Raw genomic sequence first — 44255 nt, 5'->3', positions numbered from 1 at the left:
GCGGCCATAGCGAATTGGAACCACCCCTTCCCATCTCGAACAGGGCCGTGAAACGATTCTGCGCCAATGATAGTATACTTCTCGTATGCGAAAGTAGGTCACCGCCAGGCTTTTATTCAAAAGCCCGCTAGATAACTAGCGGGCTTTTTCATTTTCTGTTTCAGCTAATTAACACCTTTTTGATGATGCCGATGGCATTTTTTGTTTATTTCTACTGGGTGTCAGCGATTAAATCAGGACGACTGTTCAAGCTGAGAATGCTTAACTTCAGTTCAATGGGGTTTGTTTACAATGGATAATGCACAACACACATCAATCGCAGCCTATTGAGGCCATTTCTGCGCTAATTCAATAAGGAGTGCAAGGTAGTTCTGTGCGCCAGTACTATTGGGTTGGTGGCGGAAGATGTCTATTCCAAGTTCTGGGCTCTCCGCTACAGCGACATTCTCAGAGATGACGGTTTCCAGCAGATCTTGTCCAAATAGCTCCCTGGCTTTTTTCTGTACTTCAAATGTCATTCCACGCCTGCGGTCAAAGCGTGTCAGCAGGTAGCGCCGTTCTATCCGCCGCTTCAATACGGGTTCGATGGCAGCCAGGGTATCTCCCATTTTCTTTGCGCCTTTTAGGGAAAGAAAATCAGAAGAGATGGGGATAATGATCAGATCTGCAGCAAATATGGCGTTCAGTGAGAGAGTGCCCAGGTATGGGCAGCAATCAATCAATGTATGGCGACCCATATATAGTTTGTCTGTGATTTCTAGGCCGTGGCGCAACTTATTGAGAAGAGCCGGGCCTTTCCCGAAAGCTGAATCTACTTTGATCAGTTCCTTATGCGATGGGATGAGATGCCCTAAACCTGGCCACTCTACCTCCAGATGGTGAAGTGGCTTATCGTCTTGATAGAAGCCAAATAGGCTTTGCTTTGCCGTTTCTGGCATCTGGCCATGAATTTGTGTCAGGTGTGCTTGTGGATCCATGTCGATCAGGAGCGCTTCCTTGCCGGTACGTTGCAATGCACCGGCAAGATTAAGGGCAGTGGTAGTTTTTGCTACACCACCTTTCTGGTTAAAAACAGCAATACGCGCCATAATACTCTCTGATCATCTAGCTAGTTTGAGGGATCTGGAACTATATTATGCTGTATGCGCAAGAAGCTTGATCTTGAGATTTAAAGCATTATTACCGTACTTTTTGCCAGTTAAGCCTTAAAGTGATGAGAAGGAGGAGGGATGGCGGAATCCATAGCAATTTTTGCGGGCGGTTGTTTTTGGTGCCTGGAGCCAGTATTCAGCCAACTGGAGGGCGTAGAAACAGTGGTCTCCGGATATATCGGTGGTCAGACCCTTGATCCGAGTTACAAAGAGGTTTGTACAGGGGACACTGGCCATGCAGAGGCCATTAGAATTACGTTTGATGCTTCGCTCATTAGTTTTGAAGAGCTGTTGGAAATATTCTTCCTGGTTCATGATCCAACAACGCTTAACCGCCAAGGGCATGATATAGGCACGCAGTATCGGTCTGCCATCTTTTGCCAGGATGCAGGGCAACGCAAAATTGCGGAGGAGGTGATTCAGGGGTTTAATGCACACAATATATTTGGTGCGCCAGTAGTAACCCAAGTCAATGACGATGCTCGCTTTTATCCAGCTGAAGATTATCATCAGCAATATTTTTCCAATAATCCACAGCAACCCTATTGTCTTGCGGTCGCTGCGCCTAAAGTCGCGAAAATTCGCGCTAAATATGCCGATCGTTTAAAGACGCTGGGATAGCTCTGAGATTAGTGCCTGCTAAGCCATTGGCGGCGCCAGAAATGCAAGGCCATACTGCTAGCCACCAGCAGCATTATGCCAATGGCAAACCAGAATCCCCAAGAATCGTTCAGTAGAGGCATATGCTCAAAATTCATGCCAAAAATACCTGAGATCAGGGTGGCGGGCATAAACAACATGGTGACGACAGTGAGTATTCGAACTTCTTTATTTACCTGATTGCTGATGCTGGATAGATAGATATCCAGCATGCCTGCGAGCAGGTCGCGCAGTGATTCCAGCGATTCAATAAAGTGAATACTATGGTCATAGACATCTCTCAAATAGAGAATGGTATTGTCCTGGAAAAATCCGTATTCATTGCGAATTAGTGTATTGATGATTTCGCGCAGTGGCCAGACGGCCCGGCGTAAATCCATGGTTTCGCGCTTGAGCCTATGTATGCTTTGCAAGACTGCATCCGAAGGTTTGCGTAGTAATTGCTCTTCGAGTTTTTCGCAATCATCACTCATCTGCTCAAGCATGGCGAAGTATTTGTCGACTATCATGTCCAGCAGCGCGTAGGCCAAAACATCAGCCCCAGACTTCCTTAACAGGCCTTTGTTGGCACGCAATCTTTCACGCACCGGGTCAAAAGAGCCGGTAGGGCGTTCTTGGAAGGAAAGCACGAATTGGTTGCCAAGAATCAGGCTGATTTGCTCTGAACTGATCGCCATTTGGTCAGAGTCATAATTGAAAAAACGTGTGACCAGGTAAAGATAGTCATCGTAGGCATCTGCTTTGGGACGTTGATCTGTATTGAGGATATCTTCCAACACCAGCGGGTGCAGCTTGAACTTCTGGCCTATCTCCGCCATTAGCTTGGGATCATGCAAGCCGTGTATATTCAGCCACAGAATGGTATTGTCCGGTGCCTGAGTATCGCCGATTTCATCCAGGGAATGGATGGTTTTTTCTTCAATGAAGTCTGCGTTATAGCGGAACAGGGTGAGTTGTATATGTGTGGTCTTGATATCACCGGTATGCATCAACGTGCCTGGTGGCAGGCCTATTTTCTTGCTGTGTGAGTGGCGTCTTTTCTTCATGAGTATCAAATCCTACTGGGAGATACATGGGGAGGTCGGGCAATGCCCACCATACCAGCTATTACACTTCAAGATCACTGAATAAAGGCGTGGAAAGATAACGTTCACCAAAGGAGGGGATGATGACAACAATCAATTTACCCCAGCTTTCCGGACGCTTAGCGATTTCCAAGGCAGCCCAGGTAGCGGCGCCAGAAGAAATGCCTACAAGCAGGCCATCTTCTTTTGCCATACGGCGTGCAATGTGCATGGCATCTTCATTTTTAACCCGCACGATTTCATCATAAATGGCAGTATTCAGAATCGGTGGGATAAAGCCTGCCCCTATACCTTGCAGTGGGTGTGGGCCTCTTACGCCGCCAGATAGTACTGGGCTGGCATCAGGTTCTACAGCGATGATTTGCAAGCTGGGTTTACGCGTTTTCAGGACTTCGCCAATGCCGGTAATTGTGCCGCCAGTTCCTATACCAGAGACAATAATGTCAACCTGGCCGTCTGTATCTCGCCAGATTTCTTCCGCAGTAGTGCGTCTGTGAATGTCAGGGTTGGCTGGATTATCGAATTGTCGGGCGATAATATAGCGCGAATCTGTTGCGGCCAGTTCTTCAGCCCTTTTAATGGCGCCGGGCATGCCATCAGGTCCGGGAGTCAGTATCAGCTCTGCACCATAGGCTTTGAGCAACAGCCTGCGTTCACGGCTCATGGTGTCAGGCATGACAAATGTACATTGAATACCGCGTGCAGCGCATACCATGGCGAGCCCAATGCCGGTATTGCCACTGGTTGCTTCGAGAATGATGGTATCTGGCTTGATGCGGCCAGCTTGTGCCAATGCATCCATGATAGAGACGGCGATTCGGTCTTTTACGCTATGAGCTGGGTTAAAATACTCAAGCTTGCATGCAATTGTCGTGCTGGTGTCTATCCCTGTTGCAGTTCTATTTAGACGGACTAGTGGAGTGTTGCCGATGAGTTCGGCAGTGTTATTGGCAATACGCATGAGATACCTGCTGAATGAATAGCCCATAGGGTAATATACTGCACCCAAGCCCACAACCAGCCATAGAGGTTGTTTGTTGTAAAGGTGATCTGATTGGAGAGAGAATGACCAAGTTTTTTTCAGTATTATTCACTGCATTGCTGGCAGTGAATGCATATGCCGCGGAAACACAGGATCCCAGGGTCACGCTCGTTGAAGATGATAGTTCTGAGTGTCTGTCCAATGACGGTAAATTGATTCTGCTGCAAAATACCTCTGATCAGCCTTTGATTGTCTGGCTGGATAGGTGGTTTATGGGGGTGCAAACCGCAGACCATACCAAGCATCTGTTGCAGCCAGGACAGGAACCGATTGCCTTGGGATGCTCTCGGACGCGTGATAAGGACAAGCAGTTCTGGACGATTTCCAGCGTAAAGGAACAATAAGCAGGGCACCCTGCCCTTGATTAACTAGGGCTATGGTGTGATTGATACGCTGTCGCCTGTGGCAAAAAATGCGCCGCCTGCGATGTAGTGCAAAGTGCGGAGCTGGTCATGTCCTTCAAAATGCCAGCGGCCGTTGGAAAACACCCTGCTATCAGCATAGGCAGCTACTACCTCGCCAATAAATAAATCATGCTTCTGCTGGTTCTCAATTTCTCCCTGCAATGATCGGCATTCCAGCCATGCCACACAACCCGCCAGCAAAGGGGCTTCTATCTTTGTCGAAGCAAAGGTTGGCAACTGATAAGCCGCCATTTTGTCTGATTCGGCAAAACGTGCCTCCTTGCCACTGGATGAACCAACCTGCATCACTACCTTGCTTTGCTGCATGCAAGGGACATTGATGGCAAATGTCCCGGCAGCCTCAATTAGCCCGCGAGTATAGGTGTTTTTGTCTATCACTACGGCTATCTTGGCAGGATCAAAGTCCAACGGCATATTCCAGGCGGCAGCCATGATGTTCTGCTTGCCTGCATGGGCTGCGGACACCAGCACTACGGGACCATGGTTAAGCAGGCGATATGCGTGCTTGAGCTCTACCGCTGTGATGCTCATTTACTTGTGCCAATGATCGCGCAGGGTCACCGTGCGATTGAACACTGGAGCACCAGCCTGGGAGTCTTTTTTATCAACGATAAAGTAGCCGTGGCGTTCAAACTGGAAGCGTTCTTCCGGTTGTGCATCCTTCAATGCAGGTTCCAATTGAGCGGTAATGATCTGTACTGAGTCAGGATTGATATCATCCAGGTAGTTACGGTCCCCGGTACCAGGGTGGGCTTCCTTGAACAGGCGGTCGTAAAGGCGGATTTCAGCAGCATGGGCATGATTGACGGATACCCAATGGATGTTGCCCTTCACCTTGACGCTATCGGCGCCTGGCGTTCCTGACTTGGTGTCTGGCAGGTATTCGCAATAGACGGTAGAGACGCTGCCGTCGGCATCCTTGTCAAAACCTGTGCATTTGACAACGTAGCCGTAACGCAGGCGCACCATGTTCTCGGGGAATAGGCGGAAATAACCTTTTACCGGTGTTTCCATGAAGTCTTCACGTTCAATCCAGAGTTCACGTGAAAGCGGAACCACGCGCTTACCCAGTTCCGGATGCAATGGATGGTTGGGTGCGAAGCAGTCTTCTTCCTGATTTTCCGGATAGTTGCTGATCACCAGCTTGATTGGATCCAGCACTGCAATGCGGCGTTCAGCGGATTCATTCAGGGTTTCGCGCATGCAGTCTTCAAGAATGGTGTATTCAATCCATGAGTCGGACTTGGAAACGCCGATGCGATCTGCAAACAGGCGGAAGCCCTCAGGTGTGTAGCCACGGCGGCGTGCACCGGCCAGGGTGGGAAGGCGGGGGTCATCCCAGCCATCGACATGCTTGTTTTCCACTAACTCGATCAGTTTGCGTTTGGACAGCACGACATAGGTCAGGTTGAGGCGCGAAAATTCATATTGCTTGGGCAATGGGTTGGCAAGCAGACCTGCTTCTGCCAAGCGTTCCAGCACCCAGTCATAGAATGGACGCTGATCCTCGAATTCCAGGGTACAGATGGAATGGGTGATTTGCTCCAGTGCATCTTCCAGCGGATGTGCAAATGTGTACATGGGGTAGATGCACCATTTGTCCCCGGTATTATGGTGATGTGCACGTTTGATGCGGTAAATGGCCGGATCGCGCAGATTGATATTGGGGGAGGCCATATCGATCTTGGCACGCAATACCATGCTGCCGTCAGCATGCTTGCCGTCGCGCATTTCACGGAATAGTTGCAGAGATTCTGCCGCGGGGCGGTTACGCCAAGGGGAGTCCTTGCCAGGCTCGGTCAGGGTGCCGCGGTTCAATCGCATATCTTCTGCTGACTGCTGGTCTACATAGGCATGGCCATTGTTGATGAGCGCTTCAGCGGCGCGGTACATGAAGTCGAAATAATTGCTGGCAAAATACAGGTGGGATTGATCGAATGCATCCCAACCAAACCCAAGCCATTTGATGGTCTCCTTGATTGAGTCTACATATTCCTGCTCTTCTTTTTCCGGATTGGTATCGTCAAACCGCATGTGGCATACGCCACCATAATCACGCGCGAGGCCAAAGTTCAGGCAGATGGATTTTGCATGGCCAATATGGAGATATCCATTTGGCTCGGGCGGAAAGCGCGTGCGAATTTTGGCGGGGTCGGGCTCGCCAGCGGCCTGGTGACTGGCATCTCCAGGGGTGCCGTTCCAGCGGCGGCTGGCATAAGTGCCTTGTTCAAGATCGCGTTCCACGATATTGCGAATGAAGTTGGCGGCAGGAGCAACAGGGGTTTTATCAGAAGACATGAGTATCTAGTATAGATTGCTGTGAATATCGTGCTATTTTACATCGGTTAGGCGCTTGATGGTCACTTGCCTGGCGTGCCGGGAGATTGGCCTGCTGATATACTCGACTTACTTAATATGAATAATCTGGTTTTCCCCATACTCAGGCTGTTGGCAGATGGCCGTTTTCACTCAGGTGAGGATCTTGCCCGCCAATTTTCAGTGACGCGCGCATCGGTCTGGAATGCCATGCAGGCAGCTGAAGCCTTGGGCGTGGAAGTCTTTTCCGTGCGAGGGCGGGGATACCGCTTGCCAGAACCTGTACAGTTACTGGACTACGAACCCGTATTGGCTGCGTTGGGCGAGCGGCGTAAGCAATTCCGGCTGGAACTGCATGATGAAATAGATTCCACCAATACCTACCTGATGCAGCAAGCGGCCAACGGGGCGCCACATGCCACCTGTGTGGCGGCGCTGCTTCAAACCAAAGGCAGGGGCAGGCGTGGCAGAAGCTGGCAGGCAGCATTGGGTGCAAGCCTCACCTTTTCAGTGCTTTGGCGCTTTCAGGCCGGTGCAGCAGCCTTGTCTGGCTTGAGCCTTGTGGTGGGCATTGCCCTGGTGCGCACCTTGCATGCGCTTGGCATTGACAGCGTGCAGCTGAAATGGCCGAATGATATCTTGGTCGGGCCCAGCAAGCTGGCTGGCATCCTGATTGAGTTGCAAGGGGATATGGATGGCCCCAGCGCAGCTGTGATCGGCATAGGGCTCAACCTGAAATTGCCTGCTGCGATGCAGTCACAGATTGATCAGCCAGTCACTGATCTGTCCAGTTTGAGCAGGCAGAATAGCAATCCCAATGAACTATTGGGCGCTTTGCTTAATCAGTTAGGCTGTGTGCTTGACCAGTTTGAGAGCGAAGGGTTTGAAAGTTTGCGCGCCGAATGGGAGCTTCATCACGCCTATCATCATCGGGCAGTACGCTTGTTATTTCCTGATGGGCGTGAATTGAACGGTACAGTCAACGGGGTGGCGCAGGACGGTGTATTGCTAGTGGACACTGATCGCGGCGTGCAGCGCTTTTCTTCTGGTGAAATCAGCCTGCGAGGCGTAGCCTGATGTATCAACTCCTGGCAATCGATGCGGGTAATACCCGGATTAAATGGGCTGTATTCACGGTTCAAGGTGACATATTGCAATGCGGCATTCTTGAGCATGGCGGAGAGCAGCCCACACCAGCCTGCTGGCACGAGTGCAGTCATGCTGTGGTGGCCAATGTAGCGGGAGCAAGCAGTTATGAAGCATTGCTACAGCGGCTGGAGCTACTTGCAATCCCGGTGAACTGGCTGACGCCTGATGTTCAAGCCCCTGGCCTAGTGAATGGCTATGAAGACAAAAAACAGCTCGGAATAGACCGTTGGGCCGCGATGGTGGCGGCATGGCAGCATTACCAGAAAAGCTGTGTCGTAGTGAATGCTGGTACTGCATTGACCGTGGATCTGATAGAGCAAACCGGACAAGGGCAAGGCAGGTTTATTGGCGGTATTATTGTTCCAGGGCTGCGCCTGATGCAATCCAGCCTGGGTTTGGCCACTGCCAATATTGGTGAGCCGCCAGGAGAGTGGCAGGATTTCCCATTGAATACTGGGGATGCTGTATACAGCGGCGCATTAAATGCCATGAGCGGTGCCGTGGACAACATGCTGCAGCGATTGAGTGAGCATTGTGGACAGGTGGTGTCGTGTATTGTGAGCGGGGGGGATGCAGAACTATTGCTACCCTTTTTGCAACGGCATGCACTGGCGAGAGAGCATAAATTGGAAGAAAACCTGGTACTGCGCGGGTTGTGGCATTTAGAAAGAGATGCATCATGAAGTGGTTGATGGGTATATTGGTGGCGCTGAATATTGGATTACTTGGCTGGCTTGCCCTGACAAATGCTCCAGAGCAGCCGCAGCAGCCATTACACCAGCCTTTGCAACCAGAGAAAATCAAGTTGCTGATGCCAGAGGAAGTCGAGGCATTGCCCAGGATTGGAGAGGCCGAAGGCACGCCAAAGCCAGAAGAGGTTTATGGCTGTTATGAATGGGGCAGTTTCTCAGAAGCCAGCCTAAAGCAGGCGCAGGATATTCTGCTACAAAACTCCCTGATCGCCAGTGTGGAGCAGAAAACCTCCAGAGAAACCATGCGCTATTGGGTATATATCCCGCCATTGCCTTCTGTGCAGGCTGCACAGGATAAGGTGGTGGAGTTGAAGGCATTGGGCGTGGATGTCAGTTTCATTATCCAGGAAGCGCCCTGGAAGAATGCAATTTCGCTGGGAGTCTTTAAGGATGAGCGATTAGCGACTAAACTGCTGGAGCAGTTGCAGCAACGTGGGGTGGTGTCCGCGCAGAAAGGCATACGAAACCAGGAAAAAGGGCGGTCCAGCCTGCTTATTAACAACATGTCGGCAGAAATGGCGATAGAATTGAACAAGCTGGGTGCTAGTTTCCCTGGCAGCGAACTTAAACAAGTTATTTGTCAATAGGAGTCTGTATGGGAATTTTCAAAGATATCGTCAAGAAGGTTGCATTGGCTGCTGCAGTTGTCGCTGGCAAACGCATTTTAAGCAAAGTGGTAAACGATGTGATTGATAGTGATAAATCAGACAAGGCAACAGCTATCAAAGCTGAGCCTAGCGCCACAGCGAAACCCAAGACTCCTTCCAGCCGAAGAAAGGCACCTGCCAAGGCAAAAAACTCTGATGCCAAACCTGTCAGCACCAGAAAGTCCAAGCCGGCTGGAGAAACTGAGGAAAAAAAGACTACCGCCAAGCCCAGGACATCGCGTAAGCCAAGAGCGAAAGCTGCCAATAAACCAGCAGCATCAAGCGCAGCCGAGGCATCGAAAGAAGGTGCTGTGACCAATGAAGCAAAATCAGAGCTTACTACCGAAAGCGAAAACAAAACTTAGTCCTCTCTGTTCATCATTTACCTGATGCTGGAGCTATAAGGCAGGGGATTCACGAGGGTGGGAGCGTCTGCCACCCTCCTCCCAGAGTCTTGATCAGATAGACCGTATTAATCAGCTGCTGGCCTGTAATCTGCTGTACCAATCTGCGATTTTCAAGCTGAGATTTCCTTGCAATAAATAGCTCGAAAGATGTAGCTAGGCCATTCTTGTATTGGTGTTCAATAATCTCTGCAGCTTGGGATGAGGCGCGCTCTGCGCTCAAATTGCTTTCTGCTGCATCTGTCAGTGCTGTATCCGTACTCAACCCATCTTCGACTTCCTGTAGTGCGAGCAATACGGTTTGCCTGTAATTTGATGCGGCCAGCTCGTGCCCCGCCTTGGCAAAATCAACCCTTGCCACATTGCGATTGCCATCAAATATGGTCTGGCTTAGCGCCAGCCCCAGCGACCATACAATGCTGGGAGCATCAAGCAGGTTATTCAATTGGTTGCTTTGCCAGCCCCGGCTGGCAGTTAATCTTAGATTTGGAAACCAGGCTGCTTTTGCTATACCGATTTGTGCGTTGGCCGCAGCGACTGCGCGTTCGGCTGCCGCAATATCTGGACGTCTTTCCAGGACATGGGCAGGCAAGTCCAGTGGTACGGCTGGAATACTTGCTGGCAGAGGGGAACTATTGACCGTGAATTTTGCTACGGGCACCCCGACCAGTGTTGCTAACGCATGCACGGTTCTATCGCGCTGGCTTTTTAACAGGCTGAGTTGGGCTTGGGTGCTGTTCAAAAGGGTTTCCTGTTGAAGGCTGTCCAACTTTGAGGCGATACCATTCTCCTCGCGGAAACGGATCAGCTCCACGATGCCTTTCTGTATTTCCAGGATTTCTTCCAACGCCTGAATTTCTGCATTCTGTGCGGATAGGTTGAAGTAATTGGCAGCTATATCAGCTGCCAGCAACAGCTTGATATTCTCCAAGTCAGCCTCAATTTGTTGCTGGCTGGCTGCGGCAGATTCTATTTCTCTCGAAATACGCCCAAATAGATCGACTTCATAAGCAGCAGTAAATACGGGATTAAGATTGGTCTGGATGTTGGTTGAAACGCTGGCATTGCGGGCGTTATTGGGCCTGTTGGCTGATGGTTGCGTGCGCGTGGCCACAATACCGAGATCTATTGTGGGGAGGTAAGCGGCACGGGAAATTTTCGCGAGTGCCCTTGCCTGTTCCAACCTGGAAATGCTGGCTTTCAGCGATTGGTTGCCGCTGAGCGCTTGTTGCTCCAGTCGGTTGAGTTCTTCATCCTCGAATATTTCCCACCAGGATCCCTTGTCAAGCCTGTCGCCCGGACGCGCTGTTTGCCAGCCTTCTTGCCATGTCTCAGGAATATCTGCCAGCGGTTTGCGGTAGTCCGGTCCCACTGCACATCCTGCCAGCAGCAGCATCAATAATGCTTGTATAGTACGCTTCATGCTGTGCTTAACTCCTGGAGTTTCCTGTGGTTTGAGCAGGAGCCGTGTTGCTATTTTTGTTTTGAGGCTTCCCCTCTTTCTTGTCTTCCTGAATGACTATTTCTTGCGCCAATACCGTCTCATCTGCTTCCAAGGAATCAGCCGGGTTGATAATGAGTCTGTCTTCCTTCGAAATGCCGCTGAGGATTTCTACGGTTTTGCCTAGATCTCGTCCCAATCGTACAGGGCGGAACTCCACTTTGTTGTCTGTGTTGAGTGTTGCGATGCTAGGTTCATTTTTACCCAGGATGAGGACGCCAGCGGGCACTATCAATGCTTTTACTGAGCTGACCAACTCCAGGTCGACATCGACAAATGCACCAGGGATCAGTTCTCCAGTGGGGTTGGGCAGCAGAATTTCCACTTGCCGCGAGCGCGTGACCGGGTCCAGCGCGCCTGATACATGGGAGATAGTGCCAATAAAGGCTTTATCCTGGATTTCATTGAGCCGTATCTGGACTTGTTGCCCCTGTTTGACGCCGCTAGCATAAACCTGCGGTACCCAAAGGCTGATCCTCAGCTTGTCGGATTGTGCCAATGTGAATAGCTCATTGCTGCCTGCCGTGACCAAGGTTCCCAAATCGACATGGCGACTGATAATGGTTCCGGAAAAAGGCGCAGTGATACGCCTGAAATCTTCCAGTTGTTCCAGACGTTTGACAGTGGTTCTTGCAACTTCTAATTCAGCATTGGCCTGAGCCAGCAGGCTGCGCTTTTCTTCAAGATCCTGTTGGGTGACTGACTCGCGCTGGCGTAATATTTCCCAACGTTCCTGCGTCAGTTGGGCCAAGGCTTGCCTGGCCTGCACTTGGTCAAGGGAGGCTCTTGCCTGTGCCAGTTCTTGGGTTTGCTCGGGCGCATCAATCTGTGCCAATAACTCCCCCTGTTTGACTTTATCACCCAGGGTCTTGTACCAAGCGGATAAATAGCCATTGCTGCGTGCATAAAGCACAGCTTCAGCATAACCACGCAAGGTAGCGGGCAGGGTGATATTGTTGACCAGGTTGCCTGGCTTGGCGTAAACAAAATTCACTGAGCGTTGCAGTGTTTCCTGGGTTCTTGACTCCAATGCAGAAGCATCTTTTGCGTTGAGCGTGAGCCTCAGGAGTCCACTAACCAGCAATATAGCGATCAGTAGCAGGCTAAACCAGCCAAAGCTGCGCAATGTGCGGGTGGAGTCCGTGGCTGATTGGACGAGCAAGTCGGGTTCTATATTGGTCATGGCGTAGTTGGCTCAGAATGAATTTGACTGGAGTGGTGATTGGCACTGGACTGGCGCAAGCGGTGCAGGCTGGCAAATACAATTGGTACAAACAAAAGGGTAGATACCGTGGCAAACAGCAAACCACCAATGACAGCACGGCCCAGCGGCGCATTCTGCTCACCGCCTTCACCCAGGCCTAGCGCCATTGGCAACATGCCCACGATCATTGCAGCAGCAGTCATCAATACAGGACGCAAGCGTGTAGCGCCAGCTTCCAGGGCAGCGGTAATCGGTGGTATGCCAAGGGCTAGCCGAGCACGTGCAAACGAGACCACCAATATACTATTGGCGGTGACCACACCTATGCTCATGATGATGCCAGTAAGCGCGGGCACGCTGAGCGTAGTGCCGCTAAGGAACAACGTCCAGGCAATGCCTGCCAGTGCCGCAGGCAGGGCGGTAATGATAATGGCGGCATCCAGCCAGGACTGGAAATTGACCACAATCAGCAGATAAACCAGCACGATAGCCACAACCAGGCCGGTACCCAGCCCGATAAAAGCATTTTCCAGTGTGAGGCTCTGCCCGCGAATTTCAATTTCAGACCCTTTGGGCAATTGCTCGCGAGTTTCATCCACCAGCTTCTGGATAGCGCGGCTGGCACTGCCAAGATCGCGCCCTTGTACGCTGGCATATACATTGACGACCTGGTTGACGTCATAGTGGGAAACGACGGGCTGCTGTGCAGAGCGGGATATCTTGACAAGATTTCCCAATAGTTGCGGTTCACTGTTGCTGCTTTTGACCGGGGTCCTCAGCAGAGCATCTATGCTGGAAAGGTCAGATTCCAGCGAGTTGACACCAATATTATAGGTGTTGCCATTGACCGGATTGAGCCAGTAGACAGGGGCGGTTTGCATACTGCCACTGAGGGAAATCATGAGGTTTTGTGCTACATCTGTCGCTGTCAGGCCCAGTTGATGCAAGCGTGCTCTATCCATTTCCAGTGCCAATACAGGCTTGCTCCAGCGTTGGTGAACATGGGCATCAACAACACCAGGAATCTGTCGTAGCTTGTTGCTGAAACTATTGGCAATGATCGTGTTTTCTTCAACTTTGTTACCCTTGAACAGGATATCAATAGGGGCTGGAATGCCGAAATTCAGTGTCTGGCTGACTTGGTCGGCTGGCTGGAAGAAAAACTCCACACCAGGAAACTCGCGTGGCAATTTTGTACGTAGCTCGGCAATATAGTTGGCGGTGGGTTTTCGCTTGTAATCAAGCAGGGAAATCATGATTTCCGAATCTGAGGACTCTACGGTGCCGGCATTGCCAAAGAGCGTATTGCGCGGTGAGTACGGTCCTCCAACAATATCCAGCACATTACCAATTTCAGCAGCAGGAATAACATTCTTGATACTGCGTTCGATTTTGTCGACCAGCCTGGGCATTTCCTCTATGCGAGTTCCAGATGGCGCTCTGATATGCAGGCGTATCTGGCCCGCATCAACCTCTGGAAACAGGTCTTGCCCCAGGAGTGGATAGATACCAAGCGATAGCAGGCTGAACAAAACAAATAGCAGGCTGAAGCTACGACGGCGCTTCAGCAGGGCACTTAACAGGTTGACATAGTAGTGGCGGAATGTTTCAAAGCCATGGTTGAATTTCTCATGCAGGCTCTTGAACAACCACAGCCTGCCGGGCTGTTTGCTCTTTCTCTTGGCAGTCATCATGAACATGACGAGGGTAGGCACCAGCGTGCGTGAAATAATGTAGGAAGCCAGCATGGCAAATATCACGGCTTCTGCCATGGGTACAAACAGATAACGCGTGATGCCTTCAAGAAAGAACATGGGTGCAAACACTATGCAGATGCAGAGTGTGGACACAAAAGCCGGGACTGCTATTTCAGCGGCTCCATCTAGAATGGCCTGATGAGGCGGCTTGCCCATGTGCATGTGCCTTTCCACATTCTCGATTTCCACTGTCGCATCGTCAACTAGAATCCCTATCGCAAGTGCAAGCCCGCCCAGCGTCATGAGGTTGATGGTTTCGCCTATCAGGTGCAGGACGATTAGTGAAGACATGATGGACAATGGAATGGAGACGGCAATAATTGCGGTGGTTTGCCAATTCCCTAAAAATAGCAGGATCAATGCTGCTGTCAGCGCTGCAGCAATCAATGCTTCAAACACGACATTGCTGATAGCAGCCTTGACGAACAAGGATTGATCAAACATGGCCTTGAGTTTGATTTCCTCAAGAGTCTCCATGGCTTTTGGCAATGCAGCCTTGACGCTGTTGACTACATTCAGCGAAGAGGCACCGCCAGTTTTCAGCACAGACACAAGAATGCCCCGTTCACCGTTCTGCCGAACGATATTGGTGGGCGGGGTGGAGCCGTCTCGCACCTGTGCGACGTCGCGCACATAAATAGTGTTGCCATTGATCGTGCGTATGGGGATGTCGCCCAGTTTTGGAATGCTGGGGATGGCGCCATTGAGGCTGACATCGTATTGACTCTCTCCAAGCTTGATTGTGCCAGTGGGTAAAATAAGAGTCTGTGCGGCAATGGCGTTGCTGACATCAGCCGGAGTCAGGCCCTTGGCCATCAGTGCTGCATTGTTGATGTTGACTGCCACTTGGCGACCACGATTGCCGTAAGGGAAGGTCATGGTGACCCCTTTGATCTTGAGCAAGCTGGGGCGCAAGGAGTTGTTGACGGCATCGCCAATTTCAATGTCAGACACGGTATCACTTGAAAGGCCAAGCTGTATCAGTGGCAAGTCTGTAGCCGAATACTGCACAACCTGTGCTGGTTGCATTCCCTGAGGCATGGAGCGCTGTGCTGTCGTTACATTGGACAGCACCTGGGCCATGGCTGAGCGTATGTCGGTACCCTGCTGAAAGAAAATCTTGCTAATCGACAGGCCGGAAATCGAGATAGATTCGGTATGTTCGACATCTTCTACTGTCTGGTTGAGGCCGCGTAGGGTCGGATTGGTAATGCGGTCAGCGATTTCACGTGCGGACAGGCCGTTATAAGACCAACTGATGGCAATGACCGGAATGTTGATGGAAGGAAAAATGTCCGTGGGCATGTTGCGCAGTACGTAGGGTGTGGACAACACAATGAGTAGCGCAGCCACTATAAAAGTATAGGGCCGGCGAAGGGCAATATTGACTATCCACATAATTGAGCTTGACTCCGATATTTCTTACTGAATATCTGCAACGAATGATTCTTGATGCCTTCTGGGTGAAGGACGGAAGTGAACAGCAAAAATCGTACCCAGATCAGTCAGGGCGGAAAAGGCGTCAAGTCCGCCTGTCTCCCATATGTGTGTTTGATTTTGAACACTTTTTACGCCAAGCCCTGCTGATTATGGGTCAGTTGTATGAATATCGTGCAGAAGCATTTGAATGGAAAATTTTCCAGCATGTTTTCACATCAACAGCTCACACACTTTTCTCTGTTGTTGCTCCAGCATCGGTGGCTGAGAGTATTCAGCATCTCAAAAGGAGGAATTTTTATTTTGCAAATATAATCAATAGGTTATTTGATTTGTGTTGTGCTTTTTCGTGTTGGCACAATAAATGCTGAAGACTTGGGCGATTTAATTCCAGTAGTTTCGAGCGATTTCGAAATGCTGATTATCCGTTAATTAAGGGATCGTCCAATGAGGCATAATTTTAGATACTTGATTTTAGCTGTGTTCTTGAGTGGGAGTGCTCTTGCTGCGGAAGCGGATGCTGACAAGATAGTAAAGTCAGCTGCGAGCAAAACCTCGTCAACCAATAAAGATTGGTCCTGGCAGCCTGTGGCCGCGCCGGAATTGCCTGCAATACAACAAAAGAAGTGGGCACGTAGCCCGATAGATGCTTTCGTGCTGACCAAGCTTGAAGAGAAGGGCATCAAGCCATCTGCCGAGGCAAGCCGTGCAGCCTTCATTCGCCGTGCCACTCTTGATGCATGGGGTTTGATACCGACTACGGCGGAAGTGAATGCGTTCGTGAATGACAAATCCCCTGATGCTTATGAGAAGCTGGTGGATCGTTTGCTGGCATCTCCCAAGTATGGCGAGCGCCAGGCGCGCAAATGGCTGGATCTTGCACGTTATGCAGATAGTTCTGGTTTCCAGGGCGACCAGACAAGACCCAACATGTGGCGTTACCGAGACTACGTCATCAACTCCTTTAATGAAGACAAGCCATATGACCGGTTTATCAAGGAGCAACTGGCTGGTGATGAGATTTATCCTGGTGATAACAGCGCGTTAGTTGCTACTGGTTTCTTGCGCGGTTTCCCGGACAATAGCAACTCCCGTGACTTGGTGCAGCGAAAATACCAGATTACGACTGACATCACCGATACGGTAGGCACTGCAATTCTGGGGACTACTTTTGAATGCGCTCGCTGCCATAACCACAAGTCGGACAAGATCAGCCAGAAAGACTACTTTGCCTTGCAGGCGTTCTTTGCCAACGTAAGTGCAGTGGATAACATTCCTGCCCCCAAAGGCCCTCAGGAAGTCCAGTTTGAAAAAGCTCAGGCTAAATGGCAAGAAGCAACCAGGGAAATCCGCGAAAAGAAAAAAGCCATTGTTGATGCTTACCGTTCTGAAGCCATTGCTTACTTGTTTGAGCGTTACTCTGCTGACACACAGGAGGCATTGAGGAAAGTCTATGTCCCAGATAGCCAGTGGACTGCTCGTGACCGCTGGATCAATCATCGTTATGGCGATTACCAGACCGATGACATTTTGGCGAATTTCTTCAGGGATAACGCTAGCAAAGATGCCAAAGACTATAAGCCTGAATATGCAGAGAAGTATGCTGAATACAAAAAGCTGGATGATGAGCTGAAGAAGTTCGACAAGATCAAGCCGGCCAAGGGTTCAAATACCATTTCTGCCATGACTGAGCTTGGGTACGCCGATGCGCCGCCAACCCATGTGTTGTTCACCGGTGCTTTTGACCACCCGCTTGATGAAGTGCAGCCAGCCTTTCCAGCGGCACTGACTAGCGAGAAGCCACAGATCGTCCCGACAGCGTTTTCTTCAGGACGGCGTACTGCCTTGGCTAACTGGATTGCCAGCCCACAAAACCCGTTGACAGCGCGTGTCTTTGTCAATCGTGTATGGGACCAATACTTTGGCTCTGGCATCGTCCGTACCGTCAGCGACTTTGGTCGGGCAGGAGATAAGCCTAACAATCCGGAACTCCTGGAATATCTTGCCAGCAACTTCGTGAAACAAGGTTGGAGCGTCAAGAAACTGCATAAGGAAATTCTGTTGTCTAGCGTCTACCGTCAGTCATCCGACTATCGAGAAGATGCTTACAAGGCAGATCCTGAAAACAAACTGCTGGCAGTATTCCCACGGAAGCGACTGGATGCAGAGCAGATCCGGGATTCCCTGCTGGTGGCTTCAGGCAAGCTGGAAGACAAAGTGGGTGGCCCTAGCGTGATGCCTCCTGTGCCTTCAAACCTGAATGCGGGCCGTTTCTGGGAAGTTTCCAAGGATACCAGCGACTGGAATCGTCGCAGCCTCTATATCTTTACCCGTCGTAGCGTGCCTTATCCATTGTTAGATACTTTTGACATGGCGAATGCACAACAGGTGCACAGCAAGCGGGACGTGACGACTACGCCACTGCAAGCACTCACTTTATTCAATAGCGACGTGATCTTTGGCTGGTCACAAGCATTGGCAGGAAAAGTAATTAGTGAGGCTGGGGCAAGTGAATCTGCCCAGGTGGACAAGCTGTTCCAAGTGCTGTTTGCGCGGAATCCGGATAAGGAAGAGAAAGCAGCCCTGATAGCTTTCCTTGGCAGCCAGGAAAAGCTGATCAAGGAGAAGATCAAGGATTCGGAAGGAAAATTGGCACTGGCTGTACCAGTTGGATTAAAGGATACGCAGCAATTGGATCCAGTTCGAGCCTCTGCCTTTGTGGACTTGGTGCATACAGTGGCCAACTCAAACGAATTCAGCTATCGCTTCTAAACAGCGTTTACATCGAATACAAATAAAAGGAAACAACATCATGAGCAACAATTCACGGCGTGATTTTTTGTTTAAAACGAGTTACGGGGTGGGAGGCTTGGCCCTTAGCGGCCTGATGCCTGGCGGTGGATTATTTACCACCTTTGCCAACGCAGCTTCACTGGTCGATCCATTGAGTCCTAAGGGTACTCACTTCCCGGCCAAAGTTAAATCGGTCATCTGGCTGCATATGGATGGCGCACCTAGCACGCTGGAACTGTTTGATTACAAACCTGATTTGATTAAGTTGGCTGGACAGCAGATTCCAGATTCCTTCCTCAATGGACTGAAGGCGGGCATCCGTGGTGGTGACGGAAAATTGTTTGCAACCGACCGCACCTGGAAACAGCATGGCGAGAGCGGTGCCTGGTTCTCTGACCTACTGCCAAATCTGGCTAAACATGCCGATAAACTGGCGTTTGTTAAATCCAGCGTGACCATCGGGGCTACACATGATATTTCCATTCTCAAGCTGAACACGGGCGATCTTAACCCTGGCCGCCCGTCCCTGGGTGCCTGGATACAGTATGCCTTGGGTTCTGCCAATCCCGACTTGCCAGCCTATGTCGTGCTCTATAACGACAAAAAGGAGCCAACTGGCGGATCGATCAACTGGAGCTCAGGCTTCTTGCCTGCGGTTTACCAGGGAACGGCTTTCCGTCCTGGCCCGTCCCCTATCCTGCATCTGGACAGGCCTGAGCTGATTGCGGCAGCGCAACAGCAGGGTAGCCTGGATCTGTTGACCAGATTGAATCGTGTACGCGGTGCACACTACCCGGAAGATACCGAACTACAAGCCCGTATCCGTTCTTATGAACTGGCTGCCCGGATGGAAGTGTCAGCCCCAGAAGCGGTAGACCTGACCAAGGAGACGGATGCAACCAAGGCGCTGTATGGCCTTGATGAGGACATTACCAAGAGTTACGGCCAAACCTTGTTGCGCGCACGCCGACTGGTAGAACGTGGAGTTCGTTTCATCCAGGTTGTCTCGGGCCCGCAGGATATTGCTGGTGACAGCCGTAACTGGGATGGACACAACGATATCGAGGAAAACCATCGCACTCATTCAAAAGTTGTTGATAAGCCGATTGCTGGCTTGCTTGCCGATCTTGAGTCTCGCGGCCTGCTCGATTCTACATTGATTGTGTGGACCTCAGAGTTTGGCCGTACGTCTTACGGGCAGAGTGGTACCGGCCGTGACCACAACCCATGGGGCTACACCCAGTGGCTGGCTGGCGGCGGTATCAAGGCTGGTACTACGTTCGGCCAAACAGATGAGGTGGGCCTGCAGGCTGTTGGCAAGACCATGGATACCTATGATCTTCATGCCACTGTCTTGCAGCTGATGGGCCTTGATCACCTGAAAACCACTTTCTTGCACAACGGCCGCTCGGAGCGTCCTACCGTGGTTTATGGTGAAGTCATCAAGGAATTGTTGGCTTAGCACTGGCTGGTTGCATCAAGCACTGCGCGATGAAAATCCTGGACGATCACTCAGGAAGGATCATCGCGCGGTTTAATTTAATGCTGAGTAAAAGCGCTTTAGGGGAATGATGCATAACCCCAGGATAGGCCTAGATTAAAAGGGTTAAATGAGTAAGTTCTTAGTTTCACTATTTGTTTATCTTGCTTTAACAGGATCTGTAGTAGCGGCACTGACTGAAATTGAAGAGGATTTCATGCAGGACATCGAAGACATACAGAAGAGCATGACATCGAATATTTCCTTGCAGGATGCAGCGACGGCAAAGTCGGAGGCGGTTGAGCTTGAAGCAATGTTCAAGGATGTTGAAGAGTTCTATGTGAAGAAGGGTGATGCGGCCGATGCCGTGGATTGGTCCAAGGAAAGTCGCGGTTATCTTGTAGCTATTTCCAAAGCGTTAGAAGCCAAGAATTTTGATGCTGCTTCTCAGTCTGCGGTCTCACTTGCCAAGACTTGCAAGGCTTGTCACAAGATTTATAAATCCAAGGATTAATTGTCCTGAAAGATTCAACATCGGAGTTCCCAATGAAAAGATTCATCGTTATCAGTAGTGTATTGCTTGGTTTATTCAGCTTGTCAGCATTGGCTGCGCTTAAGGATGGCGATGTTGCCCCCGACTTTAAGACACAAGCTTCGCTGAACGGGAAAAGTTTTGATTTCTCGTTGAAGGATGCATTGAAAAAAGGGCCTGTCGTGGTCTATTTCTATCCATCTGCTTATACCGGCGGATGCAATGTGCAAGCTCACACATTTGCAGAAAATCATGACAAGTTTGCCGCCGCAGGCGCCACCATTATTGGGGTATCGCTTGATAGCATTGAGCGCTTGAATGAGTTCTCGGCAGATCCTGATTATTGCGCAGGCAAGTTCCCGGTAGCCTCTGATGTTGGGGGCAAGATTGCCAAATCCTATGATCTGGTGGTGAGGGACGCCACCACTGGCAAAAAAGACACCAAAGGTAAAGAAATAGATCACGGCTTCGCTGAGCGTACGACCTTCATTATCACTGCTGATGGCAAGATAAGTGAAACCGTTGGAGGCGTGACGCCTGCATTGAATGTTGATAAAGCGCTTGAGTCTGTTCAGCGGCTGACTGCGGCTAAAGGCCTTGCCAAGAAGCCTTGATGCGCTTGGCAGGGAAGGGTAGGAAGGTTTCGTGGTAGTTAAGTTTTTGGTAAGGGCGTGTGCTGTAAGTGTGTTGTTTCTGGCGCTTGTGTCGAGTCAGTGTGCTGTTGCCGATGAGCACGATGGGATTGCAGACCGGGTTGGGGATGGAGACCCGGTGGCGGGTGAAGCCAAGTCCAAGGCCGAGTTATGCCAAGGATGCCATGGCGAGCAGGGCAATAGTAGCGGGGCAGAGTATCCGCGCCTTGCCGGTCAATATGCTGATTACATCATGAAACAGTTCAGAGATTTTCGTTCTGGCGCACGCCAGCATCATGTAATGAATGCCGTTGCTGGAAGCATTAAGGATGAAGACCTAGCGGATATTGCGGCTTATTTTGCCAGCCGCGACCGCGTGCGCAGCCAGCAGAAAAAATCCAATGAAATCGCGGAAAAGCTATTCGTCAATGGCGATATGAAGCGAACCATCATGGCTTGCGCAAGCTGTCATGGGACTGCTGGCCAAGGTAGCTATGTGGGGAGTGAAAGCTTCCCGGCGATAGCAGGGCAGCACAAGCTTTATTTACGTGAGCAGTTACTTAAATGGCGGGCACTTGAACGCAAGAATAGCCCTGGTGGCGTAATGAACCTGGTAGCTAAGTCGCTCAGGGATGAAGAAATTGAAGCCCTGGCGGATTACATATCGGGAATGTAGTTGAGTAGCAGGTCAGCACTGATCAGTCCCGAATGCTTAACTGGACATCACAGCATCCGGTGCCTGTAGGGTGGATCGTTAAAATAAAGGAGAAATAAAGATATGCAGGTCAATGTTGTTAAACGTGAATCGTGGCTAATAAAGTTATTAATTGCTGCCGCGGCTGTGAGTATGGTCTCAATAGCTCCAGTTCAGGCTGAGGAAGATCCGGTTACACCTGCCATCGCTGGCGTAGTGGCTGGCGGGGTTAAGATCCGCTTGATCAAAGATGGCTTCACTGGTACTGAGGGCCCTTTGGGTTTGCCTGACGGCAGCTTGATTTTTACTGAAACTCAGGCCAACCGAATTACGCGAATTGATGAAAATGACAATGTGACCACCTATATTGCAGATAGCAATGGGGCCAATGGCCTGGCGCTGAGTGTGAACGGTGAGCTGTACGCTGCACAAACGCTGAAACCTCGTGTCGGCATTATTCACCCTGCGGACAAAGCCAAAGTATTAGCGGAGCAATATGACGGCAAGCCATTGAACCGTCCAAATGACCTTGTGCTGGATAAAAAAGGGGGCGTGTATTTCACCGACCCAGGTGCTAACGGACCGGTCAAGCCTGATCAGGTACCAACAAAGCCAGCGGTCTACTACACTAAGCCTAGTGGCGAGCTGGTGTTGATTGCAACCGATATTGAACGTCCAAACGGTATTCAGCTCAGCCCAGATGAAAAAGTACTGTATGTGGCTAACACTGCCGGTGAATACATCATTGCATACGATATTGCTGCGGATGGCTCCGTCAGCAACAAGCGTAATTTCGCCAAACTTGAAGATGCCTTGCAGAAAACCGAAACTGGCGGTGTTTCCAGTGGAGCCGATGGCTTGGCGGTGGATGCTGATGGCAGATTGTATGTTGCTGCCAATACCGGCATACAGGTTTTTAGTGCCAAAGGTGAGTTCCTTGGCAATATTGCCTTACCCAGGAAAGCCCAGAATATTGCATTTTCTGGCAAGGACAAACGTACGTTCTATATCGTCGGTCGTGGCGCTGCATACAAATTCCCGACGTTGGCGCAAGGCTACACCGGTCGGGCCAAATAGCCTTGCTAAATACCTTGGCTTATGGTCCTGGATAACTTGGTATCTGTCATAAACAACCCTGCTTAGGCGGGGTTGTTACTTCATGGAAATATGAATGAAAATTTTTTCTAAATTGGTGTTACTGCCTTTGGTAGCAACTTATCTTGCTGTGTCCCCGCTTTCAGTCCTGGCTGCCCCTGCAGCCAAGCCGGAAAAGCTCATCCAATGGCGCCAGTCTGCCTATCGTGTGGTGGAATGGAATGTCGCCAGGATCAAAGCCGCGCTAGAAGGGCAATATGACAAAAATGAAGTTACCACGGCTGCCAATACAATTGCTAGTGTTGCCAGCTCTGGTATTGAGGACTTATTTGTCCCGGGAACCGAGCAGGGCAAAGGCTGGCACGAAACCAGCGCCAAGCCTGAGGCCTTCAAGGATCGTAAACGGTTTGCAGAGCTTTCACTCAGTTTCAGCAAAGAAGCTGCAGAGCTGGCAAAAATTGCGCCTACCGCTGACGCGGCTGCTGTGAAGGCGCAGTTTGGCAAGGTGACGCGTACTTGCAAAGCCTGCCACGATGATTTCAAGGGTAAGGAATAAACTGGCGCATAGCTGTAGGTGATCTGGCAGGAGCAGTTGGTGATGTGAATGCAACAGCGCTGTTTCTGACGGATTTCACCTGCAACAACGGATGAAGCAAATTTTTAGGCTTGCGAGGTTTCTTACTCTTTTTTTATTTTAATTTCATTGTTATTTTTCATATAAAACAATGTCTTGAATTTTTATCTGGTTAATTTTGCATTTGCACCGGATATTGTCGGCACTGGCGCATAATTTGCTGAGTATCCCAGGTTAATTGATAACACTTTTTAACCTACAAGGGAGCAAAATATGTCCGTAAGTAATTCCAGTTATTTCCACAGTGTTAACTGGCGCACACGCATAGTGGCCGTGCCGACCATTCTTTTTTCCCTGGGCTTGATCCCGACCTACAGTATGGCAGCAGGTACTTTGCAGGATGCTAGCGAGGCACTCGGAGTTGCCAAGATACAGTCCATCGCTTTTACTGGCACAGGACGCTGGTACCAGTTTGGCCAGGCACCCAATACCAAGTCTCCATGGCCGCCATTTGATGTCAGCAGCTATGATGCCACTATCAATTACGGTCAGCCGGCTGCACGCGTGCAAATTACGCGCAAGCAAGTGGTAGAAGCTGGTCGCGTAAGGCCTGCCCCGGTAGAGCAAAAACCTGATCAATACGTGAGCGGTAATGCTGCCTGGAATCTCGCCGCTGCCCCTGGTGCAGCCACCCCAACAGTACAGCCACAACCCGCGCAGTTGGAAGAACGAATCACGGAAATCTGGACAACTCCGCAAGGTTTTCTCAAGGCTGCCGCAGCCAACAATGCCACTTCGCAAGCCCATAATGGGGGCACCAAGCTGACATTCACCGCGGGCAAGAACCGTTATGTCGGCATTATCAATGTGAAGAATCAGGTTGAGCGTGTGCAAACCTGGATTGATAATCCGGTGCTGGGTGATACTGAAATTGACTATACCTATTCCAATTACAAGGATTTCAACGGTGTGTTGTTCCCTGCCCATATCGTACGCAAGCAGGGAGGATATCCGGTGCTGGACCTGAACATTGCATCTGTCACCCCTAATGCCGCTGCACATATCGATGTACCTGCCGAGGCTAGTGCCAGTAATGCTCAGAGCATCCTTGTCACGTCTGAAGAATTAGCTCCTGGCGTTTATTACCTCAAGGGAGGCACCCACCACAGTGTGCTGATAGACCAGAAGGATCACCTAGTGATAGTGGAGGCCCCGCTCAATGAAGCCCGCTCTGAAGCCGTGATTGCCAAGGCCAAGGAGCTCGTGCCAAACAAGCCGATTCGTTACCTGGTGAACACACATCACCATTTTGACCATTCAGGCGGTTTGCGCACCTTTGTCGACGAGGGAGCGACTATCGTTACTCAGCAGGCCAACAAGCCCTATTATGAAAAAATATGGGCTGCCAAGCATACGATCAATCCCGACCGCCTTGCGAAGTCAAACAAATCGGCCAAGTTTGCCGCTTTCTCCGATAAGCATGTATTGACTGACGGCCAGCGCAACATTGAGATTCATACCATCAAGGATAGCGGCCACAATGATGCCTTTGCCCTGATCTATCTTCCTGCAGAGAAAATTCTGATTGAGGCTGATGCTTACACACCATTGCCTGCTGGTGCTCCGGTTCCTGCAAGCATCAACCCATATTCAGTGAACTTGTATGACAATATCAAGCGCTTGAAGCTGAATGTAGACAAGATTGCTGCCTTGCATGGCCCTAATGTTGTTACCTTGGCTGACCTGGAAGGTTTTATTGGTAAATAAGTTACCTAAGAAATACTAACAATAACCTTCTTGGATAGTAATGCCGTTCAGTAGCTTCTGAACGGCATTTTGCTTCTATTTGTGCTGGCGCCAAGCTTTTAATGAGTGAAATGTCCGATGAATGCCAATAACCATCTATTAGCAGATATTGTGTACGATCAAGATTTTATTGTAGTTTATCAGGGGCTGGATGAAGGCTTGTGTGGCTCTATTGTCGATCTTTTTGATCAAGACAAAGGCAAGTGGCGGGGAAAGGTGGACAGGTCAGGAGGTGCTCTCTATGAAGCGGAAACTAAACGTTCCTGGGATCTTGAAATAGTCAATGAAGGTAATTGGCAGGACATCTTTCAGAGAGTCCATCCAAAGATTGAAGCTTGCATATCTCATTACATATCCAGAAGCCCTATATTAGAAGCATTTGATTTGCAGGCAACGGGGTACAAGATCCAAATGTATCCAAAAAACCAGGGCTATTTCCGTTGGCATGCCGACTCGATCGGAGGAGATACCGGAGACCGGGTTGTCGCCATGGTGCTGTATCTGAACGATGTGGAAAAAGGGGGAGAGACAGAATTTTTTCATCAAGGAATAAAAATCTCCCCGAAGGCCGGATATCTCGTTTTATTTCCTGCAGGGTGGAATTATATGCATTGTGGGCACATGCCTATATCGGGAGACAAATATATTATTTCGACCTTTATTAAGGTCAAACGCTAATCTTAAAATCCCCTTCCATTTACAAGTACCGGAATCCTTGGCCTCGTTTTGAACAAAGGATCACTTTAATTCAGGGGAAAGTCATTTGGATTTCCCCAAGTTTAAGAGGTAGATTTTTAATACTACTTGAACTTCTCACCAGCAGATTTTGCATCTTCAGAAATTTTATTATTGGCTTCCTGAATTGCCAGTTGCTCCTTTTTCACTTGATTATTGATTGCCTGTATATCTGCATTGGCTTCATCAACTATGCAATCCAAGTAAGGCTTGATTTTCTGGCGGTAGGCGTTTACTGCAAGAACGCTGTCGTTATAGGCATCTTCATCTGTTAGGTTGAGTGTGGGAGCGATAGGTTTACCACATTTTATAGAAGACCAATTGCCTTCTGTCAGCGTGCCCGCTTCGGTAAGATTGCTCATGCTATAAGCTGCAATTGCCACTATGGCAATCAATTTGCAAAAATTGTTGATCAGAGTTTTATGATGATATTTTTCAAGTTTCATATTTGATCTCTTAGTGATGATTTTAACAATTGATTTATCAAAGATAGATAGCAGAGACTGTGCCAATATAATGAGATATCTAATTGGTCTGAAAATATATTTTGATACAGCGTGTTAAGCTCATAACTTTATGATAATGGACCAAGAGTGTTCACGAGATTGATGTAATGGCAACATACTGCTGGTGGTAAATAAACAGCTGTGCCCAGCAAGGTGAAATAAAAACGGACTCCAGTGGAGTCCGTTTATCGAGTTGCCAATTAGGCCTGCTTAAAGATCACTAGTAAACATAATGCCAATCCAACGGGGAATAGCTGGCACATAGCTGTTCCAAGTACGTATCTGTGGCGTATCATCATCGAATAAGTTCTTCACTAGCAGGCTGACGTCAAACTTGCGGTCTCGTCTACCAAGACCAATCGAAAAATCTGTTCGAGTGTAAGCATCAACCCAACCATAACTTGAAAGAGTTACATCGGAGTTATATTTGCTGGTATATGCAAGGTTAATGCTGCTATGGAACTCTGCATTTGAAAAGACAGGATATCGATAATCTGCCCCAATGTTAAAGGAGAATTTTGCTGCTCCCGGCAAGTTTTCACCGGTTACATCTCGATAAGGATTACTTGTATTAGCTTCTTCAGGAGGTTTTCCTGCATTCTTGAAATCTTTATAGTAAGCGTTATTGTAGGCCCCAGCAAAACGTATCGTGGTATGTGGGAGTCCTGAATAGACTCCATCAAACTCTAATCCATACGCTCGAACCTTTGCAGCATTTCCTGTGGCTGATGTGTAGTAAAGTTGTTGAGTTGAACCACCACTATTAAGCTTGGTTGTATATTCATCATAGATCATCACTGCTTGTTGATAATCTTTAATATCAGTTAAGAATAAGTTTGTGTTGAAGGTTAAAGTGTCATTTAACAATATGCTTTTAAAACCAACTTCAAAGGATTTGGTTTTTTCCGGCTTGACTTGGTTATCATAACCATTAACAACTTGAGCTATACCAGATTTTTCACCATATTGTAATGAAACATATCCAGTGACATTTTCATTAAATTTATAACTTGGGCTGAATAATGCGGTAGGTTGTACTTTTCTGAAGGTCTCCGCTTCAACTTTATTATATACAATGCCTAATTGGTTTGCGCGAAGTGCTCTAGCTGCATTTATCTGGGCTAGTTCAGGGCTTAATAGCGTATTATAATCCTTACCAAAATATTTCTGAGCAACAGCATTTGCAAGTGCCATTTGTGTAGGGTCTGCTAGGTTTGTTGCATCATACCCACCCAGCAAGACTCCATTGACAGAGTAGGGGTTCAGATCTGCACCATAGCCTTGACTAGCGATGGATCTTGAAGATGAGTTGGCTCTATCCTCTAAAGTAAATCTTAAACCTGTTGTTAAAGTTAAAGGTTCGGAAAGATGCCAATCTGCTTGTCCGTAGATAGCAGCGCTTTTATTATGAATATCCTGTGGGATATTATATTCCAAGCCGCTTAATGCGTTTTGCATAAGATATCGACCAGCTCCTGTTGTATCTAAGGTTGTGTATTGATTATCGTTAGCAAACCATGCACCTGCGTCAGACCCAAATCCTGTTCGAGAGCTGTAATTATTGCGCGAACTCAAGAAATATAAACCAGTTTGGTAGTCTACAAATTCACCACCATTAGAAGATAATCTAAATTCCTGACTGATTTGATCATGACGGGTCACCAATCCACCACCATTTTTAGTAATGTCAAACGGAGTTCCTTCATCATTTCTGGCTTGGAAAGAGAAGTTTTTGTATGCAGTAATTGACGTTAGGGTGTGATTTTCTAAATGCCAGTTCAATACGGCAGATGTGCCCCAGGTAGATGTAACGAGCGGACGCTGGTCATTTTGATAAACACTATTATCTAAGTAATCATTTTTATAACTATAGTCGCTTCTTTGTAGAAACCAACGTCTATTTAATCTTGTTGAAGCATCTGTACCTAGTAAATTGGCTTGGCCATTTGCATATCTAGTGGGCGTTGGCTTGAAGAAAGTCCAGCCGTTGTAATATTCTTCGTGTTTTGGCGTTAGTTCAAGCCTTACCAGTGCATCGAACTTCTCCGTTGGCGTAAACAGAAATTGCACACGTCCTGAAACATTGTCTTTGTTCATGTAACGGAAGTCACGATTATAATTGTTGGGATAGTAACCCTCTCCTTTGTCTACAGCAAAAGAGCCACGCCATGCAAGCACATCCTCTATCACGGTTCCACCGATGGCCGCATTGGCGATCACTCGGTTGTTGTCGCCCATAGCGAGAGAGTAGCTTTGCTGAGACTCAAATGTTGGGCGACGAGTAGTGATCGTAATGGCACCTATGCTGGAATTCTTGCCTTTTAATGTTCCTTGAGGACCACGAGCTACTTCAACTTGTTCTATATCATAAAAGTCAAAGCTAGAGAGGGGGTTATAGCCATAGGAGACATCATCTACTGTCACTCCTACACTGGGGTCCATCGAATCTGTCTGAGCCTGTTTGCCCAATCCGCGAATTGAGAGGCTGCTGGTACGGGCGTTGCCCTGATTCCAGGATACGTTGGCTGCACGTTGGGTAACTGATCCCAGGTCACGTGCCTGGAATCGATCCAGTTCCTTGCCGCTGACCACTGAAATGGAGATTGGCACGTCCTGCAGTGCCTCCAGTTTGTTACGGCTACGTACCACCACCTTGCCCAGTTCTGCAGGTTCTTCTTCCTGCGCCACTTGTTGAGGTTGTGCAGCAGCAGGCTGGGTAGTTTGAGCCTCTGTTACATCTTGAGGTGGGCCGCTTTTTTGCGCAGCCAGTTCCTGTTGGCTCTTTTCCAATGCTTGTTTGAGCTTGGCGATTTCCGCCTGCAGCTCGTTAACAATGGCATCGTCCGCTGCATATATCGGATTGGCTCCCAGGATACTAATTGTTGCGCCAACAGCAGTTGCGATTCTGGATAATCTAAATGGCACCGTCCGTGGTCGGCGGTGACGATGTGAAAAATTCATTTTTAGTTCACTCCCCTAGATATGCAAATAAAAATTACCGCATCAGCTAGCGCAAAGAGTGTGCCAATTTATAAGTAAAGGGTATTTGTATAGGTTTAAATATTCCTTATTAGCCTATAGAAGCCTTGTTATTATTGGCCCCAATAAAAACCTGGAATGTAAAAATATTTAAATTTTTTTGCCTGAAGAACTGGTCTCATGCTGTTGGGTTTGAATCATTCTCTGTACTGGAATGTGATTGACTGATGATTTATTTCAAGCAGTTTTGATACAAACCGGATGGTACTTGATGCTTTTTTCTTAAGGATTGGGTGGCGCTAAGTTTTCTATTTGAAGTTGTTAATGAACAGTTGTTGTTTTTGTTGCAGCATTGAATGTTTGGTTTGGAACAGGCGGGTGCTTTTTTATTTTGGTTTTTTATTCAAGTGACTGTTTTAATTGGATGGTATGGATATTGCATAAAAACCATGATGCTAAGGTTGATTTATATGCCCAACGTTAGCGTTATGGAAGTGACAGGCATAGCAACTGAATAAGTCGGCTTGGGTTTGCCGGCGCAGCAGTGAAAAATCCAAATTCCAAACTCTGCCAATTAAAAAAGAGGAATCAAAGTGAAGAAAGTATTTCAACAACTTGTTCTTGTTATCGCCATGAGTGGAAGCGTGCATGCTGCTTATGCCGCTGATCCCAAGCCTGAAGAGGAAATCCGCTATCGCCAGTCTGTATTCAATGTGATTGGCCGTAACTTCAATGCATTGGGCGCTATCGCCAAAGGTGAGCGACCTTATGACCAGGCGTTTGCAGTGAAGACGGCGGCATTGCTTGAGCTATTGGGGCCATTGCCATTTGGCTCGTTCGGCCCTGGTACTGATAAAGGCGCTTTGAACAAGGCCGACCCTAAAATCTGGACTGAGCAGGCCAAATACAAAGAGGCAGCCGACAAGTTCCAGGTGGAGATTGCCAAATTGTCTGCATCGGCCAAGGATCTGGACTCGTTAAAGGCCCAGGTAGGGGAGATCGGCAAGACCTGCAAGGGGTGTCATGATAATTTCCGCCTGAAAGAAGCGCGCCAGTAGAGCCAGTAAGCAAGACGCTGGCCTTTAAATGGTCCAGCCAAGCTTGAATGTTGTGTGATTGTGGGGCCGGTTGCCTCAGCCGGCCCTGTTTTATTTGGGCTATACCTGCAGTTCTTTGGATGAAAGCAAGGTATTGGAAGTGATGAGCAAGCTGACGGTAGAACATCTTGCCTGCGTACGCGGCGACAGGTTGCTGTTCAAGAATATTAGCTTCACCCTTGATGCTGGCGAGCTGCTTTATGTATTAGGTGATAACGGGGCCGGCAAGAGCAGCCTGTTGCGTATTTTGTGCGGCATCTTGATTCCGGAGCAGGGCAGGGTGCATTGGGGTGGTCAGGATGTGAGCAAGGATAATGAACAATATCGTCTGGACTCACTTTTTATTAGCCACTTGAACGGACTGAAGGACGATTTGAGCGTTTCTGAGAATTTACGCTTTGCCACCTATCTGGCCGGGGAAGACAACCAGGAAGTTAATGTTAACCGCGCACTGGATGCGGTCAAGCTTCAAGCTTATGCCCATGAGCGCGTAGGCAGCCTTTCACAGGGACAGCGCCGCCGTGCCAGCCTGGCAAGGCTCTGGATAAGCCGCGCCCGCTTATGGTTGCTGGATGAGCCCTTTGCCGCGCTGGATACGGCATCCATTGCCATCCTGGCGGAACGTTTGCGGCAACACTTGCAAGCCGGTGGCATGGCGATATTGACCACACACCAGCAGGTTGATATCCAGGCCGCTGTGGTACACCAGCTCAAGATTGCTTAATGGCCGCTATCTTGATTGAAATAGTACGCCGCGATCTGCTGCTGGCAGTACGACGGTCTGCCGATGTGGCCACGGTACTGATTTTTTTTGTGGTGGTGGCCAGCCTGTTCCCGTTGGCCGGAAACCCCGATCCGGTTGTTCTCCGGAACCTTGCGCCGGGAGTGCTGTGGGTTTCCGCCTTGTTGGCGTGCCTGTTGTCATTGCCGCGCATTTTTGCAGGGGATTATGCAGACGGCTCCCTTGAGCAAATGGCGATCGCTCCGCAACCATTAAGCCTGCTGGTGCTAGGCAAGATATTTGCCCATTGGCTGGTATCGGCCCTGCCGCTGGTGCTGTTGGCGCCATTGCTGGGCTTGCAGTATGGGCTGCAGGGAGAGCCTTTGCTCGTGCTGGTAGCAGCCTTGTTGCTGGGCACGCCTACATTGAGCCTAATCGGCGCTATCGGCGCAGCATTGACATTGGGAGGCCGCGGGGGCGGGGCGCTGTTGCCTGTGCTGGTGCTGCCGTTGTATATCCCCGTCCTGATTTTCGGTGCCGGCGCGGTAGTCGCCAGCCAGGCTGGGCTTGAGGTGCGAGCTTATTTTTTGCTGCTTGGCGCCTGCTTTTTATTGTCGCTGGTAGTTGCTCCCTGGGCGACCGCCGTTGCTTTACGAATTGCTTTGGAATAGTGGATTACATGTCAGCTGTTAACTGGTTCAAATATGCTGCGCCGCAGACGTTTTATGTCCTGGCCGGACGCTGGATTCCCTGGCTTTATGCTGTTGCCATCCTGTTGGCAATAACCGGTGTCTACATCGGTTTTGCCATGGCGCCGACCGACTTTCAGCAGGGAGAGGCTTACCGCATTATTTTTGTCCATGTTCCAGCTGCCTGGATGTCCATGGTGATTTACCTGGCCATGGCGTTTTGGGCGGCTGCCGGCCTGGTTTTCAACACCAGGTTATCTTCCATGATGGCGCAGGCCCTGGCGCCTACGGGCGCCTTGTTTACCGTACTGGCGCTGGTGACCGGGTCGTTGTGGGGGAAGCCGACCTGGGGCGCCTGGTGGGTCTGGGATGCGCGGCTGACTTCTGAGCTGATTCTCTTGTTTCTTTACATTGGTTTTATCGCACTGCGGGCGTCCATTGACAACCCGTTGCGCGCAGACCGGGCGGCTGCCGTACTCGCGATTGTGGGGGCGGTCAATGTGCCTATCATTTATTTTTCCGTGCGCTGGTGGAATACCCTGCACCAGGGAGCATCCATCAATATGTCATCCGCGCCCAAAATGGCAACCACCATGCTTGCCGGAATGCTGGTGATGGCATTGGCAGGGTGGATTTACAGCATAGCCGTTGCTTTGGTGCGCGTACGCTGCATCATCCTTGAGCGCGAGCGACATGCGATGTGGGTAAGACAACTGGAAGAGGTACAGCCGTAATGCAATGGAATTCATGGGGCGAATTTTTCGCCATGGGCGGCTACGCTGGATATGTATGGGGTTCATTTGGACTGACTCTGCTCGCCTTGGCCTGGGAAGTGTTTGCCCTTGGCCTGCGCCGGCGCAAGGCAATCGGGCGAGTGCGGCAGGTGCAGTCATGGGCCGGGCAAGGTTTGGAGCATAAGGAATGAAGTCGAGACACAAGCGCCTGGCCTTGATTGGCGGCGGCATCGTGGCGGTCGCCCTGGCAATTACGCTGATACTGAGCGCTTTCCGCAGCAATATCGTGTTTTTCTATACCCCGACCCAGGTTGCGAACGGTGAAGTACCTAAAGACACCAGTTTCCGCATAGGCGGCATGGTGGTGGAAGACAGCCTCAAGCGGCAGGCTGACGGCCTGACCGTCCATTTTGTGGTGACAGATACGGTAAAGAATATTCCCGTAAGCTACCAGGGCATACTTCCCGACCTGTTCAAGGAAGGCAAAGGTGTGGTGGCTCAGGGTGTGCTGGATCAGGATGGCCGCTTTATCGCCAGCAATGTACTTGCCAAGCATGACGAGAACTACATGCCGCCTGAAGCCGCAGAGGCCCTTAAGCGGGCCAAGGCGGCAGATACAGCGCAGTCGCCTGACGGAGTAGGGAGAAATTCGTGATTCCTGAAATTGGTCATTTCTCCCTGGTCCTGGCCTTGCTGGTGGCGATAGTACAGGGCGTGTTCCCGATTGCCGGGGCGGCCCTGGGCAAGCCTGCCTGGATAGCGCTGGCAAAGCCCAGTGCCAGGTTGCAGTTTGTATTGGTGGCGCTGGCTATCTTCTGCCTTGCCTATACTTTTGCTGTCAAGGACTACTCCGTCCTCTATGTGGCTTCCAACTCCAATTCCAGGCTGCCGCTGCATTACCGCGTTGCTGCGCTTTGGGGCGGACATGAGGGATCCTTGTTGCTGTGGGTGTTCATTCTCAATATCTGGACGCTGGCGGTCAGCTTTTTTTCCAAGCAGTTGCCCCAATTGACGCAGGCACGCATCCTCGGTGTGATGGGCCTGATCAGCATAGGCTTCCTGCTGTTCATGCTCACCGTCTCCAACCCGTTCGAGCGCCTGATACCTGCAGCGCTCGATGGGCGCGACCTCAACCCGCTGTTGCAGGACCCTGGCATGGTGTTCCATCCGCCCATGCTTTACATGGGCTATGTCGGTTTTTCCGTCGCCTTCGCCTTCGCCATTGCCGCCTTGCTTGGCGGTGAGCTGGATGCAGCCTGGGCGCGCTGGTCGCGTCCATGGACCACGCTGGCATGGATTTTCCTTACCGTGGGCATCATGGCCGGCAGCAACTGGGCTTATTACGAGCTGGGATGGGGTGGCTGGTGGTTCTGGGATGCGGTGGAAAATGCTTCTTTCATGCCATGGCTGGTGGGCACCGCGCTTATCCACTCATTGGCTGTGACGGAAAAGCGCGGCAGCTTCAAGGCCTGGACAGTGTTGTTGGCAATTACGGCATTTTCACTGAGTCTGCTCGGCACATTCCTGGTACGTTCAGGGGTGCTGACTTCAGTCCACGCCTTTGCCACCGACCCCGAGCGCGGTCTGTTCATTCTTGCGTTTCTTGTGATCGTGATCGGCGGATCACTCGGCCTGTTTGCCTGGCGTGCAACCTCTGTCGGCAAGGGCGGCAGTTTCAGTGCGCTGTCGCGCGAAAGCCTGCTCCTTTCCAATAATGTGCTGTTGGTGGTTGCTGCTGCCTCGGTCATGCTGGGGACGCTTTACCCCTTATTCCTGGATACGCTCAATTTGGGCAAGATATCGGTAGGCCCTCCGTACTTTGATACGGTGTTTGCGCCGCTAATGGCTCCTGCGGTGTTTCTGATGGGCATTGGCCCCCTGGCCCGCTGGAAGAAGGCCGAACTGCCCGAACTGGTTGTGCGCTTGCGCTGGGCCTTTGCCGTAAGTTTGGCTACGGCGATATGCCTGCCATTGCTGCTGGGACGCTGGACACCGATGGTGGGGCTGGGCCTGTTCCTGGCGTTCTGGGTGTTTGCTGCCTCAGTGCAAACCTTGTGGCTGCGCTTGAAACTGGCTGGATTGCCGCTAACCGGGCGCCTGCGGAGCCTGACGCGCTCTTGGTGGGGAATGTGGCTGGCGCATGTGGGTATAGGCGTGTTCATCCTGGGCGTCACCATCGTCAAGGGGTTTGAAACAGAAACCGCAGTGCGCATGCATCCGGGCGATGTGGCCCACTTGTCCGGCTACGACTTTGTGTTTGACGGCGTGTCTGAGGTGCAAGGACCCAATTACACCGCGACCCAGGGCAACCTGCGCGTGAGCCGCAATCAGCGTGAATTTGCCAGCCTGCACCCGCAAAAACGCCTATATACCGTGCAGAACATGCCGATGACGGAAGCCGGTATTGCCGCAGGCCTGTGGAGCGATAAGTACGCATCGCTGGGCGAAGCCCTGGGAGATGGCAGCTGGAGCGTGAGGATTTATTACAAGCCCATGGTCAACTGGATATGGGGCGGTTGCCTGCTGATGGCAGCCGGTGGGGCGCTGGCGCTTAGTGACAGGCGTTACCGCATTAAACGCAAGCAAGAGGCAGCAGCCACTGCATGAAGCGCCTCTTTATCCTGGTTCCACTTGCCGCTTTCCTGATCCTGGTTGGGTTTCTGGCGGCAGGCCTGCGCCACGACCCGCATGAAGTGCCGTCTCCCTTGGTGGGTAAGCCTGCCCCCGCCTTCAACTTGCCGCGGCTGGATGATCCGCAGCTTACATTGTCTGCGGCAGGCATGCGCGGTCAGGTCTGGCTATTCAATGTGTGGGCCTCATGGTGCGCGCCTTGCCGCGAGGAGCACCCAGTATTGCTGAAGCTTGCTGCGAGCCGGATTGTGCCCATCGTCGGCATGAACTACAAGGACCAGCGCGACAAGGCCCTGGCCTGGCTCGAGCAAGGAGGGGGGGACCCCTACCTCGCCTCTGTGTCGGATGTGGCCGGTCGGACAGGCATTGATTATGGTGTCTATGGCGTACCGGAAACCTATGTGGTCGACAAGGCGGGCACCATACGCTACAAGCAAATCGGTCCGTTGACCGAACAGATATTGGTGGAAAAACTGTTGCCACTCATCATGGAGTTAAAAGCAGAATGAAATATTGCTTGATCATCGCTGGCCTGCTTTTTTCAGGCCCGGCATTTTCTACGCAGGAAGCTGCACTATTGGTGGATAATCCAAAAATTGAGGCGCAGGTCTCGCGCTTGGCCGAGGAACTGCGTTGCCTGGTGTGCCAGAACCAGACATTGGCCGATTCAAGCGCCCCGCTGGCAGAGGACCTGCGCAATGAAATCCGGGAAATGGCAGCCAAGAATATGAGCGACCAGCAAATCATCGACCACCTGGTGGCCCGCTATGGTGATTTCGTGCGCTACCGCCCTCCCTTCAAGGCCAGCACTGCCGTGTTGTGGGCAGGGCCATTTGTACTGCTGGTACTGGGCATGCTGTTTGTCTCTGTCCTTGTGCGGCGGCGCGAGCGCCAAGTAGCCAGTCTGCCATTAACCCCGGAGCAGTCGCGCCAGTTGGCGGAATTATTGAAGCAGGAGCAATGATGCTGGTATTTTGGGGAATTGCAACGCTCTTGCTGCTAATTACGTTGTTCGTGCTTTTGCCGCCCCTGCTGCGCCGACGTGTTTCGATTCCCATTTCATCGAGCAGTGCTGTCGCGGCGGTGTATCGCGAGCAGTTGGCCGAACTTGAGCAAGACAGGGACAACGGCGTGCTGGACGTCGCGCAATACCAACAGGCAAGAAATGAGTTGGAGCGGCGGTTGCTGGAAGAAGCGCAAGACATCTCCCGCGATAGGGTGACTGGCGCGGACAGCGGCAGACCAGACCGGTTGCTGGCAGTGTTGTTACTGGTGCTGGTACCGGTATTTGCCGTGCTGATCTACCTTAAAGCCGGCAACCCGCAAGCGCTTGATGTGCATGACAATTCACCTGACAGCCAAACGGTTAATAGCGAAGATGTACCGGCCAATATCGAACTGATATTGCAATCCCTCAAACAGCAACTGGAGTCGGATCCCGGGGATGGGGCAGGCTGGGCATTGCTCGCGCGGGCCGACGCCAAGTTGCATCGCTATGATGAAGCCGTGCAGGCGTTTGAGAATGCCGTCCGCATTATCCCTGATGATCCCAACCTGCTGGTGGATTACGCCATCACGCTGGCGTTTATCAACCAGCACAATATGGCAGGCAAGCCTGAGGAGCTGGTGAACCGCGCGCTGGAACTGGATCCGGAACAGGTAAAGGCACTGATGCTGGCTGCTTCCGCCGCCTTTGATCGCCAGGACTACCCGCGTGCGATCATCTTGTGGCAACGCCTGCTACAGAAGTTGCCGCCTGGCTCTGAAGCCTATGTTTCCGTTAGTGCTGCACTGGATGAGGCCCGCAAGCTGGCCGGGGAAAAGCCTTGACACCATTGTTGTGGGAGCAATTCGGAAAGCATGTGGTTGGTCGTCAGTAAAGCATGGCCTGTACGGTATGCCGAGACGAAGTGATAAAAGTCGAATGCTCGTCTCATTGACCTCAATGGCAACCTTGTCAACACTTGGCCTGATGCAGACGGTTGCAATACCAAGTCCGACTATCATGCATGCCGTAAAAATGCTAAATGGGGGCTTCCTGTTCAGGTTAGTCTTCGCCGGGCAGGAACCAGGGCTATTTCTTTTCTTCCACCCGGGTTGAAGTCGCCGGGCCGATACCTACAATTTGCAGTACCGTATCTTCATCCTTGGCGCCATCGTAATGGATTTCATTGCCATGATGAGTGACAAAGCTGCCGGCTGGTACAGGCTTGAAATGCGCCGGATTGTAATCGGCGCCTGTAGCAACCCACCAGGTGCCAGACAACACAGTGATGAAACGGTCATTGGGGTGGGAGTGGGGCTTGCTATGGTGGTTGGCTTTCCATTTGTTGAGGACCACGTACAAACCCGGCTTGCTAGGATCGCCTACCAGGACTGCAGTTTCCGAACCGCTAGGATTGGCTACCCACTTGATGTCATTGGGAAGCTTGATCGATATGGCTTTCGGGTCCAATTCTTCTCCTGCGCTCGCAAGCCCCACACTGGCAGTTAATATGGCTAGCCCCACCAGCCCTGCCAGGTTTAGGGCAAGCAAGGGCTTGAATAAATCATTCATTGTCGTTCTCCGGTTGGTGTCTGGATAGCATTGCCTAGCATCAGGGATAGGCATGCCATTAGATTGAACAGCAAGCTGCATGCCAGGCCGGATAATGAGGTAACTTTTTGATAGGTAATAGTTTTTGTTTTATGTTGCAGTCGGTGCGGTTGCTTATTCAGCAATCCATGAACAGCTGATGTTGCGATAGCAAAAGTATATTCAGCGGTTTTTGCCATCGCGAGCGAGATAATCCTGCACGGCGGCGTCTACTTTCTTGCTGATTTCGGCAGCGGGCACAGGTGTCTTTGACTCCGCTACCTCCTGGGCATACTGGTATAGCGGAATAAATAGATTGTCCTTGTCAGGGGAGCCGCGCAAACGCAGGAACTCATTGCTGGCGATCAGTCGTTGCCATTTGTCGCGTACCGCATCCCACACCGGTTTGCTTGCCTGGATATAGCGGTCGCCTTCGCTCCAATCGAAATCCTGTATGCGCTCATAACGGTTAAAACCGGATTCACGGGCGAGTGCTGGGTTGCTGGCCGCTATTTCACCAGTCTTGTCCAGTTTGACCTTGAGGTTCTGTTGTTCATGCACCCAGCCAGTCGGTGTGATGATGTGGCGGTTATTTCCTATCAATACATCATAATCGCCGCGAATGCTGTATTCCCGGCGCGGTAGCGGGCGCCAGCCGTCTTCATCGCTCCAGCTGGAGTAATTGCCCAAATGCTGCCATTTTGCCACGCCGGAATAGCGGGGACTGTCATCGACCTGGTAAACAGTTTGCCGCCAGAATCCGCTTTGCCGGTCTGCCGGCACCTTGACGCGTTGCCAGGTGTTGTTGCCGCGGAAGACCAACTGCTCAGGAGCTTCATACTGCCAGTCCTGGCGCCAGTGCTTGGTGACGAACGGGCCTTCGACCTTGCCATTTTCACCGACAAAAGACATGACTAACAGGTGTTGCAGCACGATGGATGTTCCCTTGTCTTCCACCAGATAGACTTTTTCCGTACCCCAGCTACGGTAAGGGCGGTTTGGCTTGTATGCGGTGACGAAGCCGGCAGTTTCTATGAAATCAAACGTAGCGCGGTACTCGCCTGCCATAGCCAGGATGGCACGCCTGTCCCGCTCAAAACTGCTCAGGCCGGGCTCCTGCAAGGCTTTCCATTCTGCGCTGGGTTCGGTGACTAGCTTGACTGACGTCCCTGTTGTAGTGCCGCCACGGGGGGAGAGGCTGGACTCGTCCTGGAACTGCCATGAAAAAGTGTACTGGCGCTCATTGGTTGGCTGAGCGTCGGCATAGGCCGAAGGCAGTTGGCAAAGCAGGGTGAGTACGAGAACTAGCCTGGAGATCATGAGTTATTTGAGGGTTAAAATGTATGGATATGTAATTTTAAAAGTAACCAGCTGCATTGCCAAAAGCCTTTATGCCCAATGTGTGGCAATAAACCAGACGATGCCTGCGCTTGCTGCCAGCAGAACCGAGCCCAATATTACATGCCCCCCCTGGCTGGCATGGGTGTCAGGGAGGGATTGAGGCACCTGCTTGCGCCCGGTGATCATGGCCTTTACCAGGTTTTCATGCTTGAACAGGCGGTAGTAGAGGATTGCTGCGATATGCAACCCTATCAGGCCATAGAGCACATACTGGTTCACCGTATGCAAATAAGTCAGGTAATCGCTTGTATCCTTGTCAATCAGCGAATAAAGCGGCCCCTCGGTAAAAATATCGTCATTGGCAAACAGGCCGGTAATGGCCTGGGCCAGCAGCAGTAGCAACATGGCGACAACCGACCAGCCGCCCAGCGGGTTATGGCCTATGGTCTTGTCGCCAGTGCCTTTGAGGTAGCCAACAATCGCCCGCGGACCACGGATAAAGTTGGAAAACTTGGCGTAAGTGCCGCCGGCAAATCCCCACAGCACACGAAAAATCAATAGCGCGAGCAAAGCCAACCCTGAAATGACATGCCACTCCAGAGCGTTGCCGCCTATCTTGACCGTAATAATTGCAGTGGTGAAAAGCGCGACCAGCGACCAGTGAAAAATGCGCAAGGGAAGATCCCAGGTATTGATGTGTTTCATGCTTGCTCCTAAAACATGGCCACCCTAGGTGGCGAGATACCCGGCATTAACAGCAAATAACGTACCTGATATTGTGTTGCTGTTAATACAATGGCTTAGCTGATGGCAAGCAAGTTGAGTCAAGGAGATTGCTAGATATGCAACAGAGTGCTGTTTCATATTAAACAGTATTATTCTGTGAACAAGCGGTACATGAGCTTCTATCGGACTCTGGCAGGCAACGTTCCTTCAATTTTATGATGCTTATCCTTTAGCAAAAAAAATCCCGCATTGCGCGGGATTCTTCCAGGGGTGGGATTGCTATCTTTTCTTGATATACAAGTCAGTGATCGTGCCTTCTTTCATCTCGGCGGCAAAGCAAATGGTTTCCGAGAGTGTGGGATGGGCATGAATAGTCAGCCCCAGGTCATGAGCATCAGCGCCCATTTCGATCGCCAATACTGCCTCTGCCAACAACTCACCTGCATTGGTGCCGACAATACCGGCTCCAATGACGCGATGGGTTTCCTTGTCGAAAATTAGTTTGGTACTGCCTTCGGAGCGGGCGATGGAAAGCGCGCGTCCGCTGGCAGCCCACGGGAAGGAGGCTTTCTCGATGTTGAGGCCTTGGGCTTTGGCTTCCGTTTCCGTGACACCTGCCCAAGCCACTTCAGGGTCGGTATAGGCTACGGACGGAATCGCCAATGCCTGGAACTCAACCTTGTGCCCGGCAATGACTTCGGCTGCTACCTTGGCTTCATGCGTGGCTTTGTGCGCCAACATAGGCTGGCCAACAATATCGCCGATAGCGAAGATATGCGGCACGTTGGTGCGCATCTGCTTGTCCACAGCGATAAAGCCGCGATCATCCACGGCAACGCCTGCGTTTTCAGCGCCTATGTTCTTGCCATTCGGGCGGCGGCCGATGGAGACCAGCACACGATCATAGACCTGTGTTTCCTTGGGTGCGTTTTCACCTTCAAAGCTGACATGAATGCCGTCTTTCTTGGCTTCAATTTTCGCAACCTTGGTGGATAGCATGATGCTTTCAAAGCGCTTTTCCATGCGTTTGTGCAAGGGGCGGATCAGGTCGCGGTCCGCACCCGGGATGAGGCCATCCATGAACTCGACCACGCTGACCTTGCTGCCTAATGCATCATACACGGTACCCATTTCCAGGCCGATGATACCGCCGCCGATAACGAGCAGGCGCTTGGGAATGTCAGCCAGCGCCAGCGCGCCGGTGGAGTCCATGATGCGTTCGTCTTCGGGCGCGCCAGGAAACTTGGTGGCTTGCGAGCCAGCCGCGATGATCGCATTCTGAAAGCCGACAGCAGTGACCTTGCCGTCTGCGGCAGTGACGTCAATCTGGTTGGGGCTGGTGAACTTGCCTACGCCCTGCACCACGGTCACACCGCGCTGCTTGGCCATTTGAGCCAGCCCGCCGGTCAGTTTGTTGACAACGTCGTTGGTTTTCCAGTCGCGCAGTTCATCCAGGTTGATCTTGGGCTTGCCGAAGCTGACGCCATGATGGCTGGTTTCCTCAGCCTCGGTGATGACCTTGGCGGTATGCAGCAATGCCTTGGACGGGATGCAGCCTACGTTGAGGCAGACGCCGCCCAGCGTGGAATAGCGCTCGATCAGCACAACCTGCTTGCCGAGGTCTGCGGCACGGAAGGCAGCTGTATAGCCGCCGGGGCCGGAGCCCAGCACGACGACTTCGGTGTTGATGTCAGCATCGCCTATAGCTGTTGCTGGGGCAGGCGTCGGTGCAACTGCAGCAGGTGCTGTTTCGGCAGGACTTGCTTGTGGTTGTGACTGGGCTGCAGATGCAGGGTCAGCAGTTTCGTCTGCGGCTTCTTCCAGCAGCAGGATGAGTGCGCCCTTGGCAACTTTGTCGCCCACTTTGACCTTGACTTCTTTCACCACGCCCGCGTGAGAGGAAGGGATGTCCATAGACGCCTTGTCGGACTCCAGGGTGATCAGTGAGTCTTCCTTGGCAATGGTGTCGCCAGCCTTGACCAGCACTTCGATGACGTCGACGCTATCGAAGTTGCCGATATCGGGTACCAGTACTTCAGTAATTTTGCTCATTTCTATCCCTCAACTCTTACAGCAACAAACGGCGTACGTCAGACAGCATCATGCGCAGGTGGCTGGTAAAGCGTGCGCCGTCGGCACCGTCGATGACGCGGTGATCGTAAGACAGGGAAAGCGGCAGGATCAGGCGCGGCTCGAATTCCTTGGTCTTGCTGTTGAACACCGGCTGTATGCTGGAGCGGGAAACACCGAGGATGGCGACTTCTGGGCAATTGATGATAGGCGTGAATGCAGTGCCGCCTATGCCGCCCAGGCTGGAGATGGTGAAGCAGCCGCCCTGCATTTCCTCGACCTTGAGCTTGCGTTCACGTGCCTTTGCCGAGAGTTCGCCTAGCTCTGCGGCGATTTCCAATACGTCCTTGCGGTTGACGTCGCGGATGACCGGCACCACCAGGCCATCGGGCGTGTCGCAGGCAAAGCCGACGTTGAAGTATTGCTTGAGAATCAGGTTCTCGCCATCGGGCGACAGTGAAGCATTGAAGTTCGGGTAGGTGCGCAAGGCATTGACCGAGGCCTTGATCAGGAAGGCGAGCATGGTCAGCTTGACGCCGCGTTTTTCGGCATCGGCCTGCATGGACTTGCGGAAGTCTTCGAGGTCGGTAATGTCTGCCTCGTCAAACTGGGTAACATGCGGGGCAGTGACCCAGTTGCGGTGCAGGTTGGCGCCGGACAGTTTCTTGATGCGGGAAAGCGGCTTGGTCTCGGTGCCGCCGAATTGGCTGAAGTCAATCACCGGCGCCTGTATCACGGCAATGCCGCCGGCGGAGGCTACACCGCCGCCGCGTGGCTTGTTCAGTTCACCCTTGACGAATGCCTGTACGTCGCTTTGCAGGATGCGGTTCTTTGGGCCGCTGGCGTTGACCAGCGAGAGGTTCACGCCCAGTTCGCGCGCAAACTTGCGTACCGATGGGCTGGCATGTGCCTGCTTGCCCGGAGCCGTTTCTACATGCGCGGCAATCGGGTTGGGCGTGGCTTGCGGTTGTATGGTTTGCGGTGGTTCTGGTGCCGGACGAGTAGGCTCAGGCACGGCGGCTGCAGGCGCTGCTTGTGCCACTGGGGCTGGCGCAGGTTTTTCTTCAGCTGCTGGTTGCGCAGTAGCAGCACTGCTGCCTTCTTCCGCATCCAGAAGCAGGATCAGTCCACCTTGGGCCGCCTTGTCACCGACCTTGATCTTGACTTCCTTGACTGTCCCGGCGAAAGGCGCAGGGATATCCATGGACGCCTTGTCGGATTCCAGGGTGATCAGGGAGTCATCCTTGGCGATAGTGTCGCCGGCCTTGACCAGGACTTCGATGACATCAACGCTGTCAAAATTACCGATGTCGGGAACGAGTACCTCTTTAATTGCCATGCTTGTGTTCCTTAAAATTCATCTTTTCAAGATCATCATGCACAACAGCCTCATGCCTTGCAGCCGGGGTTGTTGTGCATGTGCTTAATGCATCAAGTTAAACCGTAGTCGGGTTGGGCTTGTTCGCGTTGAGTTTATATTTCTTGATAGCTTCAGCGGCCTTGGCTGCTGGCAGTTTGCCTTCGTCGGCCAAGGCTTTCAGCGCCGCGACTACCACGTGGTAGCGGTCAACCTCGAAGAAGCTGCGCAGGGCTTCGCGCGAGTCGGAACGGCCATAGCCATCCGTGCCCAGGGTGATGTAGCGCTGTGGAATAAAGCTGCGGATCTGGTCGGCAAAGGATTTCATGTAGTCGGTAGATGCGATCACAGGGCCTTCTGCCTTTTTCAGGCTCTTGGCGACATAGCTTTCCTTCTGTGCCTTTTCCGGGTTGAGCAGGTTCCAGCGCTCAACGTCCAGGCCTTCACGGCGCAGCTCGGTAAAGCTGGTCACGCTCCAGATGTCGGCAGCAACGCCCCAGTCTTTTTCCAGCAGCTCGCCTGCCGCAATCACTTCGCGCAGGATCACGCCGCTACCCAGCAGTTGCACCTTGGCGCCCTTGGCCTTGGATTTGCTGAATTGGTAGAGACCCTTGAGTATGCCCTCCTCGACGCCCTTGGGCAGTGCGGGGTGGGTGTAGTTTTCGTTCATCAGGGTGATGTAGTAGTACACATCCTCCTGGTTCTGCACCATGCGGCGCAGGCCTTCCTGGATGATCACGGCCAGCTCGTAGGCGAAGGTCGGGTCATAGGAAATACAGTTGGGGATGGTAGCCGACATCAGGTGGCTGTGGCCGTCTTCGTGCTGCAAGCCTTCACCGTTCAGTGTGGTGCGGCCAGCGGTAGCGCCAAGCAGGAAGCCGCGTGCGCGTGAATCGCCCGCCGCCCAGGCCAGGTCGCCGATACGCTGGAAGCCGAACATGGAGTAGAAGATATAGAA

General features: G+C 51.3%; 41 protein-coding genes and 1 rRNA gene (1 of these 42 cut by a window edge). 26 read left to right on the top strand and 16 right to left on the bottom strand.

All coding sequences use genetic code 11. From position 1 onward, the window contains the following. A 5S ribosomal RNA gene (gene rrf, locus LG200_RS09190) occupies positions 1–110 on the top strand; the annotation flags it as partial. Between the two features lie 213 nt (positions 111–323). Here the strand turns inward: rrf and LG200_RS09185 are convergent. Continuing rightward, on the bottom strand, positions 324–1088 hold the full coding sequence (locus LG200_RS09185; RefSeq protein WP_226757259.1) for a ParA family protein: 765 nt from the start codon (positions 1086–1088) through the stop codon (positions 324–326). Positions 1089–1229: 141 nt separating this feature from the next. Between LG200_RS09185 and msrA the strand changes: the two genes are divergently transcribed. Continuing rightward, positions 1230–1772, top strand: coding sequence for a peptide-methionine (S)-S-oxide reductase MsrA (gene msrA, locus LG200_RS09180; RefSeq protein WP_226757258.1), 543 nt, complete (start codon positions 1230–1232; stop codon positions 1770–1772). An 8-nt stretch (positions 1773–1780) separates the two neighbouring features. On the opposite strand, the gene corA is transcribed toward msrA, so the two are convergent. Beyond that, the gene (gene corA / locus LG200_RS09175) at positions 1781–2857 is read right to left on the bottom strand and encodes a magnesium/cobalt transporter CorA (protein ID WP_226757257.1); all 1077 of its coding nucleotides are present in this window, start codon (positions 2855–2857) and stop codon (positions 1781–1783) included. A 61-nt stretch (positions 2858–2918) separates the two neighbouring features. Continuing rightward, positions 2919–3857: a cysteine synthase A gene (gene cysK, locus LG200_RS09170; protein WP_226757256.1), complete on the bottom strand. Its 939-nt coding sequence runs from the start codon at positions 3855–3857 to the stop codon at positions 2919–2921. A 104-nt stretch (positions 3858–3961) separates the two neighbouring features. Here cysK and LG200_RS09165 point away from each other — a divergent pair, with 104 nt between their 5' ends. Next, positions 3962–4282, top strand: a complete 321-nt coding sequence (locus LG200_RS09165) for a hypothetical protein (protein ID WP_226757255.1) — start codon at positions 3962–3964, stop codon at positions 4280–4282. Between the two features lie 30 nt (positions 4283–4312). Here the strand turns inward: LG200_RS09165 and LG200_RS09160 are convergent, their stop codons facing one another. Both LG200_RS09160 and LG200_RS09155 read right to left on the bottom strand, forming a co-directional pair. Next, a complete protein-coding gene (locus LG200_RS09160; protein WP_226757254.1) occupies positions 4313–4894 on the bottom strand; it encodes a flavin reductase family protein in 582 nt (193 codons plus the stop codon). Continuing rightward, positions 4895–6661 (bottom strand): glutamine--tRNA ligase/YqeY domain fusion protein, encoded by a 1767-nt coding sequence (locus tag LG200_RS09155; protein ID WP_226757253.1) that lies wholly within the window; start codon positions 6659–6661, stop codon positions 4895–4897. A gap of 117 nt (positions 6662–6778) precedes the next feature. Between LG200_RS09155 and LG200_RS09150 the strand changes: the two genes are divergently transcribed. From LG200_RS09150 to LG200_RS09135, 4 genes are read left to right on the top strand one after another with little or no spacing between them, the layout of a single operon-like run. Further along, the gene (locus tag LG200_RS09150) at positions 6779–7756 is read left to right on the top strand and encodes a biotin--[acetyl-CoA-carboxylase] ligase (protein WP_226757252.1); all 978 of its coding nucleotides are present in this window, start codon (positions 6779–6781) and stop codon (positions 7754–7756) included. Further along, on the top strand, positions 7756–8511 hold the full coding sequence (locus LG200_RS09145) for a type III pantothenate kinase (protein WP_226757251.1): 756 nt from the start codon (positions 7756–7758) through the stop codon (positions 8509–8511). The genes LG200_RS09150 and LG200_RS09145 overlap by 1 nt, the downstream gene beginning before the upstream one ends. Beyond that, positions 8508–9167 (top strand): SPOR domain-containing protein, encoded by a 660-nt coding sequence (locus LG200_RS09140; RefSeq protein ID WP_226757250.1) that lies wholly within the window; start codon positions 8508–8510, stop codon positions 9165–9167. Before LG200_RS09145 ends, LG200_RS09140 begins: the two co-directional genes overlap by 4 nt. A gap of 8 nt (positions 9168–9175) precedes the next feature. Continuing rightward, positions 9176–9592: a hypothetical protein gene (locus LG200_RS09135; RefSeq protein ID WP_226757249.1), complete on the top strand. Its 417-nt coding sequence runs from the start codon at positions 9176–9178 to the stop codon at positions 9590–9592. A 49-nt stretch (positions 9593–9641) separates the two neighbouring features. Here the strand turns inward: LG200_RS09135 and LG200_RS09130 are convergent, their stop codons facing one another. Genes LG200_RS09130 through LG200_RS09120 form a run of 3 tightly spaced genes read right to left on the bottom strand, consistent with a single transcriptional unit; the run spans position 9642 to position 15491 of the window. Continuing rightward, a complete protein-coding gene (locus tag LG200_RS09130; protein WP_226757248.1) occupies positions 9642–11054 on the bottom strand; it encodes an efflux transporter outer membrane subunit in 1413 nt (470 codons plus the stop codon). A gap of 7 nt (positions 11055–11061) precedes the next feature. Next, positions 11062–12315, bottom strand: a complete 1254-nt coding sequence (locus tag LG200_RS09125; protein ID WP_226757247.1) for an efflux RND transporter periplasmic adaptor subunit — start codon at positions 12313–12315, stop codon at positions 11062–11064. Continuing rightward, the gene (locus tag LG200_RS09120) at positions 12312–15491 is read right to left on the bottom strand and encodes an efflux RND transporter permease subunit (RefSeq protein ID WP_226757246.1); all 3180 of its coding nucleotides are present in this window, start codon (positions 15489–15491) and stop codon (positions 12312–12314) included. The genes LG200_RS09125 and LG200_RS09120 overlap by 4 nt, the downstream gene beginning before the upstream one ends. Positions 15492–16010: 519 nt before the next feature. Between LG200_RS09120 and LG200_RS09115 the strand changes: the two genes are divergently transcribed. The 9 genes from LG200_RS09115 (at position 16011) to LG200_RS09075 (ending at position 25814) form a co-directional block, all read left to right on the top strand. Continuing rightward, positions 16011–18302 carry a DUF1549 and DUF1553 domain-containing protein gene (locus tag LG200_RS09115; protein WP_404809800.1) on the top strand — a complete coding sequence of 764 codons (2292 nt, stop codon included), beginning with the start codon at positions 16011–16013 and terminating at the stop codon, positions 18300–18302. Positions 18303–18342: 40 nt separating this feature from the next. Continuing rightward, positions 18343–19785 (top strand): DUF1501 domain-containing protein, encoded by a 1443-nt coding sequence (locus tag LG200_RS09110; RefSeq protein WP_226757244.1) that lies wholly within the window; start codon positions 18343–18345, stop codon positions 19783–19785. Positions 19786–19933: 148 nt separating this feature from the next. Next, on the top strand, positions 19934–20317 hold the full coding sequence (locus LG200_RS09105) for a hypothetical protein (RefSeq protein ID WP_226757243.1): 384 nt from the start codon (positions 19934–19936) through the stop codon (positions 20315–20317). A gap of 32 nt (positions 20318–20349) precedes the next feature. After that, a complete protein-coding gene (locus LG200_RS09100) occupies positions 20350–20949 on the top strand; it encodes a peroxiredoxin (RefSeq protein ID WP_226757242.1) in 600 nt (199 codons plus the stop codon). Positions 20950–20980: 31 nt separating this feature from the next. Then, positions 20981–21643 (top strand): c-type cytochrome, encoded by a 663-nt coding sequence (locus LG200_RS09095; protein ID WP_226757241.1) that lies wholly within the window; start codon positions 20981–20983, stop codon positions 21641–21643. 171 nt (positions 21644–21814) lie between these two features. Further along, positions 21815–22738, top strand: coding sequence for an SMP-30/gluconolactonase/LRE family protein (locus LG200_RS09090; protein WP_226757240.1), 924 nt, complete (start codon positions 21815–21817; stop codon positions 22736–22738). A 94-nt stretch (positions 22739–22832) separates the two neighbouring features. Next, positions 22833–23312 carry a c-type cytochrome gene (locus LG200_RS09085; RefSeq protein ID WP_226757239.1) on the top strand — a complete coding sequence of 160 codons (480 nt, stop codon included), beginning with the start codon at positions 22833–22835 and terminating at the stop codon, positions 23310–23312. Between the two features lie 291 nt (positions 23313–23603). Next, complete coding sequence (locus tag LG200_RS09080) at positions 23604–25097, top strand: MBL fold metallo-hydrolase (protein WP_226757238.1); 1494 nt, start codon at positions 23604–23606, stop codon at positions 25095–25097. A 117-nt stretch (positions 25098–25214) separates the two neighbouring features. Then, entirely contained in the window at positions 25215–25814 is a 600-nt protein-coding gene (locus LG200_RS09075) for a 2OG-Fe(II) oxygenase (protein ID WP_226757237.1), read from the top strand. A 122-nt stretch (positions 25815–25936) separates the two neighbouring features. Here the strand turns inward: LG200_RS09075 and LG200_RS09070 are convergent, their stop codons facing one another. Both LG200_RS09070 and LG200_RS09065 read right to left on the bottom strand, forming a co-directional pair. Then, positions 25937–26317, bottom strand: a complete 381-nt coding sequence (locus tag LG200_RS09070) for a hypothetical protein (protein ID WP_226757236.1) — start codon at positions 26315–26317, stop codon at positions 25937–25939. Positions 26318–26587: 270 nt separating this feature from the next. Further along, positions 26588–29338, bottom strand: a complete 2751-nt coding sequence (locus LG200_RS09065) for a TonB-dependent receptor (RefSeq protein WP_226757235.1) — start codon at positions 29336–29338, stop codon at positions 26588–26590. Positions 29339–29949: 611 nt separating this feature from the next. Between LG200_RS09065 and LG200_RS09060 the strand changes: the two genes are divergently transcribed. From LG200_RS09060 to ccmI, 10 genes are all read left to right on the top strand, one after another. After that, complete coding sequence (locus tag LG200_RS09060) at positions 29950–30414, top strand: c-type cytochrome (RefSeq protein ID WP_226757234.1); 465 nt, start codon at positions 29950–29952, stop codon at positions 30412–30414. A 142-nt stretch (positions 30415–30556) separates the two neighbouring features. Next, positions 30557–31177, top strand: a complete 621-nt coding sequence (ccmA, locus tag LG200_RS09055) for a cytochrome c biogenesis heme-transporting ATPase CcmA (protein WP_226757233.1) — start codon at positions 30557–30559, stop codon at positions 31175–31177. Then, positions 31177–31845, top strand: a complete 669-nt coding sequence (ccmB, locus tag LG200_RS09050) for a heme exporter protein CcmB (RefSeq protein ID WP_226757232.1) — start codon at positions 31177–31179, stop codon at positions 31843–31845. Before ccmA ends, ccmB begins: the two co-directional genes overlap by 1 nt. 8 nt (positions 31846–31853) lie before the next feature. Further along, on the top strand, positions 31854–32597 hold the full coding sequence (gene ccmC, locus LG200_RS09045; protein ID WP_226757231.1) for a heme ABC transporter permease CcmC: 744 nt from the start codon (positions 31854–31856) through the stop codon (positions 32595–32597). Continuing rightward, positions 32597–32788 (top strand): heme exporter protein CcmD, encoded by a 192-nt coding sequence (gene ccmD / locus LG200_RS09040; RefSeq protein WP_226757230.1) that lies wholly within the window; start codon positions 32597–32599, stop codon positions 32786–32788. Before ccmC ends, ccmD begins: the two co-directional genes overlap by 1 nt. Then, complete coding sequence (gene ccmE, locus LG200_RS09035; protein WP_226757229.1) at positions 32785–33252, top strand: cytochrome c maturation protein CcmE; 468 nt, start codon at positions 32785–32787, stop codon at positions 33250–33252. The genes ccmD and ccmE overlap by 4 nt, the downstream gene beginning before the upstream one ends. Further along, positions 33249–35204 (top strand): heme lyase CcmF/NrfE family subunit, encoded by a 1956-nt coding sequence (locus LG200_RS09030; protein ID WP_226757228.1) that lies wholly within the window; start codon positions 33249–33251, stop codon positions 35202–35204. Before ccmE ends, LG200_RS09030 begins: the two co-directional genes overlap by 4 nt. Next, on the top strand, positions 35201–35737 hold the full coding sequence (locus LG200_RS09025) for a DsbE family thiol:disulfide interchange protein (protein WP_226757227.1): 537 nt from the start codon (positions 35201–35203) through the stop codon (positions 35735–35737). Before LG200_RS09030 ends, LG200_RS09025 begins: the two co-directional genes overlap by 4 nt. Beyond that, positions 35734–36192 (top strand): cytochrome c-type biogenesis protein, encoded by a 459-nt coding sequence (locus LG200_RS09020; protein WP_226757226.1) that lies wholly within the window; start codon positions 35734–35736, stop codon positions 36190–36192. The genes LG200_RS09025 and LG200_RS09020 overlap by 4 nt, the downstream gene beginning before the upstream one ends. Then, positions 36189–37058 (top strand): c-type cytochrome biogenesis protein CcmI, encoded by an 870-nt coding sequence (gene ccmI / locus LG200_RS09015; protein ID WP_226757225.1) that lies wholly within the window; start codon positions 36189–36191, stop codon positions 37056–37058. The genes LG200_RS09020 and ccmI overlap by 4 nt, the downstream gene beginning before the upstream one ends. A 244-nt stretch (positions 37059–37302) precedes the next feature. Here ccmI and LG200_RS09010 read toward each other — a convergent pair whose 3' ends face one another. The 6 genes from LG200_RS09010 to aceE form a co-directional block, all read right to left on the bottom strand. Then, complete coding sequence (locus tag LG200_RS09010; RefSeq protein ID WP_226757224.1) at positions 37303–37785, bottom strand: cupin domain-containing protein; 483 nt, start codon at positions 37783–37785, stop codon at positions 37303–37305. 201 nt (positions 37786–37986) lie between these two features. Then, positions 37987–39123, bottom strand: a complete 1137-nt coding sequence (locus LG200_RS09005; protein WP_226757223.1) for a DUF6607 family protein — start codon at positions 39121–39123, stop codon at positions 37987–37989. A gap of 69 nt (positions 39124–39192) precedes the next feature. Continuing rightward, on the bottom strand, positions 39193–39849 hold the full coding sequence (locus LG200_RS09000; RefSeq protein WP_226757222.1) for a cytochrome b/b6 domain-containing protein: 657 nt from the start codon (positions 39847–39849) through the stop codon (positions 39193–39195). Positions 39850–40149: 300 nt separating this feature from the next. Beyond that, positions 40150–41922 carry a dihydrolipoyl dehydrogenase gene (gene lpdA, locus LG200_RS08995; RefSeq protein ID WP_226757221.1) on the bottom strand — a complete coding sequence of 591 codons (1773 nt, stop codon included), beginning with the start codon at positions 41920–41922 and terminating at the stop codon, positions 40150–40152. Between the two features lie 16 nt (positions 41923–41938). Continuing rightward, positions 41939–43279: a dihydrolipoyllysine-residue acetyltransferase gene (aceF, locus tag LG200_RS08990; RefSeq protein WP_226757220.1), complete on the bottom strand. Its 1341-nt coding sequence runs from the start codon at positions 43277–43279 to the stop codon at positions 41939–41941. Between the two features lie 97 nt (positions 43280–43376). Further along, positions 43377–44255, bottom strand: partial view of a pyruvate dehydrogenase (acetyl-transferring), homodimeric type gene (gene aceE, locus LG200_RS08985; protein WP_226757219.1) — the 3' end only. It continues 1776 nt past the right edge of the window; only the last 879 of its 2655 coding nucleotides appear in the window; its start codon lies off the right edge, out of view; the stop codon is at positions 43377–43379.

The sequence above is a fragment of the Methylobacillus caricis genome, assembly GCF_020532705.1.
Lineage (GTDB): Bacteria > Pseudomonadota > Gammaproteobacteria > Burkholderiales > Methylophilaceae > Methylobacillus > Methylobacillus caricis.
This window is presented reverse-complemented; position numbering and strand designations above follow the sequence as displayed.

What these genes read in the sequence shown, in the direction of transcription:
- msrA (WP_226757258.1), top strand. Translation starts at nt 1,230, where the DNA reads ATGGCGGAATCCATAGCAATTTTTGCGGGCGGTTGTTTTTGGTGCCTG.
- LG200_RS09160 (WP_226757254.1), bottom strand. Translation starts at nt 4,894, where the DNA reads ATGAGCATCACAGCGGTAGAGCTCAAGCACGCATATCGCCTGCTTAAC.
- LG200_RS09140 (WP_226757250.1), top strand. Translation starts at nt 8,508, where the DNA reads ATGAAGTGGTTGATGGGTATATTGGTGGCGCTGAATATTGGATTACTT.
- LG200_RS09000 (WP_226757222.1), bottom strand. Translation starts at nt 39,849, where the DNA reads ATGAAACACATCAATACCTGGGATCTTCCCTTGCGCATTTTTCACTGG.
- ccmA (WP_226757233.1), top strand. Translation starts at nt 30,557, where the DNA reads ATGAGCAAGCTGACGGTAGAACATCTTGCCTGCGTACGCGGCGACAGG.
- LG200_RS09165 (WP_226757255.1), top strand. Translation starts at nt 3,962, where the DNA reads ATGACCAAGTTTTTTTCAGTATTATTCACTGCATTGCTGGCAGTGAAT.
- LG200_RS09120 (WP_226757246.1), bottom strand. Translation starts at nt 15,491, where the DNA reads ATGTGGATAGTCAATATTGCCCTTCGCCGGCCCTATACTTTTATAGTG.
- LG200_RS09185 (WP_226757259.1), bottom strand. Translation starts at nt 1,088, where the DNA reads ATGGCGCGTATTGCTGTTTTTAACCAGAAAGGTGGTGTAGCAAAAACT.
- ccmE (WP_226757229.1), top strand. Translation starts at nt 32,785, where the DNA reads ATGAAGTCGAGACACAAGCGCCTGGCCTTGATTGGCGGCGGCATCGTG.
- aceF (WP_226757220.1), bottom strand. Translation starts at nt 43,279, where the DNA reads ATGGCAATTAAAGAGGTACTCGTTCCCGACATCGGTAATTTTGACAGC.
- LG200_RS09025 (WP_226757227.1), top strand. Translation starts at nt 35,201, where the DNA reads ATGAAGCGCCTCTTTATCCTGGTTCCACTTGCCGCTTTCCTGATCCTG.
- LG200_RS09150 (WP_226757252.1), top strand. Translation starts at nt 6,779, where the DNA reads ATGAATAATCTGGTTTTCCCCATACTCAGGCTGTTGGCAGATGGCCGT.
- LG200_RS09010 (WP_226757224.1), bottom strand. Translation starts at nt 37,785, where the DNA reads ATGAATGATTTATTCAAGCCCTTGCTTGCCCTAAACCTGGCAGGGCTG.
- ccmB (WP_226757232.1), top strand. Translation starts at nt 31,177, where the DNA reads ATGGCCGCTATCTTGATTGAAATAGTACGCCGCGATCTGCTGCTGGCA.
- LG200_RS09070 (WP_226757236.1), bottom strand. Translation starts at nt 26,317, where the DNA reads ATGAAACTTGAAAAATATCATCATAAAACTCTGATCAACAATTTTTGC.
- cysK (WP_226757256.1), bottom strand. Translation starts at nt 3,857, where the DNA reads ATGCGTATTGCCAATAACACTGCCGAACTCATCGGCAACACTCCACTA.
- LG200_RS09145 (WP_226757251.1), top strand. Translation starts at nt 7,756, where the DNA reads ATGTATCAACTCCTGGCAATCGATGCGGGTAATACCCGGATTAAATGG.
- lpdA (WP_226757221.1), bottom strand. Translation starts at nt 41,922, where the DNA reads ATGAGCAAAATTACTGAAGTACTGGTACCCGATATCGGCAACTTCGAT.
- ccmD (WP_226757230.1), top strand. Translation starts at nt 32,597, where the DNA reads ATGCAATGGAATTCATGGGGCGAATTTTTCGCCATGGGCGGCTACGCT.
- LG200_RS09135 (WP_226757249.1), top strand. Translation starts at nt 9,176, where the DNA reads ATGGGAATTTTCAAAGATATCGTCAAGAAGGTTGCATTGGCTGCTGCA.
- LG200_RS09100 (WP_226757242.1), top strand. Translation starts at nt 20,350, where the DNA reads ATGAAAAGATTCATCGTTATCAGTAGTGTATTGCTTGGTTTATTCAGC.
- LG200_RS09155 (WP_226757253.1), bottom strand. Translation starts at nt 6,661, where the DNA reads ATGTCTTCTGATAAAACCCCTGTTGCTCCTGCCGCCAACTTCATTCGC.
- LG200_RS09080 (WP_226757238.1), top strand. Translation starts at nt 23,604, where the DNA reads ATGTCCGTAAGTAATTCCAGTTATTTCCACAGTGTTAACTGGCGCACA.
- ccmI (WP_226757225.1), top strand. Translation starts at nt 36,189, where the DNA reads ATGATGCTGGTATTTTGGGGAATTGCAACGCTCTTGCTGCTAATTACG.
- LG200_RS09020 (WP_226757226.1), top strand. Translation starts at nt 35,734, where the DNA reads ATGAAATATTGCTTGATCATCGCTGGCCTGCTTTTTTCAGGCCCGGCA.
- LG200_RS09130 (WP_226757248.1), bottom strand. Translation starts at nt 11,054, where the DNA reads ATGAAGCGTACTATACAAGCATTATTGATGCTGCTGCTGGCAGGATGT.
- LG200_RS09110 (WP_226757244.1), top strand. Translation starts at nt 18,343, where the DNA reads ATGAGCAACAATTCACGGCGTGATTTTTTGTTTAAAACGAGTTACGGG.
- LG200_RS09065 (WP_226757235.1), bottom strand. Translation starts at nt 29,338, where the DNA reads ATGAATTTTTCACATCGTCACCGCCGACCACGGACGGTGCCATTTAGA.
- corA (WP_226757257.1), bottom strand. Translation starts at nt 2,857, where the DNA reads ATGAAGAAAAGACGCCACTCACACAGCAAGAAAATAGGCCTGCCACCA.
- LG200_RS09085 (WP_226757239.1), top strand. Translation starts at nt 22,833, where the DNA reads ATGAAAATTTTTTCTAAATTGGTGTTACTGCCTTTGGTAGCAACTTAT.
- LG200_RS09125 (WP_226757247.1), bottom strand. Translation starts at nt 12,315, where the DNA reads ATGACCAATATAGAACCCGACTTGCTCGTCCAATCAGCCACGGACTCC.
- LG200_RS09075 (WP_226757237.1), top strand. Translation starts at nt 25,215, where the DNA reads ATGAATGCCAATAACCATCTATTAGCAGATATTGTGTACGATCAAGAT.
- LG200_RS09105 (WP_226757243.1), top strand. Translation starts at nt 19,934, where the DNA reads ATGAGTAAGTTCTTAGTTTCACTATTTGTTTATCTTGCTTTAACAGGA.
- ccmC (WP_226757231.1), top strand. Translation starts at nt 31,854, where the DNA reads ATGTCAGCTGTTAACTGGTTCAAATATGCTGCGCCGCAGACGTTTTAT.
- LG200_RS09005 (WP_226757223.1), bottom strand. Translation starts at nt 39,123, where the DNA reads ATGATCTCCAGGCTAGTTCTCGTACTCACCCTGCTTTGCCAACTGCCT.
- LG200_RS09090 (WP_226757240.1), top strand. Translation starts at nt 21,815, where the DNA reads ATGGTCTCAATAGCTCCAGTTCAGGCTGAGGAAGATCCGGTTACACCT.